Annotated in this window: 57 protein-coding genes (1 of these 57 only partly in view); 23 read left to right on the top strand and 34 right to left on the bottom strand. The window is 72.5% G+C overall.

Annotation, left to right across the window (positions count from 1 at the left end; genetic code table 11):
- The 3 genes in view from ABD191_RS24290 to ABD191_RS24280 are tightly spaced (at most 6 nt apart) and all read right to left on the bottom strand, a layout consistent with a single transcriptional unit that may run on beyond the window.
- On the bottom strand, nt 1-2010 hold the 5' portion of the coding sequence (locus ABD191_RS24290; protein ID WP_344086540.1) for an ATP-binding protein. It extends 1140 nt beyond the left edge of the window; 2010 of the gene's 3150 nt are visible here — the first part of the coding sequence; the start codon lies at nt 2008-2010; its stop codon lies off the left edge, out of view.
- Nucleotides 2007-2657 (bottom strand): hypothetical protein, encoded by a 651-nt coding sequence (locus ABD191_RS24285; RefSeq protein WP_344086537.1) that lies wholly within the window; start codon nt 2655-2657, stop codon nt 2007-2009. The genes ABD191_RS24290 and ABD191_RS24285 overlap by 4 nt, the downstream gene beginning before the upstream one ends.
- A 6-nt stretch (nt 2658-2663) precedes the next feature.
- A complete protein-coding gene (locus ABD191_RS24280; RefSeq protein ID WP_344086534.1) occupies nt 2664-3716 on the bottom strand; it encodes an endonuclease domain-containing protein in 1053 nt (350 codons plus the stop codon).
- 183 nt (nt 3717-3899) lie between these two features.
- Here ABD191_RS24280 and ABD191_RS24275 point away from each other — a divergent pair, with 183 nt between their 5' ends.
- Together ABD191_RS24275 and ABD191_RS24270 are read left to right on the top strand one after the other, a co-directional pair.
- Nucleotides 3900-4703, top strand: a complete 804-nt coding sequence (locus ABD191_RS24275) for an EI24 domain-containing protein (RefSeq protein WP_344086531.1) — start codon at nt 3900-3902, stop codon at nt 4701-4703.
- Nucleotides 4704-4710: 7 nt separating this feature from the next.
- On the top strand, nt 4711-5223 hold the full coding sequence (locus ABD191_RS24270) for an O-acetyl-ADP-ribose deacetylase (protein ID WP_344086528.1): 513 nt from the start codon (nt 4711-4713) through the stop codon (nt 5221-5223).
- Nucleotides 5224-5292: 69 nt separating this feature from the next.
- Here the strand turns inward: ABD191_RS24270 and ABD191_RS24265 are convergent, their stop codons facing one another.
- Complete coding sequence (locus ABD191_RS24265; RefSeq protein ID WP_344086525.1) at nt 5293-6063, bottom strand: maleylpyruvate isomerase family mycothiol-dependent enzyme; 771 nt, start codon at nt 6061-6063, stop codon at nt 5293-5295.
- Here ABD191_RS24265 and ABD191_RS24260 point away from each other — a divergent pair.
- Complete coding sequence (locus ABD191_RS24260) at nt 6062-7165, top strand: UDP-N-acetylmuramate dehydrogenase (protein WP_425560845.1); 1104 nt, start codon at nt 6062-6064, stop codon at nt 7163-7165. The two genes, ABD191_RS24265 and ABD191_RS24260, sit on opposite strands and share 2 nt — an antisense overlap.
- Here ABD191_RS24260 and ABD191_RS24255 read toward each other — a convergent pair.
- The gene (locus ABD191_RS24255; protein WP_344086522.1) at nt 7149-7928 is read right to left on the bottom strand and encodes a class I SAM-dependent methyltransferase; all 780 of its coding nucleotides are present in this window, start codon (nt 7926-7928) and stop codon (nt 7149-7151) included. The genes ABD191_RS24260 and ABD191_RS24255 overlap by 17 nt on opposite strands.
- On the bottom strand, nt 7925-8683 hold the full coding sequence (locus ABD191_RS24250; RefSeq protein WP_344086520.1) for an SDR family NAD(P)-dependent oxidoreductase: 759 nt from the start codon (nt 8681-8683) through the stop codon (nt 7925-7927). The genes ABD191_RS24255 and ABD191_RS24250 overlap by 4 nt, the downstream gene beginning before the upstream one ends.
- A 124-nt stretch (nt 8684-8807) precedes the next feature.
- On the opposite strand from ABD191_RS24250, the gene mshA reads away from it, so the two are divergent.
- The 3 genes from mshA to ABD191_RS24235 are packed head-to-tail and all read left to right on the top strand — an operon-like array spanning nt 8808 to nt 12219.
- The gene (mshA, locus tag ABD191_RS24245; protein ID WP_425560844.1) at nt 8808-10187 is read left to right on the top strand and encodes a D-inositol-3-phosphate glycosyltransferase; all 1380 of its coding nucleotides are present in this window, start codon (nt 8808-8810) and stop codon (nt 10185-10187) included.
- Complete coding sequence (locus tag ABD191_RS24240; protein ID WP_344086514.1) at nt 10184-10675, top strand: type III secretion system chaperone family protein; 492 nt, start codon at nt 10184-10186, stop codon at nt 10673-10675. Before mshA ends, ABD191_RS24240 begins: the two co-directional genes overlap by 4 nt.
- A gap of 26 nt (nt 10676-10701) precedes the next feature.
- Nucleotides 10702-12219: a glycosyltransferase family 39 protein gene (locus tag ABD191_RS24235; protein WP_344086511.1), complete on the top strand. Its 1518-nt coding sequence runs from the start codon at nt 10702-10704 to the stop codon at nt 12217-12219.
- On the opposite strand, the gene ABD191_RS24230 is transcribed toward ABD191_RS24235, so the two are convergent.
- Entirely contained in the window at nt 12210-13952 is a 1743-nt protein-coding gene (locus ABD191_RS24230) for a CDP-glycerol glycerophosphotransferase family protein (protein WP_344086508.1), read from the bottom strand. The two genes, ABD191_RS24235 and ABD191_RS24230, sit on opposite strands and share 10 nt — an antisense overlap.
- Before the next feature lie 72 nt (nt 13953-14024).
- A complete protein-coding gene (locus ABD191_RS24225) occupies nt 14025-15302 on the bottom strand; it encodes an MDR family MFS transporter (RefSeq protein WP_344086505.1) in 1278 nt (425 codons plus the stop codon).
- Between the two features lie 140 nt (nt 15303-15442).
- Here ABD191_RS24225 and ABD191_RS24220 point away from each other — a divergent pair, with 140 nt between their 5' ends.
- Complete coding sequence (locus ABD191_RS24220) at nt 15443-16195, top strand: phosphoglyceromutase (RefSeq protein ID WP_344086502.1); 753 nt, start codon at nt 15443-15445, stop codon at nt 16193-16195.
- Between the two features lie 43 nt (nt 16196-16238).
- Here the strand turns inward: ABD191_RS24220 and phoU are convergent, their stop codons facing one another.
- Nucleotides 16239-16889: a phosphate signaling complex protein PhoU gene (gene phoU, locus ABD191_RS24215; RefSeq protein ID WP_344086499.1), complete on the bottom strand. Its 651-nt coding sequence runs from the start codon at nt 16887-16889 to the stop codon at nt 16239-16241.
- Between the two features lie 202 nt (nt 16890-17091).
- On the opposite strand from phoU, the gene ABD191_RS24210 reads away from it, so the two are divergent.
- Together ABD191_RS24210 and ABD191_RS24205 are read left to right on the top strand one after the other, a co-directional pair.
- Nucleotides 17092-18255, top strand: coding sequence for a sensor histidine kinase (locus tag ABD191_RS24210; protein ID WP_344086629.1), 1164 nt, complete (start codon nt 17092-17094; stop codon nt 18253-18255).
- A gap of 125 nt (nt 18256-18380) precedes the next feature.
- Nucleotides 18381-19064: a response regulator transcription factor gene (locus tag ABD191_RS24205; protein ID WP_344086497.1), complete on the top strand. Its 684-nt coding sequence runs from the start codon at nt 18381-18383 to the stop codon at nt 19062-19064.
- Nucleotides 19065-19185: 121 nt separating this feature from the next.
- Here the strand turns inward: ABD191_RS24205 and ABD191_RS24200 are convergent, their stop codons facing one another.
- The 3 genes from ABD191_RS24200 to ABD191_RS24190 form a co-directional block, all read right to left on the bottom strand.
- Nucleotides 19186-20043: a DUF3109 family protein gene (locus ABD191_RS24200; protein WP_425560843.1), complete on the bottom strand. Its 858-nt coding sequence runs from the start codon at nt 20041-20043 to the stop codon at nt 19186-19188.
- A gap of 89 nt (nt 20044-20132) precedes the next feature.
- Nucleotides 20133-20591 carry a hypothetical protein gene (locus ABD191_RS24195; protein ID WP_344086494.1) on the bottom strand — a complete coding sequence of 153 codons (459 nt, stop codon included), beginning with the start codon at nt 20589-20591 and terminating at the stop codon, nt 20133-20135.
- Between the two features lie 211 nt (nt 20592-20802).
- Nucleotides 20803-21267, bottom strand: coding sequence for a hypothetical protein (locus tag ABD191_RS24190; protein ID WP_344086491.1), 465 nt, complete (start codon nt 21265-21267; stop codon nt 20803-20805).
- 268 nt (nt 21268-21535) lie between these two features.
- Here ABD191_RS24190 and ABD191_RS24185 point away from each other — a divergent pair, with 268 nt between their 5' ends.
- Nucleotides 21536-22342, top strand: coding sequence for a sugar phosphate isomerase/epimerase family protein (locus tag ABD191_RS24185; protein WP_344086488.1), 807 nt, complete (start codon nt 21536-21538; stop codon nt 22340-22342).
- A 30-nt stretch (nt 22343-22372) separates the two neighbouring features.
- On the opposite strand, the gene ABD191_RS24180 is transcribed toward ABD191_RS24185, so the two are convergent.
- A complete protein-coding gene (locus ABD191_RS24180; protein ID WP_344086485.1) occupies nt 22373-22930 on the bottom strand; it encodes a CGNR zinc finger domain-containing protein in 558 nt (185 codons plus the stop codon).
- 102 nt (nt 22931-23032) lie between these two features.
- On the opposite strand from ABD191_RS24180, the gene ABD191_RS24175 reads away from it, so the two are divergent.
- Nucleotides 23033-23953: a proline dehydrogenase family protein gene (locus tag ABD191_RS24175; protein ID WP_344086482.1), complete on the top strand. Its 921-nt coding sequence runs from the start codon at nt 23033-23035 to the stop codon at nt 23951-23953.
- Here the strand turns inward: ABD191_RS24175 and ABD191_RS24170 are convergent.
- The 3 genes from ABD191_RS24170 to ABD191_RS24160 form a co-directional block, all read right to left on the bottom strand.
- Nucleotides 23950-24342, bottom strand: coding sequence for a tetratricopeptide repeat protein (locus ABD191_RS24170; RefSeq protein WP_344086623.1), 393 nt, complete (start codon nt 24340-24342; stop codon nt 23950-23952). The two genes, ABD191_RS24175 and ABD191_RS24170, sit on opposite strands and share 4 nt — an antisense overlap.
- 113 nt (nt 24343-24455) lie before the next feature.
- On the bottom strand, nt 24456-24878 hold the full coding sequence (locus tag ABD191_RS24165; RefSeq protein WP_344086479.1) for a Sec-independent protein translocase subunit TatB: 423 nt from the start codon (nt 24876-24878) through the stop codon (nt 24456-24458).
- 86 nt (nt 24879-24964) lie between these two features.
- Nucleotides 24965-26182: a S1C family serine protease gene (locus ABD191_RS24160; RefSeq protein WP_425560842.1), complete on the bottom strand. Its 1218-nt coding sequence runs from the start codon at nt 26180-26182 to the stop codon at nt 24965-24967.
- 209 nt (nt 26183-26391) lie between these two features.
- Between ABD191_RS24160 and ABD191_RS24155 the strand changes: the two genes are divergently transcribed.
- A complete protein-coding gene (locus tag ABD191_RS24155; protein WP_344086620.1) occupies nt 26392-26952 on the top strand; it encodes an O-methyltransferase in 561 nt (186 codons plus the stop codon).
- Here ABD191_RS24155 and ABD191_RS24150 read toward each other — a convergent pair.
- Complete coding sequence (locus ABD191_RS24150; RefSeq protein WP_344086473.1) at nt 26949-28397, bottom strand: leucyl aminopeptidase; 1449 nt, start codon at nt 28395-28397, stop codon at nt 26949-26951. The two genes, ABD191_RS24155 and ABD191_RS24150, sit on opposite strands and share 4 nt — an antisense overlap.
- Before the next feature lie 114 nt (nt 28398-28511).
- Nucleotides 28512-28679, bottom strand: coding sequence for a DUF3117 domain-containing protein (locus ABD191_RS24145; protein WP_203915007.1), 168 nt, complete (start codon nt 28677-28679; stop codon nt 28512-28514).
- Nucleotides 28680-28925: 246 nt separating this feature from the next.
- Between ABD191_RS24145 and ABD191_RS24140 the strand changes: the two genes are divergently transcribed.
- The 7 genes from ABD191_RS24140 (at nt 28926) to ABD191_RS24110 (ending at nt 37768) form a co-directional block, all read left to right on the top strand.
- On the top strand, nt 28926-29726 hold the full coding sequence (locus ABD191_RS24140) for a PaaX family transcriptional regulator (protein ID WP_344086470.1): 801 nt from the start codon (nt 28926-28928) through the stop codon (nt 29724-29726).
- 8 nt (nt 29727-29734) lie between these two features.
- The gene (locus tag ABD191_RS24135) at nt 29735-30529 is read left to right on the top strand and encodes an enoyl-CoA hydratase-related protein (protein ID WP_344086612.1); all 795 of its coding nucleotides are present in this window, start codon (nt 29735-29737) and stop codon (nt 30527-30529) included.
- A 171-nt stretch (nt 30530-30700) separates the two neighbouring features.
- Nucleotides 30701-31108, top strand: a complete 408-nt coding sequence (locus ABD191_RS24130) for a hypothetical protein (RefSeq protein ID WP_344086609.1) — start codon at nt 30701-30703, stop codon at nt 31106-31108.
- Nucleotides 31108-32523: a hypothetical protein gene (locus tag ABD191_RS24125; RefSeq protein WP_344086467.1), complete on the top strand. Its 1416-nt coding sequence runs from the start codon at nt 31108-31110 to the stop codon at nt 32521-32523. Before ABD191_RS24130 ends, ABD191_RS24125 begins: the two co-directional genes overlap by 1 nt.
- Nucleotides 32520-33833 (top strand): VWA domain-containing protein, encoded by a 1314-nt coding sequence (locus ABD191_RS24120; protein WP_344086464.1) that lies wholly within the window; start codon nt 32520-32522, stop codon nt 33831-33833. Before ABD191_RS24125 ends, ABD191_RS24120 begins: the two co-directional genes overlap by 4 nt.
- Nucleotides 33834-33845: 12 nt before the next feature.
- The gene (locus ABD191_RS24115; RefSeq protein ID WP_344086461.1) at nt 33846-34961 is read left to right on the top strand and encodes an ATP-binding protein; all 1116 of its coding nucleotides are present in this window, start codon (nt 33846-33848) and stop codon (nt 34959-34961) included.
- On the top strand, nt 34958-37768 hold the full coding sequence (locus tag ABD191_RS24110) for a DUF5682 family protein (RefSeq protein ID WP_344086458.1): 2811 nt from the start codon (nt 34958-34960) through the stop codon (nt 37766-37768). Before ABD191_RS24115 ends, ABD191_RS24110 begins: the two co-directional genes overlap by 4 nt.
- A gap of 207 nt (nt 37769-37975) precedes the next feature.
- Here ABD191_RS24110 and ABD191_RS24105 read toward each other — a convergent pair whose 3' ends face one another.
- The 4 genes from ABD191_RS24105 to ABD191_RS24090 form a co-directional block, all read right to left on the bottom strand.
- Complete coding sequence (locus tag ABD191_RS24105; protein WP_425560841.1) at nt 37976-38161, bottom strand: hypothetical protein; 186 nt, start codon at nt 38159-38161, stop codon at nt 37976-37978.
- Between the two features lie 35 nt (nt 38162-38196).
- Nucleotides 38197-39333 carry a P-loop NTPase gene (locus ABD191_RS24100; protein WP_344086455.1) on the bottom strand — a complete coding sequence of 379 codons (1137 nt, stop codon included), beginning with the start codon at nt 39331-39333 and terminating at the stop codon, nt 38197-38199.
- Nucleotides 39334-39418: 85 nt separating this feature from the next.
- Nucleotides 39419-40084, bottom strand: coding sequence for a DUF1003 domain-containing protein (locus tag ABD191_RS24095; RefSeq protein WP_344086606.1), 666 nt, complete (start codon nt 40082-40084; stop codon nt 39419-39421).
- Between the two features lie 64 nt (nt 40085-40148).
- A complete protein-coding gene (locus ABD191_RS24090; RefSeq protein ID WP_344086452.1) occupies nt 40149-41402 on the bottom strand; it encodes a magnesium transporter MgtE N-terminal domain-containing protein in 1254 nt (417 codons plus the stop codon).
- Between the two features lie 33 nt (nt 41403-41435).
- Between ABD191_RS24090 and ABD191_RS24085 the strand changes: the two genes are divergently transcribed.
- Nucleotides 41436-42320 carry a PhzF family phenazine biosynthesis protein gene (locus tag ABD191_RS24085; protein ID WP_344086449.1) on the top strand — a complete coding sequence of 295 codons (885 nt, stop codon included), beginning with the start codon at nt 41436-41438 and terminating at the stop codon, nt 42318-42320.
- Nucleotides 42321-42802: 482 nt separating this feature from the next.
- Here ABD191_RS24085 and ABD191_RS24080 read toward each other — a convergent pair whose 3' ends face one another.
- The 5 genes from ABD191_RS24080 to ABD191_RS24060 all read right to left on the bottom strand — a co-directional run bounded on the left by ABD191_RS24080 (nt 42803) and on the right by ABD191_RS24060 (nt 46316).
- The gene (locus ABD191_RS24080) at nt 42803-43276 is read right to left on the bottom strand and encodes a hypothetical protein (RefSeq protein ID WP_344086603.1); all 474 of its coding nucleotides are present in this window, start codon (nt 43274-43276) and stop codon (nt 42803-42805) included.
- A 25-nt stretch (nt 43277-43301) separates the two neighbouring features.
- Complete coding sequence (gene cyaB / locus ABD191_RS24075) at nt 43302-43865, bottom strand: class IV adenylate cyclase (protein WP_344086445.1); 564 nt, start codon at nt 43863-43865, stop codon at nt 43302-43304.
- A gap of 8 nt (nt 43866-43873) precedes the next feature.
- Complete coding sequence (locus ABD191_RS24070; protein WP_344086442.1) at nt 43874-44698, bottom strand: helix-turn-helix domain-containing protein; 825 nt, start codon at nt 44696-44698, stop codon at nt 43874-43876.
- Between the two features lie 279 nt (nt 44699-44977).
- The gene (gene amrA / locus ABD191_RS24065; protein WP_344086439.1) at nt 44978-45613 is read right to left on the bottom strand and encodes an AmmeMemoRadiSam system protein A; all 636 of its coding nucleotides are present in this window, start codon (nt 45611-45613) and stop codon (nt 44978-44980) included.
- On the bottom strand, nt 45570-46316 hold the full coding sequence (locus tag ABD191_RS24060; RefSeq protein ID WP_344086437.1) for an HAD family hydrolase: 747 nt from the start codon (nt 46314-46316) through the stop codon (nt 45570-45572). The genes amrA and ABD191_RS24060 overlap by 44 nt, the downstream gene beginning before the upstream one ends.
- 121 nt (nt 46317-46437) lie before the next feature.
- On the opposite strand from ABD191_RS24060, the gene ABD191_RS24055 reads away from it, so the two are divergent.
- Entirely contained in the window at nt 46438-47451 is a 1014-nt protein-coding gene (locus tag ABD191_RS24055) for a DMT family transporter (protein ID WP_425560840.1), read from the top strand.
- Here the strand turns inward: ABD191_RS24055 and ABD191_RS24050 are convergent.
- Nucleotides 47373-48203, bottom strand: a complete 831-nt coding sequence (locus tag ABD191_RS24050) for an SDR family NAD(P)-dependent oxidoreductase (RefSeq protein ID WP_344086432.1) — start codon at nt 48201-48203, stop codon at nt 47373-47375. The two genes, ABD191_RS24055 and ABD191_RS24050, sit on opposite strands and share 79 nt — an antisense overlap.
- A 23-nt stretch (nt 48204-48226) precedes the next feature.
- Here ABD191_RS24050 and ABD191_RS24045 point away from each other — a divergent pair, with 23 nt between their 5' ends.
- Nucleotides 48227-49177, top strand: a complete 951-nt coding sequence (locus tag ABD191_RS24045) for an HpcH/HpaI aldolase/citrate lyase family protein (protein ID WP_344086429.1) — start codon at nt 48227-48229, stop codon at nt 49175-49177.
- Here the strand turns inward: ABD191_RS24045 and ABD191_RS24040 are convergent.
- Nucleotides 49174-49878: a DUF4190 domain-containing protein gene (locus ABD191_RS24040; protein ID WP_344086426.1), complete on the bottom strand. Its 705-nt coding sequence runs from the start codon at nt 49876-49878 to the stop codon at nt 49174-49176. The two genes, ABD191_RS24045 and ABD191_RS24040, sit on opposite strands and share 4 nt — an antisense overlap.
- An 8-nt stretch (nt 49879-49886) precedes the next feature.
- Nucleotides 49887-50357 (bottom strand): DUF4190 domain-containing protein, encoded by a 471-nt coding sequence (locus tag ABD191_RS24035; RefSeq protein WP_344086423.1) that lies wholly within the window; start codon nt 50355-50357, stop codon nt 49887-49889.
- 147 nt (nt 50358-50504) lie between these two features.
- Here ABD191_RS24035 and ABD191_RS24030 point away from each other — a divergent pair, with 147 nt between their 5' ends.
- The gene (locus ABD191_RS24030; RefSeq protein WP_344086420.1) at nt 50505-51275 is read left to right on the top strand and encodes an SDR family NAD(P)-dependent oxidoreductase; all 771 of its coding nucleotides are present in this window, start codon (nt 50505-50507) and stop codon (nt 51273-51275) included.
- On the opposite strand, the gene ABD191_RS24025 is transcribed toward ABD191_RS24030, so the two are convergent.
- The 4 genes from ABD191_RS24025 to ABD191_RS24010 all read right to left on the bottom strand — a co-directional run bounded on the left by ABD191_RS24025 (nt 51266) and on the right by ABD191_RS24010 (nt 54012).
- Complete coding sequence (locus tag ABD191_RS24025; RefSeq protein ID WP_344086417.1) at nt 51266-51637, bottom strand: DUF4190 domain-containing protein; 372 nt, start codon at nt 51635-51637, stop codon at nt 51266-51268. The genes ABD191_RS24030 and ABD191_RS24025 overlap by 10 nt on opposite strands.
- Before the next feature lie 119 nt (nt 51638-51756).
- Nucleotides 51757-52128: a CoA-binding protein gene (locus tag ABD191_RS24020; RefSeq protein WP_344086414.1), complete on the bottom strand. Its 372-nt coding sequence runs from the start codon at nt 52126-52128 to the stop codon at nt 51757-51759.
- Nucleotides 52016-52894, bottom strand: a complete 879-nt coding sequence (locus ABD191_RS24015) for a hypothetical protein (RefSeq protein ID WP_344086411.1) — start codon at nt 52892-52894, stop codon at nt 52016-52018. Before ABD191_RS24015 ends, ABD191_RS24020 begins: the two co-directional genes overlap by 113 nt.
- A 74-nt stretch (nt 52895-52968) precedes the next feature.
- On the bottom strand, nt 52969-54012 hold the full coding sequence (locus ABD191_RS24010; RefSeq protein WP_344086408.1) for an Rv2578c family radical SAM protein: 1044 nt from the start codon (nt 54010-54012) through the stop codon (nt 52969-52971).
- Nucleotides 54013-54126: the final 114 nt, after the last annotated feature.

Raw genomic sequence — 54126 nt, 5'->3', positions numbered from 1 at the left:
GATCACCGTGTGCCGCCGCAGCGACTCCAGGTTGACCACGAATTGGGCGCTGGACTCGACAGTTCGCCCGAGCCCGATCGAGGGTTCATGCGGGTCCGCGTTCGCGTCGTCGGTGTCCGCGCGAGTGTGTGCTTTCTCCGTGACTGATCCGGTGGTCGTCTCTTTGGCGATCGCAGTGTGGTGGTCGGGCATGCCCGTCCGGTCGCCCAGGACGTCGCTCAACAACGTGGTCCGGCTCGCCGGTCGGCGGGCCACAAGCCACTCGCCGAAACCGGGTCGCGCGTGAGCCCGCATGTCGCGCAGCGCGGCGAAGACCTTCAGGTCGTATTCGTCGATGGGGCGAACCTGACCACCCGCAGCCAGGAAAGACTCGACGGTCTCAGCCGTCTTCTTGCCGCTCGGCCAGTTGCCGTTGCGCAGCAGCACCAACCGCCGCTGGGGCAGGCCGGCGTCAACACCCGCCGTCGTGCAGGCGAGGCGGATGCGGCTCATCGTGGCGTTGGCGTTGGGATGGGCGATTGCCCGGAAAGCCCAGTGCGCTTCGTGATCTGTCGCTTCGTCGATCACCTCGATGAGGCGGCCGTGCAGCGCCGGCTTCGCGCTCGGCAAGGGGTCGTGCTTGAACGTGGTCCCGGATGGGGTCTGTTCGTCGATCCACGCGGCCAGCCCGGCCGCGAGCAGCGCGGGCATCTCAGTGTCCTCCGTCGTGTGGTGCAGCGCGGCCGCCACGTCCGCCTCGGCCACCAGCTCCGCGAAGCGCCGGTCCAGTGCGTCAAACTCGGACACCGGCGCGACAGGGGGCGGCGTCACGACCGGGCCGCCCTCTGTCAGCGACACCAGTTCCGACAGAACACCCGTACTCAGGCATTGGGTGATGTGTTTGTCGATGCGGCGCAACAGGTTGCGCGGGGTGAAGTCCGGGGCGTCGGCGAAGGCCTCGGGCCGGATGGGCCAGGTCGCGTATGGAGCGGAGTAGCGCTTCTCGTGGAACCGGGCCGTGAACCGCTTCGCCACGAGCTCTTGGCCCAGCTCCGGGCTCGGGATACGGCTGGGCAGCACCGTCTCCCGGAAACGGTCCAGCACCGGCGTCGGGGCGTACTTCTTCAGCAGCACGTACGTGTCCGGCAGGATCGAGACCACGACCAGGGTGCGTAGGGTGACATCGCGCAGCGCCAGCAGGCCGTCGGCGACCGGCCCGACGGCCGCCGCCTCCGCGTCCTCCAGGCCGCTGTCCTGCCGGGTGAAATTGGCGTGCGAGAGCGCGAACAGCTGATCGACCTGGTCGACGGCGATCACCGTGGGACACCGGGTCAGCGCGAGCAGCCGCGAGATGTCCTCGACGATCTCCTGCGGGTTGCGCGAGGCCGCGCTCAGGCCCCACGCGGTGCGCTCGGCCGGGTCGCCCGGCACCGAGATGAGATGGGCCAGGCCAACATCCTGCGCCACGAAGTCCGGCGAGCCGTAAAGGACCAGGGCCCGGGCCGTGTCCAGGTATTGCAGGGAACCCAGCCCAGCATGCATGCGCAGGGAACGGATGAACGTGTCCAGCAGATCGCGGGTCAGTGGCGCGTCGCCGGCGGCCGCGTCGCGCACCTCGGCCGGGATGCCCAGCGACGCCGTAAGCCGGCGCATGAACGTCTTGAGCTGCATGCCCCACGTGCTGGACCGCTGCGTCAGGCCGTCGAGAATGCCGATCGCGGTGTTTTCCCAGAAAGTCTTCCCGCTCGTGACCTTGACGAGGAAAAAGTATCCGCCGTCCTCGCGCTGGATGCGCTCGCGGACGGCGCCGAGCATGTGCGTCTTGCCGGCCCCCGCCCGGCCCTCCACGATCACCCCGCGCGGGCTGCCCTCGCTGCCGTAACGGGCCTCGGCCATGCCGTCGAAGATCTGCTCCACGACGCGGGCGTGCAACTCGGGCACGTCGAAAGGGGAGGGCTGCCAGATATCGTCCGGCGTGGGCGCTACGTCGAAGCGCAGCGCGGCCAGCGCGGAACGCTCCTCGGGAGTCATCCGCGCCCGATCGCGAGCGCGTGGATGTCCTCACCGCCCAGGCGCAGGGCTGCTTCCCGGTCGCGGGTGTCGAGGGCCTTGCTGTTCGCCACCGGGATGAGCTGTACGTCGGCCTGGCGGGACAGGACGCGTAGGGCCTCGTCCACGGTCGACCGGTCCAGGTCGGCGAGGCTGGCGCGCAGGTCGGCCAGCGAGATCCAGTCGCCCGGCACCCGTGCCAGGTCGCGGTAGACCGACCGGATGCGCGTCTCGACATCGCCGGCCGGCGCGGCCGGCTCCGGAGCGGGCATCTCACCCTGCTTGAAGAAGTCCGCGTGGCTCACCTGCGCCCGGTCGAGTGAGCGGTGCACCCCGGTGAGCAGCACAAGCAGCGCGCGTCCGGGGCGGCTGCCGGTGACGGAGGTGGACGTGCCGAGTTGCTTGCACATGCGCCAACCCTTGTCCGTCAGCTGATGCGCGACGACCCGCCCCACCTTCCGGCTCTCAGTGAGACCGAGAGCTTCCAACCCGGTGCGATCCTTGCCGGTCAGAGTGAACCCAGCCATGTCCATTAACTCCGCGTTCGTTATCTCGCGGGCCTCGGACATGAGGATGACGAGGGCCGAGAGCTGAAGCGGGGTCAGCTTGGGGAAGGAGTCGGTCGACACGGTGCCTCATTTCTTCGTCGCGCGCCGCTGTCGCAGCAGGTTCTCAATCTCGAACAGCACGGTGGACAGTTCAGTGGCTATGCGGTCGTTGGTGAACCGGACCACGCGCAGCCCGTCGAGCGCGAGTTGCGCGTCGCGGCGGCGGTCCGCCTCGAACTTGGTCCGGCCCCGATGTTCGTCGCCGTCGACCTCGATGACCAGCCCTTCGTCCGGCCAATACAGATCCAGCCGATAGGGCAGCGAGAGCGGGCCGCGTGTGTAGGTGTAGTTCCAGCGGCGCCCCGTCGCCCAGGCGCACCGGTCGAGTGCGTCGGCCAACCGGCGTTCGGCAGCGCTGTTCGGGTGCGGTACGCCCGAAATGGCAGGATATAAGAGCGCCGGTTTCGCGGGTTTTCGTACGCGATCGACGGGCAGATCGGCGACGTGTGCGGGCAGCGTGACGGACACCGTGCGGACCCGGTCCACCGCGCGCAGCGGGGCGCCGGCCAGCCAGACGGACAGGCGGCCGTGGTCGGCGAGCCATTCGGCGGCGGCCACCAGGGCCTGCTCGTCGGCCGCCGACAGCCCGTCCGGGACGTCGATCAGCAGGGCCGCCGTCGGGCGGTCGTAGGCGCGCGCGATGGCCCGTACGAGTCCTGTCGCCCGTACCTCCGAAGGAAACCGCGACCCACCACCCGGCCGGCGGCGAAGCGACCGCTCCGCGAGGTCGGCCAGGAACGGGCCGAAGTCCGCCCCGTGGGCGGCGAGGTCCGCGGCCAGTGCGCGGACCGCGGCCACGCCCCGGCCCTGCGGGCCGGCCAACCGGTCCGCGCCGGGCAGCCAGGCGGGAAACAGCGAGGTGGCGGCCCGGTCCAGCTCGCTGAGGAGTACGGACACCTGGTCGCCGAGCGGGCCGGTCGCCGAGGGGCGGAAGCGCAGCACGGCGGGGGCGTCGTCGGGCAGCGGGTCGAGGGAGACGGCCAACAGGTCGGGGTCGATCCCGGGGCCCACGTAGGTCACGCGGTGCGGGGGCAGGCTCGCCCACCACGCCGCGCCGGCGAGGGTGGGCGCGGCCATCATGAGCGGCTACGTTACGCGGTGCCGTCGCGTGATCGCAGTCCGTCGTTTGCGGGAGGGCCGTTGGCCGGGCGGCCGATTGATGGTTCCGCGATCGGCCATTGGCGAAATAGTGTGATCAGCGGAGGCGCCGGCGCCGTCCAAGCGTGTCATCGGCGCGTTGCGATACCCATTACGATCCGCGTCATGAGCGCAGTCGACATCGCCCCACCATCACGGCCCGTGGGCTTCGGTCGGGAATTCCTCGCGGGGGTCAGGTTCCTGCTGCGCGGCCTGAAGATGTACACGCGCTCGCCCCGGCTGATGCTGCTCGGGCTCATCCCGGCGTTCATCACGCTGGTGCTGCTCGTCGCGGCCCTCGTCACCCTGGGGTACTTCGTCGACGACCTCGCCGCGCTGGCTACCTGGTTCGCCGACGACTGGTCGACCGGCTGGCGGCAGGCGATCCGCATCGCCGCCGGCGTGGCGATCATGGGTGGCGCGGTGCTGCTCAGCTTCGTCGGATACACCGCATTGACGCTCGTCATCGGCGAACCGTTCTACGAGGCGATCTCCAAGAACGTGGAGGACCGGCTCGGCGGGCTGCCCGGCGAGGTCGACATCCCGTTCTGGCGCTCGCTGCCGCGCAGCATCGCCGACTCGCTGCACCTGCTGGCGCTCACCGCGCTGTTCGGCATCCCGCTCTTCTTCGCCGGGTTCATCCCGCTCGTCGGCGGGACGGTCGTACCCGTCATCGGGGCGCTCGTCGGCGGCTGGTTCCTGTCGCACGAGCTGATCGGCGTACCGTTCGAGCGGCGCGGCCTGCGCATGCGCGACCGGCGCCGGATGCTCAAGCAGCGCCGGGCCCTGGCCACCGGGTTCGGCGCGGCCACGTTCGTGTGCTTCCTCATCCCGTTCGGCGCGGTGCTCATCATGCCGGCGGCCGTCGCGGGCGCGACTCTCATGACGCGTCACCTGTTCGGCATGTCGGACCGGTTGAACGGGCAATGATGTCCGCATGAGGATCGAACTGGTCCAGGGCGACATCACCGAACAGCACGTCGACGCGATCGTGAACGCGGCCAACTCCTCCCTGCTCGGCGGCAGCGGGGTGGACGGCGCCATCCACCGCAGGGGCGGCCCGGCGATCCTCGAGGAGTGCCGCGCGCTGCGCGCCTCCCGGTACGGCCGTGGCCTGCCGCCCGGGCACGCCGTGGCGACGACCGCCGGCAACCTGCCCGCCCGCTGGGTCATCCACACGGTCGGCCCGGTGTACCGGGAGGAAGAGGACCTCGGCGGCATCCTGCGCGACTGCTACACCCGTTCGCTGGCCGTGGCCGACGAGCTGGGCGCCACCACGGTCGCGTTTCCGCTGATCTCGGCCGGCGCCTACGGCTGGCCGCACGACGACGCGATCTTCCAGGCGCTCACCGCGCTGCGCGACGCGGTAACCCAGGTGGAAGAGACCCGCCTGGTGCTGTTCAGCGGCGCGCTCTACACCCTGGCCGCGGAGATCGCCACCCGCGGCTGAGTTTCCCCAGGACCGTCCGCCAGCCGTTGGCAGACCGTCCAGCGTGGAGTCTCCGCACACCCGCGGACGTTAGCCGACGCGGAGCGCCGTGAGGAGGGTTTCGTCGCCCGCTATGTCGAGGACGTCCCAGTTCACGCGGCCCCACAGGGCCAACGCCAGGTCGCTGGCGTTGCCGGACGCGGTCGCGCGGGCCGGGTGGCTGTCGTCGTCGAGGAGCGTGTTCGTGTCGAGCAGGGCGATGCCCGCGCCGCGCAGCCGGATGGTCCACTCCTGACCGAGGTCGGCGGCCGTCACGTGGACGATGCCGTGCACGTCCAACTGTTCCTTGCGGCGGCCGGCGGGCAGCCAGGTGTCGAGCACCTCGGCGATCGTGTCGCCGGCCAGCTTGGTCTCGATCGGCTCGGTCAGGCCGACGGACAGTTGGGCGTCCCAGCGGTGGATGGCGGTCTCGTGGGCCATCCGGCGGTGCCAGAAGCCGGCCTTCTTGGCCTGCGGCGCCCAGTTCCAGGCGGGCAGGTCGGGGTCGAGGCCCTCCAGAAACGTGAGGATCAGCGCGAGTTCCGCGTCGAACCAGTCCAGCACCGCGGCGTCGGACGCCTCGGGGACGTCCGGACCGATCTCGCGGGCCGGCGGCTTGTCGGTCACCCCGCGCCCCGCGGTCGCGCGCACCCACCCGTAGATCGAGCCGACGTGGCGCACCAGTTCGCCCACGGACCAGCCTGGACAGCTGGGCACGGGGGAGTCCAGGACGCCCTGGTTGCCCGCGGCGGCGCGCAGCGCGGCGGCGTCCGCGCGCAGCGTGGCCACCCACGCGTCCTTGGTCAACTGGGTCCGGCTCATGGCACCCCTTCCGGTCCGCGGCGCACCCATCCTCCAGCCTAGGGTGAACCTCGTGCACGAGATTACCCACGCCGCGTTACAGCAATTCACGACGCTCCGTCTCGGGGGCGTCGCCCATCGCGTGATCCCGACGGCGAGCCCGGAGGAGATCGTCGAGGCGATCCGCGCCGTTGACCGGGCCGGCGAGAAAATGCTGCTGCTCGGCGGCGGCTCCAACGTGGTGATCTCGGACGACGGCTTCCCCGGCACGGTCGTCCTCCTGCGGTCCGGGGGGATCACCCGCGACGGCGACAGCATCACCGTCGAGGCGGGCCACCCGTGGGACGACGTCGTGGCGTACTCCGTGGACAGCGGCCTGGCCGGCATCGAGTCCCTGTCGGGCATTCCGGGCGCGGCGGGCGCCACCCCGGTGCAGAACGTCGGCGCGTACGGCCAGGAGGTCGCGGAGACGATCACGAGTGTTCGCGTTTACGACCGCGCCCACGACAAGGTGACCGATCTCAGGCCCCTGGCCTGCGGATTCGGTTACCGGACCAGCCGGTTCAAACACAACGAGCGGTACGTGGTGCTCGCGGTCACCTTCCGGCTCACCCCGTCGGAGTCCTCCACCCCCATCCGGTACGCGGAGCTGGCGCGCGCCCTGGACGTGCCGGTCGGCGGGCGGGCGCCGCTGGCGAAGGTGCGCGAGACCGTGCTGGGCCTGCGCGCGCGCAAGGGCATGGTGCTGGACCCGACCGATCCGGACACGTACTCGGTGGGGTCGTTCTTCACGAACCCGGTGCTCGACGGCCCGGACTACGCGGCGCTGCAGCGGCGCGCCGATCGGGCCGGCGGCGGCGCGCCGCCGGCGTGGCCCGGCCAGGACGGCGAGGTGAAGGTCAGCGCCGCGTGGCTGATCGAGCACGCGGGCTTCCACAAGGGGTACGCGGGCCAGCACAAGGGAGTGTCGCTGTCCGGCAAGCACACGCTCGCGCTGACGAACCGGGGCGACGGCAGCACCACGGCCCTGCTGGGCCTCGCGCGGGAGGTCCGCGACGGGGTGCGGGCGATGTTCGGGGTGACCCTCGAACCGGAGCCGGTCCTGGTCAACTGCCGGTTGTAGGCCACGGCAGGGACAGCTCGCCGAGGCGCCACCGGCGCGGCTCGTGGGCGATCGGCCAGCCGGCCGCCCGGGTGGCCGCCACGGCGGCGGCGAAGCGGGCGCGCGGCCCGAACGTGGCGTACGGGGCCGCGGACAGCCACGCGTCGTCGAGCGCGCGCAGCAGGTCGTGGACGGGCTCGCCGGGCACGTTGCGGTGGATCAGGGCTTTGGGGAGCCGCTCGGCGAACGAGGCCGGGCGGGGCAGGGTGGCCAGCCTGGCCGCGAGCGTGAGCCGGACGGGTCCCGCGCCCGTCACGGTCAGCCACGAGCCCAGCCGCCCCAGCTCGTCGCACGTACCGTCGATGAGCACCCCGCCGGGGGCCAGCCGCGAGGTGACGGCCGCCCAGGCCCCGGCGACGGCGGACTCGTCGTACTGGCGCAGGACGTTGAGCGCCCGCACCAGCACGGGCCGCAGCCCGGCCAGCTCGAACCCGCCCCGGCGGAACTCCAGCCAGGGCGGATCGGCGGCGGCGGACGCGGCCGCCACCCGGGCGGGGTCGATCTCTACGCCGACGACCCGGACGTCGCGCCGGACGCGGGCCAGCCGCGAGCGCAGCTCCACGGCGGTCGTCGGCGTGGCGCCGTAGCCGAGGTCCACGACGAGCGGCTCGGGCGCGTCGCGGATCAGGGGCCCCAGCGCGTACACGATCCAGTTGTCGACTCGCCGGAGCCGGTTCGGGTTCGTGGTGCCCCGGGTGACCTCCCCCAGGGGGCGGGGGTTCACGACGTGACCCGGTGCACCTTGTGCTGGGCGGCCTGGGCGAGCGGGCGCACCACGAGCCGGTCGATGTTCACGTGGTGCGGGCGGGTCGCCACCCAGGCCACGCAGTCGGCGATGTCGTCCGCGACCAGCGGTTCCGCCACGCCGGCGTAGACGGCCGCGGCCTTGTCCGGGTCGCCGCCGAAGCGGTTGAGGGCGAACTCGTCCGTGCGCACCATGCCCGGGTCGATCTCCACGACGCGTACGGGCCGGCCGCACAGCTCCAGGCGCAGGGTCTCGGTGAGCGCGGTCTGGGCGTGCTTGGCGGCCGCGTACCCGCCGCCGCCCTCGTAGACGATCAGGCCGGCGGTGGAGCTGATCACGACGACCGTGCCGGCTCCGGAGTCGACCAGCGCGGGCAGGAACGCCTGCGTGACGCGCAGCGTGCCGAGGACGTTGACGTCGAACATCGCCTGCCAGTCGGCGACCGCACCGGCCTCCACGTAGTCCGTGCCGATCGCCCCGCCCGCGTTGTTGACCAGCAGGGTCACCCGGCCGTCCAGCTCGGCCACGGCCGCCGCGAGCGCGGCCACGGAGGCGTCGGAGGTGACGTCGCAGACGATCGCGGTGCCGGCGAGCTCTTCGGCGATCTTGATCAGCCGGTCGGCGCGGCGAGCCGCGAGTACGACGTGGAAGCCCTCTTTGGCCAGGCGGCGCGCGGTGGCCTCACCGATCCCGCTGGACGCTCCGGTGACCACGGCGATATCGCGTACTCCCATGCTGGCGATCCTGCCATGAGCGATCTTTGTCACCCGTCGAGGCATAGCCCCGCACGGACGGGGGAAGATGACGGGCGGCCCGCGGGTTGACCACGATGGCCCCGCATGGGGCCCTGGGAGCGGTGTGAGGGAGGCAACTGGCGTGGCTCGCTGGACGGGTGCGACCAACCGACCCACGACCCCCTGTCAGGGCCGCAACCCGGCCGTACGCAGAGTGGCCACCGTCTCGGTGCACACCTCCCCGCTCGATCAGCCCGGTACGGGCGACGCGGGCGGCATGAACGTCTACATCGTCGAGGTGGCGCGCCGGCTGGCGCAGGCCGGCGTCGAGGTGGAGATCTTCACCCGGGCGACGTCGAGCGACCTGCCGCCGGTGGTGGAGATGGCGCCCGGCGTGACCGTGCGGCACGTGGTGGCGGGCCCGTTCGAGGGCCTGGCCAAAGAGGAGCTGCCGGCGCAGATGTGCGCCTTCACCAACGGCGTGCTGCGCGCCGAGGCCGCCGGGCCGGTCGGCTTCTACGACGTGATCCACTCGCATTACTGGCTGTCCGGGCAGGTGGGCTGGCTGGCCAAGGACCGCTGGGGCGTGCCGCTGGTGCACACCGCGCACACCCTCGCCAAGGTCAAGAACGCCATGCTGGCCGAGGGCGACCGGCCTGAGCCGCGCTCGCGCATCCTCGGCGAGGAGCAGGTCGTGGCGGAGGCCGACCGCCTCGTGGCGAACACCCCCGCCGAGGCCGGGGACCTCATCCAGCTGTACGGGGCGGACACCGCCGAGGTCACGGTCGTCCCGCCGGGCGTCGACCTGGACCGCTTCGCGCCGCCGGCGCCGGGACTGTCCGCCGCCGTGAAGGCGCGCGCCCGCCGGCGTCTGGGCCTGCCGGTGGACGGCCTCATCGTCGCGTTCGTGGGCCGCATCCAGCCGCTCAAGGCCCCGGACGTGCTGTTGCGCGCGGCCGCCGCCATGCGCCAGACCGACCCGGCCGTGGCCGGCCGGGTCACCACCGTGATCGCGGGCGGGCCGAGCGGGTCCGGATTGGACCGGCCCACGTCGCTCATCGAGCTGGCGTCCGAGCTGGGCGTCGGCGACTCGGTGCGCTTCCTTCCGCCGCTGCCGCGCGACCAGCTTGTCGATCTTTACCACGCGGCGGATCTCGTCGCCGTCCCGAGCCACAATGAGTCGTTCGGGCTGGTCGCCCTGGAGGCCCAGGCCAGCGGTACCCCCGTGGTGGCCGCGGCCGTGGGCGGCCTGCCGACGGCCGTACGCGACGGGGTGTCCGGTGCCCTGGTGCACGGGCACGACCCGCACCTGTGGGCGAAGGTGCTGGGCGACCTCCTGGCCACCCCGAAGCGGCGCGCCGAACTGTCGGCCGGCGCGGTGGCCCACGCCCGCGACTTCTCCTGGAACGACACGGCGGTGAGCCTGCTCGCGGTCTACCGTGAGGTCGTGACGCAACGCCGGGCGGCCCGCGCCGCCGCGCTCTCCAGCGGGGCGTTCGCATGAGCGCCGTCGTGGAGGTCATCGAGCGGGCGCTCGCGGCCGGTGACGCGGCGTGGGAGCGCACCGGCGAGTCGTCGTTCTCGGTGACGCTGCCCGGCTCCCACAAGCTCTCCACGACGTGCAACCTGTTCGTGGGCGACCACGCCGTACGGGTCGAGGCGTTCGTGATGCGCCAGCCCGATGAGAACCGCGAGCGGCTGTGGGAGTGGTTGCTGCGCCGCAACGCCAGGATGTACGGGGTCGCCTTCGCGGTCGACCCGGTCGGCGACGTCTATCTCGTAGGGCGCATGGCGCTGCACGCGGTCACGCCCGAGGAGCTCGACCGGATGCTCGGCGCGGTCCTCACGTACGCCGATGAGAGCTTCGACTCCATGTTGGAGATCGGATTCGGCTCGGCGATCCGGCGGGAGTGGGCCTGGCGGGTGTCGCGCGGCGAGCCGCTGGACAATCTTCGGGCGTTCGAGCATTTCGTGGCGCGCGGGGGAACCTGACGGCGCTGGCGCGTATCACGATTGTCATGCGCGTCCAGTACGGTCCCGGCGTGGAGTCCCCCTCGCCGACCCGCCCTCCGGTCGCCTGGCTGCCGGTCGGGCTCGCCGTGGCCGCGAGCGTCGTCGCGCAGGCCGCGACCGCGAGCCGCTACGGCTACCACCGCGACGAGCTGTACTTCCTCATGCTGAAGCCGGCGTGGGGCTACGTGGACCAGCCGCCGTTCGCCCCGCTGGTGGCCAGAGCCGCCGACGCCGTGTTCGGGCACACGCTGTGGGGCCTGCGTCTGCCGTCGATCGTGGCGTTCGCGGTGGCCGTGCTGCTCGCCGCGCTGATCACCCGGGAGCTGGGCGGCGGCCGTGGCGCGCAGGCGCTGTCGGCCTGGGCGCTCGCCTTCGCCGCCGTCCCGGTCGCGATCGGGCATCTGCTCGGCACGTCCGCGCTGGACTTCCCGATGTGGCTGGCGGTGCTGCTCTGCGTCACCCGGGCCCTGCTGCGCGATCAGCCCCGCTGGTGGCTGGCGGCCGGCGCGCTCGTCGGCCTCGCCACCTACAACAAGCTGCTCATCGCCATGCTGCTGGCCGGTCTGGCGGTCGGTCTGGTCGCGGTCGGCCCCCGTGCGGTGCTGCGGTCGCGCTGGCTGTGGGGCGGGGTGGCGCTCGCCCTCCTCATCGGCGCCCCCAACCTGATCTACCAGATCACGCACGACTTCCCGCAGTTGGCGATGGGCGAGGCACTCGCCGAGAACAACGGCGACGAGGTGCGCGCGCAGACGCTGCCGTTCCAGTTGCTGCTGCTCGGGCCGCCGCTCGCGGCCATCTGGATCGCGGGGCTGGTGGCCCTGCTGCGGCGCCCCGCCTGGCGACCGGTGCGCGCGATCGCGATCGCGTACCCCGTGCTCGTGGTGCTGACGTTCGTCGGCGGGAGTCAGGTGTACTACGCGGTCGGCGTGCTGGCCTACCTGCTGGCCGCCGGGGCGGTGCCGACGGCCGACTGGGTGGCCCGGGGGCGGGCGGCGCTGCGCCGCGCGCTCGTCGTGGCCGCGGTGGCGCTCAACGCCGTATCGACCATGCTCATCTCCCTGCCGGTGATCCCGGTCGACGCGGTCGGCGACTCGTTCGCCATGGACCTCAACCCGACGACCGGCGACCAGATCGGCTGGCCGGCGTACGTGCGCCAGGTCGCCGACGTCTACCGCTCGCTGCCGCCCGCCGACCAGGCACGGGCCGTGATGCTGACCGCCAACTACGGGGAGGCCGGCGCGATCACCCGGTTCGGCCCGGAGCTGGGGCTGCCGTCCGTCTACAGCGGACACAACGAGCTGCACAACTACGGCCCGCCGCCGGCCGACAGGACGGTCGCGGTCGTCGTCGGTTACGGGCAGGCCGGCATCTCAGCCCGGTTCTCGGGCGGTTGTGAGCGGGCCGCCACCCTCGACAACGGCGTGGGCGTCGACAACGAGGAGCAGGGCGTCACGGTCTGGGTCTGCCGCGACCCGGCCGGCGGTTGGACGGCCGTCTGGCCGGACTTCCACCACTACGACTGAGCGGCGCCCGTCGGGGACACCGGCCGGCGCTGGCCCGGCACCTTGGACCCGGCCCGCTCGGCCGTCACCTCGCCGAGCGTGGGCCGGTCGAGGGCCGCGCGCGCCGCGCCGACGAACACGTCGGCGTACGTCGCGGCGGGGAAGTCGCCCAGGTAGTAGGTGCGCACCTCGCGGCGCACGTCAGCGAGCGGGTCGTCGCCGAGCAGGTGCCCGAGCACCTCGTCGACGTTGCCCATGTCGCGGCGCAGCACGTACGCGGCCGTGAAGATCCGGGCGGAGGCGACGAGCGCGTCGCCGTCGTCGAGCATGTCCGTGACCGCGAACGGCTTGCCGGAGTAGAGGAAGTCGGAGATCACGCTGGACACGTCGGCGACCAGGGCGTCGGCCCGGTTGGCCCAGTCGACGAAGTCGCCGGTGGCGGCCGCGGCACCCCACAGGTGCGCGCGGCCGGTGGCCGCGCGGTCCCTGGCCAGCAGGCGTTCCAGTTCGGCGAGGTGCGCGGAGGCCTTCGCGTTCTGCGGCGTGAGCTGGTGATGACGCATGATCACCGTGACGTCGGGGCGGGCCAGCAGGGCCTTGAGCAGGCGGTCGCCGACCACCAGCGAGCAGTGGTTGGTGTCGCCGAAGTTGCCCACCCACGTCGGGGCGTACAGGACGGTCTTTCTCTCCAGCGAACCGATCGGGGTGTCGGTCACCGCGATGCTGGCCACCTGCGGGCGCCCGACGACGCGGAACTTCTCGGCGGGGATGTGCACGCCGTTGGCCGCGTACCGGTCGATGCCGGCCTGGCCGGCCACGAAGATCTGGTCGAACATGGCCGTGACCGGGTTGAAGCTGTTGGCCTTCTCGCTGTCGCCGTGCAGCAGTTGCACGTGGGTCAGCTCCGCGAAGCGCACCATGTGCGCGTTCTCCATGCCGTTGTTCATGTAGAACACGGCGCGCAGGCTGGGCACGGTCGCCGCGTCGACGGCCACCGTGGTCGGCGCCAGGATGACGGGCCGGTCGGTGAGCCGCGCGAGCGGCTCCAGCGACCGGCGGTGGCGCACCACGACGGCGAACGGCCGGCCCACCCGCTCCAGGAACGGCAGCCACATGAGCACCTGTCGCAGCGATTCCGGGCCGGCGTCCCAGTAGATCAGGAAGTCCGGCTGGGCGCGGGTCAGCGCGCGTCGAACGTGACTCAGGCCCGAGTTGTGCCGCACCTTGTGGTAGATCGACCCGAGCACCAGGCCGCCGAACAGCGGCCCCGCGAGCAGCGCGGCCGCCAGCGCCAGCCACGACGGCGCGTCGAGGGCGATCGCCACGACGACGAGGGCGATGAGGGCGGTGTCGGCCAGGTACACGGACGCCCGGTTGACGAGCCGGTGCAGCGGCGGGCGGGCCACGCTGAGGTGGCGCGCGTCGACCGCCGGTGTCGAGACCTTGTCGAGGACGCCCTCGAGCGTGGCGTACGCCAGGGTGAGCAGGGCGGCCGTGTTGAACCACCAGTCGGTCACGTCCGGCCGCAGGCGCACGTAGAGCGCCAGGGCGCTGGCGGCGGTCACGGCGCGGGCGATGGTGAACTGGCCGAGCCCGTCGCCCTCGCGCTTGACGACCGTGACGGCCAGCGTCAGCACGACGAGGGCCAGGGTCACCCACCGCCACCCCGTACCGATCGCGATGACGAACGTGACCGTGGCGAGCACATTGGCGGTCACCGGGCCGAGGACGCGCAGGAGCGCCTGCCGGATCATCTTCGTCTCCTGCCGGGCGTCGAGGGGGGAGGCCCTATTGTGCACGCCCGGACCCGTGTGCGTCCCGCGGGTTCAGGCGGCCGGCACGAGCCGCGGGTTGGCGCTGGACGACGCCGCGGCGGCGAGTTCGGCGGCGCGCAGCTCGACCGCCCGGCGCTCGCGGGCCGGGCCCATCAGCAGGTGACCGGCCGCCACGAGCAGGCTCACGACCAGGCAGCCGAGCCACAGGGTGGCGTTGCCCAGGTGTTGCTGCACGGCGGCTCCGATGATCGGTGCCCCGAACGAGGCCATCGACCACGCGAGCGACGAGGCGCCCTGGTAGCGCCCCCGCATCCAGGACGGGGACAGATCGGCCAACAGTGCCGATTTCGACGGGGCGTCGGCCATCTCGCCGAGCGTCCAGATCACCACGGAGATGGCGTAGAACCAGGCGGCGCCCGCGAACGCGGTCAGCGCGAAGCCCACGCCGACCAGGACGGCGCCGAGCGCCAGGGCGTGGGCGCGCGGCACGTGGCGCAGCAGGCGTGGCACGAACAGCTGGCCGGCCACGATGAGGATGCCGTTGATGGCGATGACCAGCCCGTACGTGCCGGTGCTGAGCCCGTCGCCCGTCATGGCCAGCGGCAGGGTGGAGATGTGCTGCATGAACACGAGCGCGAGCAGCAGGTTGCAGGCGAAGAAGCCGAGGAACACCCGGTCGGCGAAGACGCTGAGCAGGCTGCCGCCGGCGGCGGGCCGCGGGGTGCGCTGCCCGCGCGTACCCCGGTGGGTGTCGCGGACCTTAATCGCCACGACGGTGGCGGCGGCCGCGGTGCTGACCGCGTCCACAATGAAGATCAACAGGTAATCGACATTCGCCAGCGCGCCGGCGGCGATCGCGGAGAAGGCGAAGCCTAAGTTGATCACCCAGTAGTTCAGGGAGAAGGCGCGCAGCCGTTCGTGCGGGCCGACGATGTCGATCATCAGCGCGGACATGGCCGGGCGGCTGCCCTCGGCGGCCATGCCGAGCAGGAACACGGTGACCGCGACGAGCAGGGCGCTGTGCGCGAAGCCGAGCGCCAGCATGAGGGCCGAGCTGGAGTAGAGGAAGGTCAGGTAGGTGGGCTTGCGGCCCCACCGGTCGGCCAGCACGCCGCCTACCAGCGTGCCCAGGGCGCCGCCGGCGCCCCACAGGCCGATCACGAGGCCCGCGAAGGTGGGGGTGAAGCCGCGCTCGTGCGTCAGGTAGACCGACAGCAGGATCAGCACGAACGAGCCGATCCGGTTGATCAGGGTGCCGGTCCAGAGGTACCAGAAGCCGGACGGTAGGCCGCCCGCGGTTTCCACCGCCCATCGCCTGACAGCCCGCATGCCAGTAACCCCCGTGTCTGTGCGTACGCCTTACACACCGTAATCAGCGGGGCGTGGCCGCCCAACCGGTTTACCGCGTGCCCTCGGTCACGTGCGGCCTGCCCAAACGGAGCCGGCGGGCGTGCGGCAGGATATGTGGCATGACTCTGGGTACGTTGGTGCTCCTGCGGCACGGCGAGAGCGAATGGAACGCGAAGAACCTCTTCACCGGGTGGGTCGACGTGGACCTCACCGCACAGGGCGAGGCTGAGGCCCGGCGTGGCGGCGAGCTGCTGCGCGAGCACGGGCTCCTGCCGGATGTCGTGCACACGAGCGTGCTGCGGCGCGCGATCCGTACGTCCCAGCTGGCCCTGGACGCGGCCGACCGGCTCTGGATCCCGGTGCGCCGGTCGTGGCGGCTCAACGAGCGCCACTACGGCGCCCTGCAGGGCAAGAACAAGAAGCAGACCCTTGAGGAGTACGGCGAGGAGCAGTTCATGCTCTGGCGCCGCTCGTACGACACGCCGCCGCCGCCGATCGCGGACGGCGACGAGTTCTCCCAGGCCGACGACCCGCGCTACGCGGCCCTGCCGCCGGAGCTGAAGCCGAGGACGGAGTGCCTCAAGGACGTGCTCGGCCGGGCCCTGCCCTACTGGTACGACGCGATCGTCCCCGACCTGCTGGCCGGTAGGACCGTGCTGGTGGCCGCGCACGGCAACTCGCTGCGCGCGATCGTCAAGCACATCGACGGCATCTCCGACGAGGCGATCGCCGCCCTGAACATCCCGACCGGCATCCCGCTGCGCTACGACCTCGACCCGGTCACGCTGCGCCCGGTCACGGCCGGCGGGCAGTACCTGGACCCTGCCGCCGCCGCGGAGGCGGCCGCCGCGGTGGCCAACCAGGGTCGTTGACGCATGGGAAGGGGGCCCGCCACGGCGGGCTCCCTTCCCATGATCAGTCGCGGACCAGCTGTTCCCCGGTGGCGAAGTAGTAGAGCTGGTAGCCCGCGTTGACCGCGTGGTCGGCGAAGCGCTCGTAGAAGCGGCCCAGCAGCGCGCCGTCGATGGCGGCCTCGACGCCGTGTTGCCACGCCGCGCCGAGCAGGACCACGAACAAGCCCTTGTGCAGCTCGTCGATCACGTCGTCGTCGGTCTCCAGCTCGGCGGCCCGGGCCGCGTCCTGGTGCGCGAGGACCTCGCTGATCTTGCCGGCGAGCGTGTCGGCCGCGTCGGCCATCTTCTTGATCACCTGGGCCAGCTCGGGCGGCACGGCCACCGCCGGGTAGCGGCGCAGGGCGGTGCGGGCCACGTGCTTGGCCAGGTCGCCCATCCGCTCGATGTCCGTGGCGATGTGCAGCGCGGTCACCACATGGCGCAGGTCCGAGGCGACGGGTGCCTGGCGGGCGAGCAGGAGGTACACCTTCTCCTCGACCTCGCGGTAGAGGCTGTTCACCGTCGCGTCGCCGCTGATCACCGCCTCGCCCAGTTCCTTGTCGGCGACGAGCAGCGCCGTGGTGGCGCGGCTCATCAGACCGCGTACCTCGTCGGCCATCGCGACGAGGAGCCGGCTCACCTCGTCGAGCTCGGCCTGGAACTCTTCACGCATGTCACTCCTGACTCGAAGGCAACCACCTGTCGGGTGATCGCCGGCGACGCTACGCCGGCGGGGCGGACTGGACGTGAACAACCGTGAACGGCGGCAAGCCGGTGGATGAACATTCGGCGACCACGGCCCGGTTTGCCCTGATCAGACTCCCCGTACGATTAACCTGGCGCCTACCATCGGCGGCGTGGAGTGGACGACGACCATGGGACGTCGCAGGTCGACGAAGGAGCGAGCGGGGCAGGCCCAGCTCGTGGGCGACGCGCTGGACGCGCTGCAGGTCGGCATCCTCGTTCTCGACGCGACGGACGCCCCCGTGCTGGCCAACCCGGCCGCGTTCGCGCTCGGCCTCGTCCGCGATCCCACCCGCCCGGCCGGCGTACCCACCCAGGTGCACGCCGTGATCCGGACGCTGGCCGGCCAGGTGCGGCGCAGCGGGATCTCCCGCGAGGTCGAACTCGACCTGCCCCGGGCGGGCGCCGCCAACCTCAGCCCGGAACCGCTCGGCGTGCGGGTACGGGTGGTGCCACTGGCCGGCGAGAGCTACGCCCCCGGGCACGTCACCGTGCAGGCCTCGGACGTCACCGAGTCGCGCCGGCTCGCCCGGGTGCGCCGCGACTTCGTGGCCAATGTCAGCCACGAGCTCAAGACGCCGGTCGGGGCGCTGCAGCTGCTCAGCGAGACGCTGCTCGACGCCGTGGACGACCCCGACGCCACCCGCCGCTTCGTCGAGCGCATCCGGCACGAGTCGGACCGCCTCGGCCGGCTCGTCGGTGACCTGCTCGACCTGTCGCGGCTGCAGGGCGCCGAGCCGCTGCCGGCGCTGAACCCGGTCGCGGTGGACCGGATCGTGGCCGAGGTCATCGACCGGTCGCGCACCACCGCGGCCGCCAAGAAGATCACCATCAGGTACGCCGGGACGCGCGGCCAGACGGTGTACGGCTCCGAGCGCCAGCTCGTCACGGCCGTGGCCAACCTGGTGGAGAACGCCATCGCGTACAGCCCCGACGAGACGACCGTGACCATCCGGGTGGGCCGCGTCGGCGACATCATGGAGATCGCGGTCACGGACCAGGGCGTCGGCATCTCCGAGAAGGACCAGGGGCGCATCTTCGAGCGGTTCTACCGGGCCGACCACGCCCGTTCCCGGGAGACCGGGGGAACGGGCCTCGGCCTGGCGATCGTCAAACACATCGCGGTGAACCACGGCGGTCGCGCCGGCGTGGAATCCGCACCCGGCAGGGGATCGACGTTCACCTTCCAGCTGCCGGCCAGACCCCCCGAGGCGGCCCTGCCGCTACCCCCGGGCATTGCTATCGACTTCGACGTCGCGGAGGCGGCGTCGCCGGTGGACAGGAGTCCGGCGTGATCGTGACCAGCGCGACCATCCAGCAACGCATCCAGCAGAGCGCCCCCGCGCCGGCGGTTGGCGCGGTTCGGTCGCACAACCAGCGAACGGGCGCGTCCAGTGCGCGTCGAAGGGAAGGAACCGCAGTGGCACGGGTACTTGTGGTCGAGGACGAGGAGTCGTTCTCGGACGCCCTGTCCTACATGCTGCGCAAGGAGGGCTTCGAGGTCGCGGTCGCGCCGACCGGCGTGGCGGCACTGACGGAGTTCGATCGCAACGGCGCCGACATCGTGCTGCTCGACCTGATGCTGCCCGAGATGTCGGGCACGGAGGTGTGCCGGCAGCTGCGCCAGCGCTCGCACGTACCGATCATCATGGTCACCGCGCGGGACAGCGAGATCGACAAGGTGGTCGGCCTGGAGATCGGCGCGGATGACTACGTCACCAAGCCGTACTCCCCGCGCGAGCTGGTCGCCCGCATCCGTGCTGTGCTGCGTCGCCACACCGGCGAGACCGTGGAGACGGACGACACCGCCCTGCAGGCCGGCCCCGTCCGCATGGACGTCGACCGGCACGTGGTCACGGTGGACGGCGAGCACGTGGCCCTGCCGCTCAAGGAGTTCGAGCTGCTGGAGCTGCTGCTGCGCAATGCCGGCCGGGTGCTCACGCGCGGTCAGCTCATCGACCGGGTCTGGGGCGCCGACTACGTCGGCGACACGAAGACCCTCGACGTGCACGTCAAGCGCCTGCGCTCCAAGATCGAACCGGAGCCGTCCGTGCCGCGCCACATCGTCACGGTCCGTGGCCTGGGCTACAAATTCGAGCCGTAACCGGCGGTCGGCTCCCCGCCGACCCGCTCACCCCGCTCGCCCGAGCGGCCGGGGTTATGGATTCTTTGGCCGGTATAGCGACACATTGAATCCATAATGTCGGGAGGCTGGGCGGTGAGTGTCAGCCGGCCGTGTGGGCGGCCGTTGTGGCCGGGTGTTCCGCGATCAGGCCGCGTTCCTCGCGGGCGCGGCACAGCTCGGCCAGCTTGGCGTAGGCGTCCTTGCCGATGAGGGCGATCAGCTCGGGCTCGTACGAGCGGTACATCGCCTCGCCGCCGACGTGTGCCTCGGGTGCCGAGGTGCACCACCAGTGCAGGTCGTGGCCGCCCTCGCCCCAGCCGCGCCGGTCGAACTCGGCCAGCACGGTGAGCAGGATCTTGCTGCCGTCGGGGCGTTTGGTCCACTCCTGGTCCCGGCGCACCGGCAGCTGCCAGCACACATCCGGCTTGTAGGTCAGCGGGTGGGCGCCGTCGCGCAGCGCCTGCCCGTGCAGGGCGCAGCCGAAGCCGCCCGGGAAGTCGGCGTCGTTGAGGAACACGCACGGGCCGTCCGGCCGGGTGGCGGTGCGCCGGGCCGGCGTCTTGCCGTCGATCGAGTCCAGCTCGGTGTAGTTCTTGAAGCCCCGGCGGTAGTGCTGCCAGGTCTCCGGGGTGAGCCGGCGGGCGGCGGCGCGTACGCGCTTCTCGTCGTCGGCGTCCGTGAAGAACGCGCCGTGCGAGCAGCAGCCCTCGCCGGCCCGCTCGGCCTGGATGCCGTGGCAGCCGCGGCCGAAGATGCAGGTCCACCGGGACAGCAGCCAGGTGAGGTCCGCGCGCACGATGTGCTCGGCGTTGGCCGGGTCGGCGAACTCGATCCACTCGCGCGGGAAGTCGAGCCCCACCTCGTTCGCGCGGGGATCGTCCTCCGCGTCAACGTCCACTGTGACCTGAACGGGCACCACGGGCAGCTCGCGGCGGTGGACGGTGCGCTGACGGCTCATCGCACCACTCTACGCCCGGAAAGTGCCGAAGTGCGCGAAGGCCGGGCGCCCCCGGTAGGGGACACCCGGCCCGTGTGATCGCGACCGGATCAGTCGTTGACCAGCTGCCAGACGCAGAACCGGGTGATCTCCCCGGCGGTGCCGGTGTTCTTGTTCCAGTGGAACGTCATCCAGTACCGGCAGAAGTTGTTGCGGTCGCTGTCGCGGAAGCCGCGGTGACGCCACCAGCCCCAGCCCCAGTCGCCGCCCCGGCCCTGCCAGCCGGTGCTCCACCAGGTGCGGCGCTCGCGCCGCCAGTCGCCCCAGTGGCCGTGGCCGTGGCCATGGCCGCCGCGCCAGCGGTCCCGGTCGTGGTCGCCCCGGCCGTGGCCGTGGCCCCGGTCGCCCCGGTCGCCGCGGTCCCAGCCGCCACGGTCGTGGTCGCTGCGCCCGTGGCCGCCGCGGTCGCCATGGTCGCCGGGCGAGGCGGTCGCCGGCACGGCGCTGAGGCCAACGCCGGCGATGGCCGCCACGGCGACGGTCGCCGCGCGAAGCTTCGCGTTGCGCACTTTGCTACCTCCAGATGGATCTCTTGGGCAGTTCGTAACGGTTTACCCGTTAGAACCCTCAGTGACGGTACGTACCCTTTAACCGGCAACAGTGTGATTTGGTTTCGCATGTGACCCGGGGGTGCGCTGTCGCCACGCCGACGGCGGACATGCCGACGGCCGGCCGTCGGGCCGTGGAGCCCGACGACCGGCCGCTGGTTATCGACGTCGACTAGCAGAAGTCGAAGCAGCCGCCGCCGAAGAAATTGTTGAACCCACCCCAGCCGGCGGCGAAGCCGCCGTAGCTGCCGAAGCCGCCGAACGGGCTGAAGAAGTCGTTGCAGTCGTCGAACCAGGCGTTCCCACCGTAGAAGTGGCGGTGCCCGCCCGCGAAGAAGACCGGGCTGAACCTGTAACCGCCGAAGTGGTGGAACCTGTTGAAGCCACGGTGGCCGAAGCCACCGAACCTGTGTCCGCCGAAGCCGCCATGACCGCCGAAGCCGCCGAAGCGACCGCCGAAGCCGCCGTGACCGCCGAAGCCGCCGTGACCGTGACCGTGACCGTGGCCACGGTCGGCAACGACCGAGGGCGCCGCCTGGGCCGGGCTGGACGTGGCCGCCTGGGCCGGCGCGGCGAGCGCCAGACCAGCGACGACAGCAATCCCGGCCGCCGCGACGCGGACTCGTGCCTTGCTCATCTGATACCTCCTGACAGGAACCAAGGCGCCGGCCCGGCCACATCCGGGGTGGTCGGGGCGTAGTAATGCGCCTTATGTCCGGTTAACACGTTTGCTTGGCGTTTGGTTGCGCACGTTGTTCGGATTCCGTGGGCGTCACGGCGCGTCGCGTGGTACGGCGCGTCGCCCTTCCGGTCCTCAGTGGACGCTTGGCGGAACCGTGAGCTGCGTCGCGGGGTCGGTCGTGCGATCCACGGGCAGATGGGACCGACCGGGCTACCCTGGCTGCGTGACCTTCTCGCCGCCCGTCCTGCTGTCGACCTCGTCCGTGTTCCCCGAGCCGACCTCGGCCGCCTTCGAGATGGCCGCGACGCTCGGGTACGACGGCATCGAGGTCATGGTCTGGACCGACGCGGTCAGCCAGGACGCCGCCGCGCTGCGGATGCTCGCGGAGCACTACGGGCAACCGGTGCGCTCCGTCCACGCGCCGTGCCTGCTCATCACGCAGCGGGTGTGGAGCACCGACCCCTGGGAGCGGCTGCGCCGCTCCGCCGCGCTCGCCACCGAACTCGGCGCGCCCACGGTCGTCGTGCACCCGCCGTTCACCTGGCAGCGGGAGTACGCGCGGGGCTTCGCCGCCGGGCTGGGCAACCTGCGCGAGCAGTACCCCGGCATCGCGTTCGCCGTCGAGAACATGTACCCCGTACGGATGGCCGGGCGGGTCTTCGTGCCGTACGCCCCCGGGTGGAACCCGACCGACGGCGGCTTCGAGGCGTACACGCTGGATCTGTCGCACTGCGCGGCCGCCCGGGTCGACGCGCTGGACATGGCGGACGCCATGGGGGCCGGCCTGGCCCACGTGCACCTTGGCGACGGCAGCGGCGAGGGCCACGACCAGCACCTGGTGCCCGGCCGGGGCGCGCAACCGTGCGGGCGGCTGCTCGCCTCGCTGGCCGAACGCGGGTTCACCGGGTCGGTCGCCGTCGAGGTGGCGACCAGGCGGGCCGCCAACCGCGCCGCCCGGCAGGCCGACCTCGCCGAGGCGCTCGCGTTCGCGCGTACCCATCTGGGTGCGGCGACCGGCGCGGCCCGGTAGCGGACCGCGGCCGGTGACCCGACGCGGCCGTCAGCCCACCGGCACGCGCGCACCCTCGTCGGCGGGCTTGGCGGTCGCGCGCTTGCGGGCGCGATGGGCGGCCACGTGGGAGCGGGTGGCGCAGCGTTCCGAGCAGAATCGCCGGCAGTTGTTCGACGAGGTGTCCAGATAGACGTTGCCGCAGCGCTCGTCGGCGCACACGCCGAACCGGGCGCTGCCGAACTCGCACAGCCATACGGCCAGGCCCCAGGCGGCGCCGACCAGGTATTCGTTCGACACGGAGGAGCCGCGACTGGTCACGTGCATGTGCCAGTCCGCGGCGTCATGCCCCGAGATGCGCGGCTGCACCGGCTGCAGCTCCAGCATCGAGTTGAGCGCGGCCACGGCGTCGGCGTCGCGGCCCGACGAGCCGTACTCGAAGACCTCGCGCAGGCGGCGCTGGCCGCGCCTGAGTGCCGCGAGGTCGCGCTCCGTCGCCTCGTCGGCCTGCCAGCTCTGGCCGCCGAAGAACACCCGTAGGTCGTCGAGCGTCTCGATCCGGGCATTTACGAGATCAACGGCGGTCCGGGCGTACTCGTCGAAGTTCACGCGTCAACGGTAGTGGCGCCGCGCTCGTCGAGCGAGCCGAGCCGCAGCACCGGACGGCCCGGGCGCTCACGCGGCCGGGACCACGGGCGATACGCTCGCCCTATGCTGCGATCTGTGATCTTGGCGGCCGCCCGGTCGGCCCGCGTCGAACGGCTCGTGGAGACCGCTCCGCTCAGTCGGGAGGTGGTGCGTCGGTTCGTGGCCGGCACGGACACGTCCGACGCGCTGCGGGTCACCCGGGAACTCGCCGACGCCGGCCTCGCCGTCACTCTCGACAACCTCGGCGAGGACACCGTCACCCCGGAGCAGGCCCAGGCCACCCGGGAGGAGTACGAGCGCCTGCTCGCCGTCCTGGCCGAGGCGCAACTGACGCCCATGGCCGAGGTCAGCGTCAAGCTCAGCGCCCTCGGCCAGCGCTTCGACGAGAAGCTCGCGTACGACCACGCGCGCGCCATCTGCGTGGCGGCCAGCGCCGCCGGCACCACGGTCACCCTAGACATGGAGGACCACACCACCACGGACTCCACGCTGGAGACCCTCACGCGGCTGCGCGAGGAGTTCCCGGCCACGGGCGCGGTCCTGCAGGCGTACCTGCGCCGCACCGAGGACGACTGCCGCGCGCTGGCCGTGGCGGGATCGCGGGTGCGGCTGTGCAAGGGCGCCTACAAGGAGCCGGAGACGGTCGCCTACCAGTCCCCGCTCGACGTCGACCTCGCGTACGTGCGGTGCATGAACATCCTCATGTCCGGACCCGGATACCCCATGCTGGCCACCCACGACCCGCGGCTCGTGGCCATCGGCGAGGACCGGGCCAAGTGGTTCGAGCGGTCAGCGGACTCGTTCGAGTTCCAGATGCTGTACGGCGTGCGCGACGTCGAACAGCGGCGGCTCGTGGAGCAGGGGTACCTGGTCCGGACATACGTCCCGTACGGGACGGAATGGTACGGGTACATGATGCGCCGCCTCGCCGAGCGGCCCGCCAACGTCGCGCTGTTCCTGCGCGCGCTGACCTCCCGGTCCTAACTCGCCGACGGCGGCCCGCCGGGGACGCCCCGGACGTTGACGCGGGCCGCGACCCGGTCGACCGCCTGCCGGTAGTCGTCCAGGGGCGACATCGCGCTCGCCAGCCGCAGGTGCGGCAGCGCCTCGGCGTGCCGGTTGAGGCGCTCCAACGTCCGCCCCAGCACGTGATGCGCGTAATGATCGGTCGGGTCGCGCTCGACCAGGGCGCGCAGCTCACCTTCCGCGCGACGCAGCTGCGCGGAGGCGAAGTACGCGAGGGCAAGCTGCAGGCGTACGGCAGCGTTGCCCGGCTCGGCCACCAGCAGCGGCTGCAGGATCCGGGCGGCCTCGTGCGGGTCGCCGGCCTCCATGAACAGCTCGGCCCGCCGGTACTCCTCGACGTAGTCCATGACCACCACCCCTTCCCACGGATCGACCAACCTCACCACCGGCGCAAGTATTCCGCCACCACGGCAAGCGGTGATCAAGGAACGCGTGCCCTCGTCCGCGCGACGCGGACCGGTCAGGTGGCGTCCGTGTCGTAGCGCTGGGGCGGGAGGGCGGCGGGGGCCTCGGGCGCGGGTGTGCTGGTGCTCGTCGTGCCCCTGCCGGGGGCCCCGCGCAGGCCGTTCACGCTGCCGTTGACGTCCTCGGTGACCTTCTTCAGGTCGCCGATCGCCTCGTCGATGGGGCGGCGCAGCGCCGCTTCGTCCTCCTCGGTGAGGAGGTGCTTGCGGATGAACGTCTTCGGGTTGAGGTCCTCGACGCGGACGTCCGTGCCCAGCTCACGGGACAGGTCGGAGGTCGCGTTGCGGGCCATGTTGCGCAGCGTGCGGATCATGCGCAGGCCGTCGGCGATCGCCTTGGGGAGACGCTCCGGGCCGAAGATGAACAGCGCCAGCATCAACAGAACGGTGATCTCCCACCAGTTCAGGTTGTCGAACACCGCTCCTCCTCCCGGCGTGACCTGCGGCTGCGACGCAAGCGTACGCAGGGGGACGGCTCCCGCGCGAGGGGCCCTACCGTGATCATTTAGTTGGCGTCCGCCACGAGGGTCACCTGGGTGGATGCCGAGGCACCGTCGCGCCGGTAGGTGACGGAGATCACGGTGCCCGGGTCGTACCGGCGGACCAGGGCGATCAGATCCGTGGGCGTCTGGATCGGGTGATCCCCCAACTTGGTGATCACGTCGCCGGAGCGCAGGCCGGCCTTGGCGGCCGGGCCGCCCTCGTCGACGTCCGCGAGGCGCACGCCGCCGCCGGAGCCCCGGTACGACGTCTGCAGGTTCGCGCCGATGACCGTACGGCGGGCCTTGCCGAAGTCGATGATCTCGCCGGCGATGCGGCTGGCCTGGTTCATCGGGATGGCGAAGGCCAGGCCGATGTTGCCGCTCTCGTCGGAGCTGGACGACAGCGATTTGATCATCGAGTTGATGCCGATCACCCGGCCGTTGACGTCGAACAGGGGCCCGCCCGAGTTGCCGTGGTTGACGGCCGCGTCCGTCTGGATGGCCGCGTAGTAGCGGGTCGTGCCCGCCCCGTCGTTGCCCTCGATGGTGCGGTCGAGCGCGCTCACGATCCCGTACGTCACCGTGCCGGTGAGCGCGAACGGCGAGCCGATGGCGAGCACCGGGTCGCCGACGGCGACGGCGTCGGAGTCGGCGAGTTCCACCGGGTTCAGGTCGGCGCGCTCCACTTTGAGCACCGCCAGGTCGGACTCGGGCTCGCGCCCCACGACGCGGGCCGCCGCCGAACGATCGTCCGAGAACGTCAGCCGGATGCCGTCGCTGCCCGCGTCGCCCAGCACGTGATCGTTCGTGAGCACGTACCCGTCGGAGGAGATGACGAACCCGGAGCCCAGGTTCTCGCCCTGGCCGGCCTCGGCGTGCACGGTGACGACGCTCGGCATCACGCGGTTGATCACCCCGGCCAGCGAGTCCGGCGGCCGCTGCGCGAGCGCGGGCGCCGAGGCCGTGGCGCGGCCCAGCACGGTCTGCGCGGCCGCCCCGGAGCGGCTCGCCGCGACGAACCCGAGCGCGCCGCCGAGCGTGCCCGCGAACAGCGCGCTGACCGCGGCGACAACCACCACCAGGCTCAATCGGGCGCCGCGCGCCGGTGGCGGCGCCGTGGGCGCCTCCGGCGGAGGCGGTACCGGCGACTGCGTCACCAGTCGCGTCGGTGTGCCCGGATCCCGCCAGGGGTCCCGCAGCGCGTCCGACCACCAAGCGGAGCCATGGTTGTCCCCAGTCACCGGCCCACCTCCCGTCCTCCCGGTTCCAGGATGGCACGTGGCGGCACTGTCCTACCCGGACTCCCGTTCTCTAGGCTTCAATGCGCTGGTCGTCCCCTTGTCGCCTCCGGAGGTTCCTCATCACCGCCGTCACCCATGACCCGCCTTCGCCCTCGACGCACGATTTTGTCGAGGCGTACGCGCCGCTGCACCCGGCGGTGCGCGCGGCGATGGCGGCCGCCCGCGAGGTGGGCGTGGTGGCGCTGCCCCCCGGGGCGGGGTCGGCGTTGCGGTTGCTCGCGGCGATCGCGCAGGCGCGCACGGTGGTGGAGATCGGTACGGGTACGGGCGTGAGCGGGTTGTGGCTGCTCGGCGGCATGCGCGCCGACGGCGTCCTCACCACGATCGACGCCGAGCCCGAACACCAGCGGCTGGCGCGGCGCGCGTTCGCGATGGCCGGGTACGCGCCCGGCCGGGCGCGCATCATCACGGGCCGCGCCCTGGACGTGCTGCCGCGGCTGGCCGACGGCTGCTACGACCTGGTGTTCGTCGACAGCGTGGTGGGGGAGTACGCGGCGTGCGTGGTCGCGGCCCGCCGGCTGCTGCGCACGGGCGGGCTGTTGGTGCTCAACCGCGTCTTCGGCGTGAACGGCCGGGTGGCCGATCCGGCCGCCCGCGACCCGGACACGGTCGCGCTCCGCGAGATCGCCCGGCAGGTGCGCGACAGCGAGGAGTGGCTGCCCGCGATCCTGCCGACCGGCGAGGGCCTGCTCTGCGTGGTGAAGCGCTAGAGGGTGCCCAGCCAGCGGGTCAGCACGCGCACGCCCCAGCCGGTCGCCCCCTTGACGAGGTGACCGTCGGTCGTCTCGATCCAGGACGGGCCGGAGATGTCCAGGTGCGCCCAGCGGTCGGCCGCCTCGCCGACGAACTCCCGCAGGTACAGCGCGGCGGCCACGGCCTGCGGCCCGGACGGCATGTTGGTCACGTCGGCGATGTCGCTGGCCAGCCCGGACACGTAGTCGTCGGCCAGCGGCAGCCGCCACATGGCCTCGCCCACGTCGTTGCCGGCCGTCGTCAGCGCGGCGGCCAGGTCGTCGTTGGGCGTGAACAGCGCGGCCGTGCGCCGGCCCAGGGCGACCCACGAGCCGCCGGTGAGGGTGGCGACGTCGATGATCAGATCGGGGTCCAGCTCGGCAACGGCGTAGGCCAGGGCGTCGGCGAGCACCAGCCGGCCCTCGGCGTCCGTGTTCTGGATCTCGGAGGTGAGCCCGCCGTAGTGGCGGATCACGTCGCCGGGACGCATCGCCGACCCGCTGACCGCGTTCTCGGCGAGCGGAGCGAGCGCGGTCACCCGTACGCCCAGCTTGAGCTTGGCCGCCGCGAGCGTCGCGCCGCTGACGGCGGCCGCGCCCCCCATGTCCTTGCGCATGAGTTTCATGCCGTCCAGCGGCTTGATCGAGATGCCGCCGGTGTCATAGGTGATGCCCTTGCCGACGAGCACCACGTGGATTTTCGCGCCGGGCGGTGCGTAGTCGAGGCGCAGCAGCCGGGGCGGTCGCGGGGAGCCGCCGCCGACGGCGAGCAGGCCGCCGAAGCCGAGGTCGGCGAGTTCGCCGTCGCCGATGACGGTGAGGTCCAGGTGCGCGGTGTCCCGGGCGGCCCTGGCGACGGTCTTGATGAACCAGCTCGGCGACTTGTCCAGGCTGGAGGTGTTGGTCAGGTCGCGGGCCAGGACGGTGGCGTCGACCAGGGCGCGGGCCTCGGCCAGCGCGGCGTCCGCGCCGGCGGCACGGGGCAGCACGACCGTGCGCAGGGCGGGCGCGGTGGCCGGGTCGTCCGCGCCGACCCGGAACCGGTAGCTGCCGAGCCAGGCTCCCTCGGCGAAGGCGCGCACCGCCTCGGGATCGGCCGGGAGGGCCGCGGCGAGCTTCGGCTCCCGGCGGGCCGCTCGGGCGGCGGCGGCACCGGCGGCGCGCCACTGGGCCGCGCCGGGCTCGTCGCCCACGCCCACGAGCAGCAGGCGGCGCGGCGTACGGCCCGGGCGGGCGAGGCTGTGGGTGACGCCGGGGCGTCCGGTGTGTTCCGCGTCGGCCAGGAACGCCGTGATCTCGTCGCGTAGCGGCTCCGGCAGCGTGAGCCCGGTGTCCAGCGGCGCGGCCGCGTCACCGACGCGGGTGACCGGCAGGGCGAGCACGTCAGCTGAGAGGTCCGCGGGGCCTAGCCTGATGGCGAGCACGGTGCACTCCTGCGGTTCGTAGAGACGGATGATCGCCGCCGGGTACGAGCCGAGGGATGCGCCGAGCTCGTACCCGGAAGGCGATCAAATCCAAATGACCGGTTTCCGCCGGTGTCAGCCGACAGCGGACTTCAGCGCCTCGCCGAGCGCGGTCGCCTCGTCCGGCGTCATCTCGACGACCAGCCGGCCGCCACCTTCCAACGGCACGCGCATGACGATGCCACGGCCTTCTTTGGTGACCTCCAGCGGCCCGTCGCCGGTCCGCGGCTTCATCGCCGCCATGTTGTCTCCCCTCAGAATCTTCGCGTCGTGGCCCATATAGGCGCAGACTTCGCTCGCATCCGGCGGGGGAGCCGGGTGGGGCGAGGTCGACGACGGAGGTTTCCCGTCAGCGAGCGGCGTTGAGCCGTTGCCGCGTCGCGCCAACCAACGATTTTTCCTGATAGTGGCCCCAGACCCCAAACCGGGGCGCCCACTATGTGACGCCTGTTGTCAATTGTTACACGCCAGTGTCACAATGGGCTGGCTATGCAGGCGCGCTCAGCACTGTTCGACGTCTTCGGCGATTATCTCCGGCAACGAGGTGGGCGCGCACCGGTAGCGGCTCTGGTCCGCTTGCTGGCGCCGCTCGGCATCTCCGCGCCCGCCGTGCGAACAGCTATCTCGCGCATGGTCCGCCAGGGCTGGCTGGAGCCCGGGCGGCTCGCCAGCGGCCCCGGCTACCAACTCACCGGGCGCGCCGTGCGTCGCCTCGACGACACCGCCGCCCGCGTCTACCGGGACGGTCCGCTGTCCTGGGACGGCCGCTTCGATCTCCTCGTGATCGACATGCCGGCTGACCGTACCGAGCGCCACCGCGTGTCGTCGACCCTCGGCTTCCTCGGCTACGGCAGCCTCGACGGCGGCGTCTGGGTGGCCCCACGACCGTCCGCCGAGGTGCCGTCCGCCCTGGCCGGCCTGGCGTTCGAACGGTTCACGGCCACGCGCGAGGGCGGCACCGCCGGTGCCCTGGACCTCGTCCGCCGGGCCTGGGACCTCAGGAAGATCGGCGAGGAGTACGGTCGGTTCGTTCGTGATCTCCGACCGACTGTCCTGGCGGTCACCAGCCGGAGCGCGGACGTCCAGGCGTACGCGGCCCGCGTGCGGCTGGTGCACGCCTGGCGGACGTTCCTGTTCACCGATCCGGGCCTGCCCGCGGTCCTGCTGCCCGCGCGCTGGCCGGGCACGGCGGCGGCCGCCTTCTTCGACCGCCACCAGGCCCGCCTGCGGCCGGCGGCCGACCGCTTCGTCGACCAGTGCCTTGATCCGCAGACTTGGAAGGACCGGTGAGTACTCCCGTGACCGACAGCCCGCTGCTCGTCTCCACCGCCGACGGGGTCACGACGTTGACCATGAACCGTCCCGACTCGCTCAACTCCCTCAACGTCGCCTTGAAGGAGGCGCTGCTGGAGGCCGTGCGGGCGGCGGCGGCCGACCCGCAGTGCCGGGCCGTCGTGCTCGCCGGCAGCGGCCGGGCCTTCTGCGTGGGCCAGGACCTGCGCGAACACGTCGAGGTCCTGACCGGGGGCTCGGACAGCCCGCTCGACACCGTCAGCCAGCACTACAACCCGCTCGCCGAGGCGCTGGCCACGCTCCCCAAGCCGGTCGTGGCGGCCGTGCGTGGCTCGGCGGCCGGTGCTGGCGCGTCGCTCGCCCTGCTGGCCGACTTCCGGGTCGGCGGGCCGTCCACGTCGCTGCTCATGGCGTTCGCCGGGGTGGGGCTGGCCGGGGACACGGGCGTCTCGTGGTCGTTGCCACGGATCGTGGGCACGGCGAAGGCGACCGAGCTGCTGTTCCTCGCGGAGCCGGTGGCGGCCGACGAGGCGCTGCGGCTGGGCCTGCTGACCCGCGTCGTGGACGCCGACGACGAGGTGCTGGACGCCGCCCACGCGCTCGCGCGCCGGCTCGCGGCCGGTCCGACCGTGGCGTACGGGGCGATCAAGCTGGAGCTGCTCGTGGGCGCGTCCGGGACGCTCGCCGAGGCGCTCGCGGGCGAGGCCGAGGCGCAGCGGCAGTGCGGCCTCACCACCGACCACGTCGATGCCGTCACCGCGTTCGTCGCGAAGCGCCCACGGGTGTTCCAGGGGCGCTGAGCGGCGGTTTCCAGGTTTGTCGGGGAGGTGCTGTAGAACAGTCCGCGTCACGGATCGCCGATTGCCGGGAGGTCGAAGGGCGTGGATAGCTCCACAGAGGAGCGTCGCAGCACGGCGCGGGTGGTGTCGCCGGTGCGGCCCCGCAAGCTGGCCAAGGTGCCGTTCGTCGAGATGGCCGAGGGGCGGTTGCAGGGCGTCGTGTCCAGCGGCTCCGACATCGACCGGGTCTACGTGTCGTCGGTCACGGTGGCCCCACACGGGCTCAGTTGCAGCACGAACAACAACCGTCCCTGCGGCGGGTTGCGCGACGCCTACCCGTGCAAGCACATCACCGCGTTGGTCGCCGAGGCCGACCTGCAGTACGGCACCGAGCAGGTGGCGCGCTTCCTGCGCCTCGACATGACCCAGGTCAGCATGGGCACCGCGCTCACCTTCCTGATCAAGGGCCACCATCAGCCGACCCCGGCCGCCACCGTGTTCAGCAGCTTCCTGCACCACCTCGCCTACCTGGAGCTGCCGCAGACGACCGCGCCCCTGCCGGAGCTGCACTGGTTCCCGGCCACCGGGGCGGTGCGCTGATGCTGGCGACGAACCTCACCGCGCTGACGGGCGCGGACATTCCCGGCGTGGCCGACGCCGACGACCTCGTGGCCGGCCTCGACACCGCCCTCGCCCACGGCCTGGGCCGGGTCGACGACGAGCGCGCGGCGGCGCTGGCCGCGTTCGCTGGAGCGTTCGCCGGCTCGCCGCTGGGCGACCCGCTCACCGAGGCGGTCGGCAAGGTGGTCGCCGGCTCGGTCGGCGACGAGCACCTCGCGGCCCTGGCCGGCGGTCGGGCCGCGCTGCTGGGCGCCGCGCACGACGCGCTGCGGGGTCACCTCGACGCGGCGCTCGGCCGCACCCGCCAGGCGTGGCAGCCGCCCGCGGGCGCGTCCGCCGCGCCGGGCGGCCTGGACAACCTGCTCGCCGGCACCCGCTCCTGGCTGCGCGAGCTGGTCATCACCGGGTGGCGCGGCGTCGACCACGACATCGTCTCCACCGCCGGCCAGGTGATCTCGGCGCTGCTGGCCGTGCCGGCCGCGCGCCGGCTCGCGGTGCTGCTCGACGGTCTGGCGGCCGAGCTGCGGGTGGCCAGCCCGGTCTCGACGATGCCCCATGTGCCGCTGCGCCGCTGGGGCGACCTGTGGTCGCGCGCGACGCTGCTCGCCCACGACGCCGGCTGGGCCGCCACGCCCGACCCGGTCGCCACGGTGTCCGGGCGGCTGCTCGTGCTCGGCGTCGACGTGCACGAGCACAGCACGGCCGTGCAGGCGCAGGTCCACGGCGTCCTCGAGGTCGCCGGCACCGAGCCCCGGCTCGTGCGCGCCAGCGTCGGGGCCACGAAGACCGACACGATCGTCGGCCCGGCCGTGTGGCGGCTGTTCGGCGACGCGCCCGTGCTGAAGGCCGCGCTCGCCGACCGGCGCGTCCTCGAACTCACCGACGTGCCGCTGCTGGCCAGCGGCGACCTGCTGTGGCGCGACGGGCAGGCACGCGCGGGCGAGCCGGCTGACCCGTTCGCGACCGCCCGGGTGCTGCTCGCCGGCGCGGTCGCCCCGGCCGTGCCGCCGCTGGACCGCCACCCGGTCGCGCTCGCGGAGCCCGTGCTCCTGGAGGGCTACCGCGCCGAGGCGACGGAGGCCGGCGGCCTCGCGTTCGACCTGGGCGGCGCGCGGGTGGCCGTGGCGGTCGACCGGCTGCCCTCCTGCGGACCGCTCACCGCCGACCTGGTGGCCGCCTCGTCGGCGTGCCTGGGCCTGCTGCGCTGGGACGCCGGGGCGTGGTCGCTGCAGCCGCTCGCGGTGCAGGCGATCGTGAAGAAGAAGCCGGTCGGCGCGCACAACGGTGACTGGGCGGAGGGCGTCACGGACGCCAAGGCGGCGAAGGCGTACGCGGCCGCGGGCGACTCGTTCTCCGTGCTGCGCGAGCGCGCCGGAAGGTTGCTGCGCACATGAGCGAGGAGCTGACAACCGCCGAGGCCAACCGGCGGCAGGTGCTCTACTGGCGGCTGCTCGCGCGGCTGTTCGACCCGGAGGAGCAGGCGGCGCTGGAGAGCGCCAGCGTGGCGATCGTCGACGACCTGGGCCTGCCGGCCGCCCTGCTCGACCCGCAGGTCTCGATCGACACGATCGTGCAACGGTTCCCGGAGGTGGGCGACGACCTGCGCAACCTGATGGTGCCCGACCCGGACGCCGCCCCCGCGGGCGGCGAGGTGCGCCGCGCGGCGCTCGTGTCCAAGGTCCTGCTCAACGTGTTCGCGACCGGCTCGGGGAACGTGAGTGCCACGCAGCTGGCCCGCTGGCAGTCCGACGCGGGCTGGTTCGAGTGCGCTCTCGGCAGGCAGCCGGGCGAGCTGCGCGGCCGGCCGAGCGCGGAGGGCCTCGGCGGCGTGCTCGCCGGCCTCGAGGGCGACCTGGTGCGCCGCATGCACCTGCGCGAGGTGCTGGCCGACCCGAAGCTGGCCGCCCAGCTGACGCCGAGCATGTCGCTCATCGAACAGCTGCTGCGCGACAAGCACAACCTGTCCGGGGTGGCGCTGGCCAACGCCAAGGCGCTCATCCGCCGGTTCGTGGACGAGGTCGCCGAGGTGCTGCGCACCCAGGTGGCGCAGACGTCGGCCGGCACGATCGACCGGTCGGTGCCGCCGAAGCGGGTGTTCCGCAACCTCGACCTTGAGCGCACCATCTGGAAAAACCTGACCAACTGGAGCCCGGAGGACGAGCGGCTCTACGTCGACAAGCTGTTCTACCGGCGCACCGCGAAGCGGTTCACCCCGGCGCGGCTCATCGTCGTGGTCGACCAGTCCGGCTCGATGGTCGACGCCATGGTCAACTGTACGATCCTGGCGTCCATCTTCGCGGGACTGCCCAAAGTGGACGTGCACCTGGTCGCGTACGACACCCGGGCGCTGGACCTGACGCCGTGGGTGCACGACCCGTTTGAGGTGCTGCTGCGCACCCAGCTGGGCGGCGGTACGGACGGCACGGTCGCGCTGGAGCTGGCCCGGCCGAAGATCAGCGACCCGCACAACTCCGTGGTCGTCTGGATCTCCGACTTCTACGAGTACCGGGAGCAGGCCGTCTTCGACGGGCTGCAGGCCATGCACCGATCCGGGGTCAAGGTGATCCCGGTCGGCTCGGTGAGCAGCGGCGGCCAGCAGAGCGTCAACCCCTGGTTCCGCCAGCGCTTCAAGGACATGGGCCGGCCGGTCCTGTCCGGACACATCAAGAAGCTCGTCGTCGAACTCAAGAACTTCCTCGCCTAGGAGACCCCTGCCATGACCAACGAAATGCTGCGCGCCCCCGCCGAGGTCAAGTACGCCGAGGAGCTCGACTGGCTGGAGTCCGTCGACGACGGCCCGAAGCCGTTCTCGTGGCGGCTGAGCCCGAAGATGGTGCGGCTGTTCATCCTCGGTTCCGAGCGCTCGGACGGCCTCGACCGCGAGGTGTCGCAGAAGTGGTTCGGCGACCGCAGCTTCGTCGAGCGCAGCATCGTGACGCTCGCATCCGACCGCGGCCTGCTGCTCATCGGCGACCCCGGCACCGGCAAGAGCTGGCTCGCCGAGCTGCTCGCCGCGGCGATCAGCCGCAACTCCACGCTCGTCGTGCAGGGCACGGCCGGCACCACCGAGGACCACATCAAGTACTCGTGGAACGTGTCGATGGTCATCGCGAAGGGCCAGTCCCGCGAGTCGATGATCCCGTCGCCCATCATGACGGCGATGGAGCGCGGGGTGATCGGCCGCTTCGAGGAGCTGACCCGCTCGACCAGCGACGTGCAGGACGCGTTGATCTCGATCCTGTCGGAGAAGTACGTCTCGATCCCGGAGCTGGACGACGACAACATCGTCTTCGCCAAGCCCGGCTTCTCCATCATCGCCACGGCCAACAGCCGCGACCGGGGCGTCAACGACCTCTCCTCGGCGCTCAAGCGACGGTTCAACTTCGTGCGCATCCCGGTGGTGAGCAACAAGCGCAGCGAGGCGGAGATCGTCCGCTTCCGCACGGTCGAGCTGCTGCGCCGCCACCAGATCGAGCTGGAGGTGCCGCCCACGCTGCTCGACATCCTGCTGCAGAGCTTCGCCGACCTGCGCGCCGCGGCCGCGTCGGCGACCAGCGACGACGAGAAGCTGGAGTCGGCGCTGTCCACGGCCGAGCAGATCGGCGTGCTGGAGGACGCGATCCTGCACAGCAACTTCTTCGGCGACCGCACCCTGCGCGCGGGCACCCTGGCCAGCTCGCTGGTCGGGTCGCTCGCCCGGCGCAGCCCGGAGGACCTGGCGATCCTCAACAAGTACCTGCACGGCGTCGTCGAGCCCCGCAGCAAGGCCGACGGCGGCGACTGGCCCGAGTTCCTCGACGGCGGCCGCCAGGCCATCGCGACCCTGTCATGACGGCCGGTCCGTTTGGCGAGCTGCGTACGCAGCTGGTCGGCGCGGCGGAGGAGTTCGTCGGCCCGGACGCCCTCGGCGGGATCCTCGCCGGGATCGTCGACGACGTCGACCGGGCGCTGGCCGAGCGGTTGGAGATCTTCCCGGTCTGCCACCACTCGCCGGCGTCCGCGCTGGCCATGGTGCGCCGCCTGCGCGAGAAGCAGCCGAAGGTCATCTACCTGGAACTGTGCGAGGACCTCGCGCCGCTGCTGACCGAGCTGCGCAACTGCCGGCTGCCGGTGGCGCTGCAGGCCTTCGCCGCCGAGTTGGACGGCTTCCCCAAGGACTGGGGCCCGCTGTCCGTGGTCGCGCCGATCACCGAGTCCTCGGCGGAATACCAGGCCATCGCGTACGCCCTGGAGACGCCGGGCGTCGAGCTGGTGCTCGTCGACCGGTCCACCGACCACGTCTTCCAGTGGCAGCCCCGCGAGGAGGCCGCGCCGGCCGGGGAGCACACCGAGGACGGCGACCTGCACGGCGACGCGGTCGGCATCGAGATCGGCGACCTGCGGCCCCGCTTCGCCGAACTGGAGGAGCACCTGCTGCACCACGGCCGGGTGCGCCACTGGTCGGAATGGTGGGACCAGTACGTCGAACGGCCGCTCGCCGCCGCCGACTACGACACGTACCGGCAGGTCATGGTCCTGATCGGCAGCCTGTTCCGGCGGCTCGCGCCGGGCGACGCCCGCCGCGTCACGGTCGACGAGGACCGCGAGCGCTACATGTGGACGCGCATGCGCGAGCACCTCGCGGCCACCGGTGCCGACCCGGCCGACTGCCTGTACGTGTGCGGCGCGTTCCACGCGGCGAGCCGGGTCGAGGAGTTCGGCGTCGACGGGACGGGCGACTTCGTCATCACGGAGCGCACGGCCACGAAGTGGCTCTACGGGCTGATCCCGTCGAGCCACTCGGCGATCGAGGCGCAGTTCGGCCTCGCGCCCGGCTCGGTGTCGATCGCCTCGACCAGTTGGCAGAAGGCCGTGAGCGCCACGCGGTTGGCGACGTTCCAGCTCGCCGGCCAGAAGGGCAGCCGCAAGAAGGCCGCCAAGGCGAAGGCACCCGCCCCGGCAGCCGCGCCGGCACCGGTCGCCGACAAGCTGTCCGGCTACCTGGCCACGCCGCCGGAGCCGCTCGGACTCGACGAGGAGGAGCTGCTCGGCTGGTCCGTCGAGATCGTCCGGCTGGCCCGCCGCAACGGGTACCTGTCGAGCACGGCCGACGCGATCGCCATCTTCGAGACGTCGATCCTGCTGGCCGGCATGCGCAACCGGGCGCGACCCACCCCGTACGACTTCGCGGACGCGGCCGTCACGTGCATCGAGAAGGACGTGGTGCCCGGCCGGCGCGACGTGCGGCGGCTGTGCGAGATCCTGCTCGGCGGCGACCGGGTCGGGCAGGTGGGCTACGAGGCGCTGCCGCCGCTGGCCCGCGACGTCTACGACCGGCTCGCGCCGCTCGACTTCGACCTGGAGCAGCGCACCATCCACCGGGCGCTCATGGACCTGGCCGCCCGGCCCGAGCTGGAGCCGGTGTCGCACCTGTTGTGGATGCTGCGCTACCTGCTGCCCGAGGGGGCGGTGCGGCCCATCATGGGCTCGCGCCGGCTCGGCGAGAAGTCCATCCAGGAGAGTTGGGACCTGGCGATCGGCCGCAACCAGCGGGCGATCATCGAGCTGGGCTACGAGGGCGTCACGGTCGAGCAGGTCGTGGAGCACCGGCTGCGGCGCAGCGTGTGGGGCCCGCAGGCCACGGCCGCGAAGGCGCTGGCCGCGGTCGAGGACTCGATCGTCTTCCTGGGCAGCCGGCGGTTCACCGACGAACTGGGCGCGCGGGCGGTCGAGCTGCTCGCCGCCGAGCGTACGGTCGACGACGCGCCCGAGGTGCTGCGCCGGGCCCGCCGGCTGCTGGCCCACTACCGGGCCACGGAACCGGAGCTGCCGGCGTGGTGCCAGGACTTCGTGACGGGCGGGTACGCGCACTACTGCACCCTGCTGCCGACCGCCTTCGTCGACGACGAGTCCGGCGTGCGCCAGGTGGCGGCCATGCTGGGCTTCCTGTTCGGCATGGAGAGCCTGGCGATCTCGCTGGGCTGCGACCGTACCCAGCTGGAACTGGCCGTGGCCCAGTCGCACCCGGAGGCGCCGGCGAAGGTGGCGCTGCTGTGGGCGGCGCGCACGCAGCTCGGCCTGCTCACCGTGACCGACCTGCGCTCGCGCTGCGACGAGCTGCTCGCCAACCCGCTCGTGGTGCCGTCCTTCCCGCAGTACCTGAGCGGGTTCGTGCAGGCGTTGGAGCCGGTGCCGAAGCTGGCGCCGTTCGTCGTCGAGGTGATCTCCAACGCGTTCGCCCGGCTGCCCGACCCGGTGCTGCTGCCGTGGCTGCCGACGCTCATCACGACGCTCAAGGAGCACGCCGCCGAGTACGTTCCGCTGCTCATCCGCGAGGCGGGACGCACGTTCCCAGCGACGCTGCCGGCCGTGGACGCCTTCGTGCCGCCCTGGTTGGCCCGGCACCCGGCGCAGGTGACGGCCGCGGCCACCGGGAGCCCGGGAGCCGGGAGCGCCGCCGCCGGTGGTGCCGACCGCCCGGCGGGCGAACTCCTGCGCGCCCAGCCGGCCACCACCGACGCGATCGCGGCCCTGTTCGGTCTCCCCGCCGAGTGGCGGGAGCCGGCCGGGACCGGCGCGCCATCGAACCCCGCGGCGCGGGCCCTGCTGACAACCCACCCGGCAACGATTGAGGCGGTGGCCGCCCTGCTGGGTGCGTAACCAGATCGCTCACCACGCTGCGCGAGCGCCGCCCTCCTGCCGTGCCTGCCAGATCTTGGTACGAAAGGCCGCCTATAGGCGGCCTTTCGTACCAAGATCCATCGATACCTATGCTAAGTCGCCCCGTAACCGGCGACTGGCGCTCGCACGATCACTGGAAGTGAGGCGCAGCCTCACCGAGCCGTGCGGGAAGCGGTCGCGACCTGGTCAGTCGTCCTCTTCGGGGTCCAGGTTGGTTGGCTCGTCCAGGACGTAGGCGCGCATGTCCAGCTCGTCCCGGGCCGGGGAGACGAACGCGGGTAGCTCCTCGGGGCCGAGCTGGTGCACGTACTCCCAGAAGGCCTTGACGGCCTCGCCGCGCGAGCGCGCCTCGACGGGGATGGCCAGACTCACCAACCACTCGTCACCCGGCAGCGGGCGGCGGTCGCTCATCGGCCGGCGGGGGTCAGGCCGAGCGAACGCCCGGCGAGGCTCTCGCGGCGCACCGCGAGCCGGTCGGCCACGGCGGCCAGGGCCTGGGCTGCCGCCGACTCCGGCGAAGCGAGCACGATCGGGGTGCCGGCGTCGCCGCCCTCGCGGACGCGGGTGTCCAGCGGGATCTGGCCCAGCAGCGGCACGTCCGCGCCGACCAGCCGGCTCAGCGACCCGGCCACGACCGCGCCGCCGCCGGAGCCGAACACCTCCATCCGCTCCCCGGTCGGCAGCTCCAGCCACGACATGTTCTCGACGACGCCGACCAGCCGCTGGTGGGTCTGCAGGGCGATGGCGCCGGCCCGCTCGGCGACCTCGGCGGCCGCGGCCTGCGGGGTGGTCACCACGAGGATCTCCGCGCCGGGCAGCAGCTGCGCGAGAGAGATCGCCACGTCGCCGGTGCCCGGCGGCAGGTCGAGCAGGAGGACGTCAAGATCGCCCCAGTAGACGTCGGCGAGGAACTGCTGCAGTGCCCGGTGCAGCATCGGCCCGCGCCAGACGACCGCGGCGTTGCCCTTGGTGAACATGCCGATCGAGATGACCTTCACGCCGTGCGCCTGCGGCGGCATGATCATGTCCTCGACCTGGGTGGGGCGGTCGTCCGTGCCGAGCATCCGGGGCACCGAGTGGCCGTAGATGTCCGCGTCGACCACGCCGACGGACAGTCCCCGGGCGGCCAGCGCGGCGGCCAGGTTCACGGTCACACTGGACTTGCCGACCCCGCCCTTGCCGCTGGCCACCGCGTAGACCCGGGTACGCGAGCCCGGCTGGGCGAACGGGATGACCGGTTCGGCCGCCTGCGGCCCGCGCAGCGACGACTGCAGCTCCTGGCGCTGCTGCGGCGTCATGACGCCGAACTCCACCGTGACGCTGGTCACCCCGGGCACCGCGCGCGCGGCCGCCGTCACGTCGTCGCGCAGCTTGTCCTTGAGCGGGCAGGCGGCGACCGTGAGCAGCACCTCGACATGGACCGCGCCGCCCGGCCCGATGCGCACGTCCTTGACCATGCCGAGATCGGTGATCGGCCGGCGGATCTCGGGGTCGTTGACGGTGGCGAGGGCGGCGCGGATGGCGTCAGTGCTCGGGTCAGGCATGGCACCCATGCTAGTTGCGGTCAGGCGGGCGGACTTTTCGCCCTTGTTCGGCCCCCACGTCCGCCCGGTCGGTGCGACCATCGAATCAGGAGTCGCGCGTCTTGCCCCTTGAGGCGCGCGGCTCCTCGTCCTCGTCCGGATCCTCCGTGGCGTCGGGGTCATCGTCGAAGGCCAGCGCGTCCGCCCGGCGGGCCTCCTTACGCAGTTGGCGCTGTTGTTCCTTGCGGGCGACCTTGAGCCGCCGGTGCGCCGACTCGTCGAGCTCCTCGGCGAGGCGGGCCAGTTCGGAGCGGAGGAAGTCACGCGTGGCCACCTCGCCCAGCGCGATGCGCAGCGCGGCGATCTCCCGTGCCAGGTACTCGGTGTCCGCCTTCTGCATGGCCGCGCGACGGCGGTCCTCCTCGGCGGCCAGCCGGTCGCGGTCGGCCTGCCGGTTCTGCGCGAGCAGGATGAGCGGTGCCGCGTACGACGCCTGGAGCGACAAGATCAAGGTCAGGAACGTGAACGTGTACGGGTCGAAGCGCCATCCCGAGGGCGCGAGCGTGTTCCACCCGATCCACATGATGATCACTACGGTCATGTAGACGAGGAACTTCGCCGTCCCCATGAACCGGGCGATCCCCTCCGACCAGCGCCCGAACGCCTCCGGATCGAAGCGGGGCAGCTTCGGTCCCCGCCGCAGGCGCGGCTGGTCGAGGCGCGTCTCCCGCTGGGTGGTGGGCCGGCTCTCGCGTGGCTCCCGCCACGGGATCACCTGGTCGGCGCGACGGGCGCCACGCCGCCCTTCCCGCCGGCCGTCGGCGTCCCCCCGCGCGTCAGTCACGGCCGGCCTGCTGGTCGCGGTCGCGCCAGTCGCGCGGCAGGAGCTGGTCGAGCACGTCGTCGACGGTCACGGCGCCGACCAGCCGGTCGTCGGCCACGACGGGCATGGCCACCAGGTTGTACGTGGCCATCCGCCGGGTGATCTCGTTGAGCCGGGTGCCGGTCGCGAGCGGGTCGACGCCGTTGTCGACGATGCCGCCCAGCATCGCGGCGGGCGGCTCGCGCAGCAGCCGCTGGAAGTGCACCACCCCCAGGTAGCGCCCGGTCGGCGTGGCCATCGGCGCCCGCGCCACATAGACCATGGCGGCCAGGGCGGGGGAGAGCTGGGGCTCGCGTACCCGGGCCAGCGCCTCCGCGACCGTGGCGTCCGGGGTGAGCACGACCGGCTCCGAGTTCATGATCGAACCGGCGGTGCCGGGGACGTAGTCGAGCAGCGCCCGAACCGGCGCGGACTCGTCCGGCTCCATCAGGTCGAGCAGCGCCTCCTGATCCGGCTTGGGCAGCTCGGCCAGCAGGTCGGCGGCGTCGTCCGGGTCCATCTCCTCCAGCACGTCGGCCGCCCGTTCGGGGCTCAGCGCCCCGATGATCTCCACCTGGTCATGCTCGGGCAGCTCCTCCAGCACGTCGGCCAGGCGCTCGTCGTCGAGGGCGGTGGCCACCTCGACGCGCCGCTCGTCGGAGAGGTCCTGCAGCACGTTCGCCATGTCGGCCGGACGCATGTTGTCGAGCACGGCCAGCAGCGACGCCGTGCCCTGCGACTCGGCCTCACCCACCAGGCCGGCGACCTCCGCCCACTCCAACTGGTGGAGGTGCCCCCGGCGGGACAACCGCCCGGTGTACTCCCGCACGGCGACCCGGGTCAGCACCCAGTCGCCGAGGCGGCCGGTGGTCTCCATGGCGACGTCCACGACGGTGGCGCTGGCGCCCGTACCGGTGATGGTGACCCTGCGGTCGAGCAGGTCCTCCAGGATGAGCAGCTCGCCGGGGCGCTTCTCGAACCGGCGCAGGTTCAGCGTCCCCGTGCTGAGCACGACGGACTCGGCGTCCACCGAGGTGATCCGGCCGATCGGCAGGAAGATGCGTCGCCGCAGGGGCATCTCGGCGACCAGACCGACGACGCGCGGCGGCAGCCCGCCGTCGCGGACGCGCGCCACGGCGTCGCGGACCCGCCCCACCTGGTCTCCGTTAGGGTCGAAGACGGCGAGGCCGGCGAGCCGGGCGACGTAGACCCTGGTCGCCGTCGTCACGCCACCAGACTAGAGGGCCGCGTAGGAGTGGGTATGACCAAGCTGACGTACGAGATCGTCGACGTCTTCACCGACCGGCCCTTCACCGGAAACCCGCTGGCTGTGGTGTTGGGCGCGGAAGGCCTGGCGGCCGCGCAGCTTCAGGCCCTCGCGCGGGAGTTCCACCTGTCGGAAACCGCGTTCGTGCTACCGCCCTCGGACGGCGGCACCTACCGTGTGCGGATCTTCACACCGGAGCTGGAACTGCCCTTCGCCGGGCACCCGTCCGTGGGCACGGCGGTCACGCTCGTGCGGCGTGGGTGGGCGGGCCTCGACCCCGCGTCGGGCGCCGAGGTGGTCCAGGAGTGCGGCGCGGGACTGCTCCCCATTCAGGTGTACGCCGATGGGCGCGCGACCCTCACGGGCGGCACGCCGACCCTCGGCCCGGAGCTGGACCCCGGCCCGCTGTTGGAGATCGTCGGGCTGACCGCCGACGACCTGGCCGGCCCGCCGCCGCGCGCCGCCGGGTGCGGCCTGGAGTGGCCCTTCCTGTCCGTACGCCCGGACGCCGTCGCCCGCGCGAGCCTCAACAGCGACGCCGCCCGCCGGCACGGGGTGACCGACCTGGTGGTGTTCGCCTGGGACGCCGCACGGCACGTCTCGCACGCGCGCGCCTTCGTGCCCGGCTCCGGCGTCCCCGAGGACCCGGCCACGGGCTCGGCCGCGCTCGGCTTCGGCATCTACGCGGTCGCGTCCGGCCTGCTGACCGGCGAGGGCCGCTCGTCGTACACGGTGCGCCAGGGCGCGGAGCTGCACCGCCCGTCCACACTGGAGTGCACCGTCACCGCCGATTCCGGCAAGCCCCTTGGCGCGACCGTCACCGGCGGCGTGGTCCCGATCGCCACCGGCGAGATCGCCGTCCCACCCTTCGTCGGCTGACCCCCAGGGGCAGCCTGCCCCTGCTCCCACTGCACGGGTCCTCACACAACGACGCTGGTCGAGTGACCACGCCGCCCCGGCCGCCAGGGTGCGTGTCTTGGTGGTCGCCCGCGTTCCCGACCGCGCCAATGTGCGCACTTTGGCGGGCCCTGGCGTTCCCGAGCGCGCCAATGTGCGTACTTTGGTGGTCACCGGCGGCCCCGAGCCCGCCAAGGTGCGCACTGTGGCGGTCACCCGGCCCCGAGCGCGCCAATGTGCGTACTTTGGCGGTTGCCCGCGTCTCCGAGCGCGCCAAGGTGCGTACTTTGGCGGTCACGCGCGCCCCGAGCCCGCCAAGTGCGCACTCTGGCGGTCACGCGCGGCCCCGAGCGCGCCAAGGTGCGTACTTTGGCGGTCACGCGCGGCTCCGAGACCGCCAAGGTGCGCACCTTGGCGGAGCAAGGGGAGGGTCGCGTCGCCGCGCGGTGGGCGCGCTGGTGGTGTTAGGCGCGGCGGTTGCGGACGCGGTGGAGGCGGAACGGGCGGCGGACGCGGTGGACCGCCGGGGTCTGGGGTACCTCGGCGGCCAGGGAGCCGTCCGGCAGGGTGGGGCCGGCCTCGGTCGGGTCGCCGTCCGGGGTGAGGCGGCAGACCAGCACCTCCGGGTCGGCCCAGCGGCGGGCCAGTTCCTCGCCGCCGGGGCCGTTGAGGCGCTTGCCGGCCAGTTGGGGGACCACCGTGGCCCAGGCCTCGTCGCCGGGGCGCAGGCGGTGCACCTGGGCGGGCCAGGTGACGACCCGGCCGCCGTGGTCGCCGCGCGCCGTGACGGACGCGCGGGAGGCGGTCGCCAGGCCGGGCAGCGGCTGCTCGCCGGCGCCGCCGCCGACGATGTGCAGCGCGTCGTCGAGCCAGGCGCACCAGACCGGGTAGGTCCGGTGGTCGCCGACGGTCAGCCAGGCGACCGCGGCCTTCTTCATGGACTCCTCGACCAGCGGGTGCACCCTATGAGGATGCCCGGTGGGAGGCGACCATGTCCACGTAGAAGGTCGGTTCGAGGTCAGGTTCGTGCAGGTTGAGGGCGGCGAGGACGTCGCTGATGACCTGGCGGGCGCCGCCGACGTCGGCCTCGTCCTCGACGAGGGTCTCCACTTCCAGGAAGGTGCCGTCGAGTTCGGGCACGTTCACGACGGTCGCTTTGACGTGGTAGCTCTCGCGGTCGAACACGAAGTTCACACAGTGTTTGGTGTACGCGATCACCGGCTCCAGTCCGAGCTGGGACAGGATCGCCCTGGCCGCCTCGGGCTCGGCGATGTCCGTCTCGTACTCGGGGGTGCTCGCCTCGTCCAGCATGGCGCCCTTGAACGTCCAGACCGCGTGGGTCCGCTCGTCCTCCTCGATGACGCGGATGCGCAGTTCCTGCCGTCCGGCGTTGCCGAGCCGACGGTCGGGATAGTCGTAGTACGTGTCGCGGTAGGTGCTCGCCCGCCCGTCCGACCTGGACTTCAGGTGGGCGAGGACCGATTCGGTGTCGCGTACCCGTGCCTTCAGCTCAACCTCGATGGCCATGGCGGTCCCTAGATAACTCGATGCGCCCCGTTCCGCAGGTCGTCAAATGTGCGCCGGAAGCCGTGGAACAGCGCGCCTCCGGTCGTGTTCACCAACTTGTAGGTCGGTGACTCGTGCCCTTCCCACTCCGCTGAGAATGACGACACGTACAGGGTGTCGTCCATACCGATCATCCGCCAGACCGGGACCTCGGCATAGAGGTACACCTCGGTCGGTACGGTCGTGGCGAGTTCCCGCAGGCGTACCAGGGACAGCCGGATGCCGCCGGTGAACGCCTCGACGGACTCGTCGATCTCGCCGGCCCGCTGGATGGCGGCGGGGGAGTCCGGGTCGAGCAGCAGGACCCGCAGGGTGGGGTGCGGCGCGGCGCCGAGCACGCTGCGGCGCAGCAACGAGTCCTTGAACCCGATGATTCCCAGGGCCCGGATGGCCAGGATGTCCAGCCGGCTGGCGACCGCGGCGCGGGCCCGGATGTCCGCCTCGGCGGCGGCCTGGCGGGGAAAGGTCGCCAGGATCTCGCCGACCGGGGCGGGTTCGTCGGGGACGCGGGGCGCGAGGCCCATGGCGACGCGTGCGTGGTCGGGCATGTCGAGCCCGTCGGCGATGCGTTCGAACACCTGCAGGCTGGTGATCTGCCGGCCGCCGCGCATGATCTCGCTGACCCGGCCCTGCAGGATGCCGACGGCGTTGGCGACGCGGTGCTGCGAGGCCCCGCCGTACTGCTGGGCGATGCGCAGGATGCCGGCCGCGTCGCGCGAGCGCAGCACCGCGCGCGCCGTCTCGGTCTGCCATGCCCACTCGGGGATCTGGATGGGTTGGAAGACGCCGACCATGGTGAGGGCTCCATCGATGCGCGTTATCTCAGCGTGAGATTAGCGGGTGAGACCACAGTGGCGCGATGGGTGGGCCACACGACCTACGGCAGGGTCGTACGGGGGCCCGGCCCGTCCCGCTGTGCGACCGCGATCCGTTCATCGCGGTCGCATGTTCGTGGCGGCCGGGAAAGGGGGGTTGGCGGTGTCGCGCCCGCCAACCGGCCGTGGGAGCGGTGCCGAGCGATCGCCGGCGCCGCTCCGCGGCCGTGCGGCACCCCTGGACGCCACTGTGGAGGGTCACGTCAGTGGCGGGCGGGGCGACAGGTCGTGGAACTCCGGCGCCGTGTAACGGGTGATGACGGCGCCCTCGGGCAGGCGCCCGGCGGGCCAACCGCCCTTGGCGAGCAGGTGGCCCACGAAGGCGGCCGGGTCGGTGAGCTTGTCCCAGACCACGGGCAGGAATGTGGCCTGCCGGCCGTCAGCGGTGATGACGAGGCCGTCCACCCCGGGCCGCAGGGTGGCGACGAGCGCGGGCAGGTCGGTCACGGGCAGCGGGACGAGCGGACCCAGCACGGAGACGCCCACGTCCAGCCGGGGCCAGTCCCGGGCGGTGACCGGCGGCAGCCGGGGGTCGCGCATGGCGCGCAGGGCGTTCGCGGTCACGTCGAGGTAGAGAGGGCACACCGGCGCGAGGGTGCCGATGCAGCCGCGCAGCTCACCGTCGCGGTGCAGCGTCACGAACGACGCCCCGAGCCGGCGTAGCGCCGCGGAGGTTGGCGGCCGGCCGTCGCGGGGGGCCCCGGTCAGGGCCCGGCCGATCGCCCGCGCGGCGCGGGTGGCCAGGTGTTGTCCCTCGGCGGCCGAGATCCCGCCGTCGGTCGCCGGGGCATCAGCCGGGGCCGACGGGCGCGAACCGCGCGCGTGGCCGTTCATCGGCCCAGTATGGCGCGCGCGTATCGACGAGATCGAGCGTGTCGATCAGGCGAGTTACGGTCGGCCCGCGCCATTCCGGTTCGGTGTCGAAGCTCAGGTGCTCCACCAGGTCGGGCGCGGCGAACTGAACGGCCGTCATGCCGGCCCGCCGGGCGCCGGACAACTCCCGCCCGCCGCCGTCGCCCAGGTAGAGGCAGTCGGCGGGGGCGACCCCCAGCCGGGCGCACACCGCGTCGTACAGGGCGGGGTGGGGTTTGACCGCGCCGAGGCGGCAGGAGTAGATCGTCGCGTCGAGCAGCGGGGCGACCGCCAGGGTGGGGAAGATCTCGGGCAGTTCGTCGGTGCAGTCGCTGACCAGGCCGGTGCGCAGGCCGCGCGCCCGCAGCGCGCCGAGGGTCCGGATCGCGTCGGGGCGCAGCCGGATGTCCTCCCGGATGGCGCGTAGCCGCAGCGCGGCCGCCGCGCGCACCTGGGCGGCGCTCGGGCACGCGCCCTGCCGGTGGGCGAGCGCGGCCAGGGTGCGCTCCACGTCGGCGTACCCGCCGCGCGCGCGTTGCGGGTACGTGTGGTTGAGCAGGTGGGCGAAAGCGGTCGGGTCACAGCCCAACTGGCGGGCGACCTCGGCGTGCAGGGCACTGCGTTGGAACGCGCGCGTGAGCGTGCCGAAGAAGTCGAAGATCACGGCGCGATAACGTGACGGCATCGTTCAGTCACTCCATGTTATGCAACCGTTCGCCATGGACGGCCCGAGCGTACCGATGCGATTACCACTGGTAAACCTGCACCCCGCAATATGCACACCGCGACCTGGCATGATCCACGGCGTGTCACCTCAGCGGCCGCATGTCGCCTCCTTCACCGCGCTCGGCATCGCCGTCGTCGCGATCTCCTCGTCCGGCCCGCTCATCGCGTACGCGGCCGCGCCGGCGCTGGCGATCGCCTTCTGGCGCAACGCCATGGCGGTGGGGCTGCAGGCGCCGTGGGCGGTCGCGCGCCGGCGCGAACTGGTCGCGCTGGCCCGGGCCCCGCACCGCCGGGAGGGACTGTTCTGCCTGCTCGCCGGCGTCGCCCTGGCCGGGCACTTCGCCACCTGGGTGCCGAGCGCCAAGCTGACCAGCGTGGCGACCGCCACGGCGCTCGTCGCGACCCAGCCTGTCTGGCAGGGCGTCATCGCCGCCGCGCAGGGCAAGCGGCTGCCGGTGCCGACCTGGGTCGGCATCGGGCTGGCGGTGTGCGGCGCGGTGGCCATCACCGGGGCGGACCTGCACGCGGACGGTACGGCCGTGCTCGGCGACATCCTGGCCCTGGCGGGCGCCGTGCTGGCGGCGGCGTACACGGCGTTCGGGGAGCGCGCCCGCGTCACCACGAGCACGACCGCGTACACGACGGTCTGCTACACCGCGTGCGGCCTCATCCTGCTCACCGTCTGCCTGGTCGGCGGGGTGCCGCTCACCGGGTACCCGGCGACCGCGTGGGTCGCGCTGGCCGCGATCACCCTGGGGCCGCAGCTGCTGGGACATTCCCTGCTCAGCTACGCGCTGCGGCGCATCGCCGCGACGACCATCTCGCTCGTCGTGCTGCTGGAGGTGCCGGGTGCCGCGCTGCTCGGCTGGGTCTGGCTCGACCAGCGGCCCGGCCTGGCGAGCCTGCCCGGCGTGGTGCTGCTCGTTGGCGGCGTCGTCCTCGTGCTGAGCGCCGACCGCCGCGCGGCCCGCCGCGTGCCGGTCCCCGACCCGCCCCCGCTCGGGATCGTGCCGGATCAGAGGCCCACCGCTGAGCTGCTCGCCTCCCATAACGCCGAGGCCAGCGCCGGGTCGGCCGCCCGCCGCGACGGCTGAACGAGCTTGCGGTTCACGTAGTACCCGCCGGACGTGATCGCCGTGTCCGGCTCGGTGGCCAGCCACAGCATCGTGTCCGCGCCCTGCGCCGGGGTACGCAGGAACGGCGTCCAGCGGTAGAAGAAGGTCACGACGGAGCTGTCGCTGCCGAACCGGGTCCGCACGACACCCGGGTGGTACGCCGCCGAGACGATCTCCGGCCAGCGTCCGGCCGCCTCCAGCGCGAACAGGATGTTCGCCTGCTTGGCCGCGCCGTAGGCGCCGAACCGGCTGAACCGGGCCCGCTCGCCGTTGAGGTCGGCCGGGTCGAGGCGACCGGCCGCGTGCGCCGCCGAGGCCGTGTTCACCATCCGCCCACCGGCGAGCCGGTCGCGCAGCAGGTTCGACAGCAGGAACGGCGCCAGATGGTTCGTCTGCATGGTCAGCTCGAAGCCGTCCACTGTCGTGTAGCGCCTGCCCACCGCGCCGCCCGCGTTGTTGGCCAGCACATCCACCCGCGGATGGTCGGCGCGCAGCCGCCCGGCCAGCCCCCGGACCTCGTCCAGAACCGCGAAATCGCACGTGTACGCCGTGACGGTGCCGCCGCGCGCCGCCGCGCGTACCCCTGAGGTGGCCTCCGCGAGACGGCCCGGATCCCGCCCGACCAGGGCGACCGACCACCCACGCCGCGCGAACTCCTCGGCGGCCGCCCGGCCGATGCCCGAACTGGCTCCGGTCACCACCGCCAGGCGTGGGTGGTCTTCGTCGATCATGGGCGGCAGATTACCCTGCCGGCATGCGCGCTCGTCGGTCATGCCTCGCCGTTCCCGGATCAAACACGCGGATGCTGGACAAGGCCCGCACCCTCCCCGCCGACCAGGTGTTCCTCGACCTGGAGGACGCGGTCGCCCCGCTCGCCAAGGAGGCCGCGCGGGGCAATGTGGTCGCGGCCCTGCGGGAGGGCGGTTGGGACGACAAGATCCGGACCGTACGCGTCAACGACCTGAGTACGCCGTGGACGTACCGGGATGTGATCTCCGTGGTGGAGGGCGCGGGCGAGCACGTCGACTGCCTCGTGTTGCCCAAGGTGCGCGACGCGGCTCAGGTGATCTTCGTCGACACGCTGCTCACCCAGATCGAGAAGACGCTCGGGCTGCCGATCGGGGGCATCGGGCTGGAGTTGCAGATCGAGACCGCCCGCGGCCTCGTGGAGATCGACGCGATCGCGGCCGCGTCGCCGCGCACCGAGACGCTCGTGTTCGGGCCCGCCGACTTCATGGCGTCACTGAACATGCCGTCGCTGGCCGTGGGGGAGTTGAACCCGGACTATCCGGGCGACCCGTTCCACTACGTGCTCATGCGGCTGCTGGTCGCCGCGCGCAGCCACGACCTGCAGGCCATCGACGGGCCGCACCTGCAGATCCGCGACGTGGCGGGTTTCGCCGCGTCCGCCCGCCGCAGCGCGGCGCTGGGCTACGACGGCAAGTGGGTGCTGCATCCCGACCAGATCGAGGCGGCCAACGAGGTGTACTCCCCGACGCCGCAGGCGTACGACCGCGCCGAGCTGATCCTCGACGCCTACGAGCACGCGACCTCGGAGGCCGGCGGCGCGACCGGCGCGGTCATGCTGGGCGACGAGATGATCGACGAGGCGTCGCGCAAGCTGGCCCAGGTCATCGCGGCCAAGGGCCGGGCGGCCGGGCTGACGCGGGCGACGGAGTTCACCCCGCCGCCCGCGCGCGCCTAGAAGTCGGCCTCGCCGGAATAGCCGGGATCGCTGTTGGCGGCCAGCACGAAGAGGAGGATGAGCGCGCCGATCACCAGGACGGCGAGCGCGGTGGCGATCCAGCCGATGATGATGCCGGCCTTCGCCATGCCCTCACCGTTCTGGTCGCGCTCGAGGACCTGGCGCCGGGCCACGTGGCCCAGGATCGCGCCGACGATGCCGAGCAGGCCGCCGAGACCGTAGAAGCACAGGCCGGCGACCGACACGAGCGACACGACCATGGAGCCGATGGCCAGGCCGTTGGTGGGCTTGGCGACGACGTAGCCGGGGGCGGGGTAGCCGGGAGCGCCGTAGCCCGGGACCCCGTAACCCGGGGCGGCATAGCCGGGGGTGCCGCCGTAGCCAGGGACGGCTGAGGCCGGCGGCGGGTAGCCCGGCTGGGCGGGGTAGCCCTGCTGGGTGGGGTAGGCCGGTTGGGCGTAGCCGGGCTCGGCGTAGCCCGGCTGGGCGTAGCCGGCCGGCTGGTCCATCGGCGCGTAGCCGGCGGAGACCGGTTCCGGCGCGGGGTACGCCGGGCTTGCCTGGCCGGGGGCGAACGAGGGGACGCCGGGCTCGAGCACGGTCGGCTCGGGCATCGGGGCCGGCGCCGGGAGCGGCGTCGGGGCGGGCGGGCCGGACGCCGCGGTGGGGTCGGGCCAGGCGGAGGGGTTCTGGTCGCTCATGGGGGCCTTCAGTAGGTGCTGGCAAACGTCGTGCCGAACATGCCGGCGACAAAAATGGCGTACCCCCCGCAGCAGAGCACCCAGATCGCGGTGGTAGCCCAGCCCACGATAATGCCCGCTAGGGCAAGTCCGTCGCCCTGCTCGCCGCGCTCGGCGATCTGCCGTCGGGCGACATGTCCCATGATCGCCCCGATGAAGCCGAAGCCGAGGATGGCCACGACGAGCGAGGCGATCGCCAGGCCGTTGGTCGGTGCCGCCGCGCCGATCGGCGTGCCGTACGGCGACTGGTAGCCGGCGACCGGATAGGGCGCCGGCGGCGGCGCGTACGCCGGATAGGGGGTCGTCTGCGGGGCGTCGCCACTGTAGGGCTGCGGCGCCGGGCCGAGCTGGTGTGGCGGGTACGAGGCGGGCGCGGTGGGATCCTGCCAGGCCGGCGACTGCGGCTGACCCGGTGGCTCCGGCTGACCGGGGTATGTCATGTCGAATCTTTCCGGGGTGGGTGACCCGCGCCGGTTCGGGCCGGTACGGGGAGCATCAGGGTACAGGCTCGGCGCATGACGCGGTGTCGCCTTAATCCGGCGCCCAGGGTGTTTGCCGGGCGGGCCGGCGCCCGGCAGGATCGCGGCATGGGTTTTGACTCCGACCGGCTGGACGGCCGGGTCGCTCTCGTCACCGGGGCCGGCAGCCAGGACGGTATCGGGTTCGCCACGGCGGCCAGGCTGCAGGCGCTCGGCGCGCGGGTCGCGATCGTGTCCACCACCAAGCGGATCCACGAACGCGCCGCCGAGCTGGGAGTGACCGGCTTCGTCGCGGATCTGACCGTCGAGGCGGAGGTCGGCGCCCTGGCCGACGCGGTCGTCGAGCAACTCGGCGACGTGGAGGTCGTGGTGAACAACGCCGGCCTGGCCAGCAAGGCGAGCCCCGGCGTGATGCGGCCGGTCGCGCAGCTGACCTTCGACGAGTGGCGCGGCGAACTCGACCGCAACCTCACGACGGCCTTCCTGGTCAGCCGGGCGTTCGCGCCGGGCATGGCGGAGCGCGGCTGGGGACGCATCGTCAACATGGCGGCCACCGCCGGGCCGGTCAACGCGCTCCCCACGGAGGCCGGTTACGCCGCCGCGAAGGCCGGCGTGGTGGGTCTCACCCGGGCGCTCGCCATGGAGTTGATCGCGGACGGCGTGACCGTCAACGCGGTCGCGCCGGGCCTGATCCACACCGGGTCGTCCACCGTGGCGGAGCTCAAGTACGGCCTGGAGGCCCCGATGGGCCGCCCCGGCTCGCCCGACGAGGTCGCCGCGGCGATCGCCTTCCTGTGCTCGCCCTCGGCGTCGTACATCACCGGGCAGATGCTCGTGGTCGACGGCGGCAACAGCGTGCGCGAGGTCCGTTACCGCTGAGTCGGGGTACCGAACACGCCGTTGAGGTCCATCAGCTCGAACGCCATCAGGCCGCAGCAGCTGGCCATGATCACCCCGGTGATGGCGTACCCGGCGATGAGCCCCGCCGTGGCGAGTCCGTCGCCCTCGTCGCCCGTGGTCCGGATCTGCCGCTTGGCCAGGTGACCCAGCACGATCCCGGCCGGGGGGAAGACGAACGCCATGACGAGGGCGAGGATCGCGAGCCGGTTGGTGCTGCGCACCGAACTGACCGGCGACGGCGGGATGTAGGCCATGGGGTACGCCGGGGGATACGCGGGCGGGTACTCCGCCGGGGACTGCGGCGCGGCCTCGGGCGGGGTCGCCTCTGGTGGCGTCGTCACATGCGCCTCCTCCGTGCCCGGACCGGGCGTGACGCGCTGGCGGAGCACGCCGATCTTAACGCCGCACGGCGGGCGCAACGGCGCGAACGGCTTGTCTGGGGGTACCCCGTTCGGGTGCGTCAGGGGTTCGCGGTGCTGGGCGCGGACAGCCGGTTGACCGCCCGGACCACGGCGACGCACTCGTCCTCGACGTAGTCGATGCCGGCGGCCGCGGCCAGGCGCCGCCCCTCGGCTGAGACGATGCCGACCTGCAACCACACGGCGGGCGCGCCGATGGCGATGGCCTCACGCACGACCGCGCCCGCCTGCTCGCCCGGCCGGAACACGTTCACCAGGTCGACGGGCACGGGCACGTCGGCGAGGGTGGGGTAGCAGCGCTCACCCCAGATCTCGTCCGCCGACGGGTTCACCGGAATGATCCGCCAGCCGTGCCGCGCCATCTGCAGCGGGACGGAGTGGGCGGACTTGTCCGGGTGGCGGGACGCGCCCACGACCGCGATCGTCGTCGAGGCCGCGAGGATCTCCCGGGAGCTGCGCACGGGTCGACTCTAGCTCGGCGTACAGGTCGCGCCGGCCGGCTTCGGTGCCGATGCCCTGCCGGTCGCAGGGGTGGTCGACGTAGTGGCGCAGCGCCTCGACGAGAAAGTCCGGGTCCACATCGAGATGGCGTACCGGCAGCCACACCCGCTCCGGCCCGCCGCGCACGAGGTCGGGCCGGTCGATGGTGAGGCCGAGGAGCCAGTCGCCGTGCGGGTTGACGCTCGGGGTACCCGGCCGCACGGCGGCCCAGGGCACGACGCGGCGGCGGATGGCGGTCACGACGTGCACGGCGTCGGGGGTGATGCTGAGGGTGGGCCGCCCGGTCACGAGCGCGTTGAGGTGGATGGCGCCGGCCGCTCCGGCGGTCGCGAGGACCGCCCAGCCCAGCGGTCCGAGGGCGAGCGCCACCCGAAACGAGGAGGTCGGTTCGGCGAGCAGCCCGGCGGTCAGCAGGGCGAGGAGGATGACGGCGACGCTGAACGCGCGGCTGCGCGCGCGGGGCCGCACCCGGAACGTCCCGCCGCGGATGGACAGCCGGGCCGGGCCGTCGGCGGGCGCCGCGTTCGCGGCGAGCGCGATGGCCGCGAGCAGCGCCCCGAGCGCGCAGATGACCCGGGCCGGGACGGCGGACGTGGGGACGGTGAGATGGGCGATCAGCCCGCCGAGCCATGCCGCGGCCGCTCCGATGAGCAGTCCGACTGCCGTTGCCAAACGCACGACAGAGCAATCTACCCATATGGATCAGTCTGTCGACAGATGCTGATGGGCGGACCTATCGGCCGATTAGCCGGTTACAACAGGGTTGGTTGGCTCATGACCTCGGCTTTCTGTGCAGAATGGACAGTCGGCACGGCCGGCTCGAGTTCCCGAGGGTTGGCTTTATCACTATCCCGGTTGAGGCCGTGACGCCGCGCGGCCACCCGTACCCGCGCGCTCACCCCACGCTGGTACGCCGCCGGCGCGTACGACCCGGAGCCGTACAGCTCGCGGTAGCGGGGCAGCAGGTCCGGCCGGTGCCGGGCGACCCACGCCGCATACCACTCCCGCGCGCCCGGCCGCAGGTGCAGCACGATCGGCATCACGCTGGCCGCCCCGGCGCCCGCGATCGCGGCCACGGTCGCGTCGATCGACTCCGCGGTGTCGGTGAGCCCGGGCAGGATCGGCGCCATGAGCACCCCGACCGCGAAGCCGGCGTCGCTCAGCCGCCGCACCGCGTCCAGCCGCCGGCGCGGGCTCGGCGTACCAGGCTCGACCAGCCGCCACAGGGCCTCGTCGACGAACCCGATCGACATGCTCACCCCGACGGTCGTCACCTCGGCCGCCTGGCGGAGCAGATCAAGGTCGCGCGTGATCAACGTGCCCTTGGTGAGGATCGAGAACGGGTTGGCCGCGTCGCGCAGCGCCGCGAGGATCTCGCGCATCAGCCGGTAACGCCCCTCGGCCCGCTGATAGCAGTCGACGTTGGTGCCCATGGCGATGTGCGCGCCCGCCCAGCGGGGCGCGGCCAGCTCCCGTCGCAACAACCCGCCCGCGTTGACCTTGACGACGACCCGGCTGTCGAAGTCGCGCCCGGGGTCGAAGTCGAGGTAGGTGTGCGTGTTGCGCGCGAAGCAGTAGACGCAGGCATGCGAGCACCCCCGGTAGGGGTTCACGGTCCACTCGAACGGCACCCGCGACGCGCCCGGCACCCGATTGATGATCGACTTGGCGTGGATCTCGTAGAACGTCATGCCGGCGAACTCCGGCGTGTCAAACGTGCGCGTCACCGCCCCGGGCAGGCTGAGCGGCAGTGCCGGCGCCCCCGTGTCGGCATCCGCGAGATGGGACCATCGCACCCGACCATTCGAACATACGTACGCCCTGGTGGCAACCGGGTCACCCGCGTCAACGAAAAGCGCAGTGAGGATGGTGGGGTGACTGGGCGGGTCGGCTGACTCGCAAAAGCGCTG

The sequence above is a fragment of the Luedemannella helvata genome (genome assembly GCF_039528415.1).
Classification (GTDB): Bacteria; Actinomycetota; Actinomycetes; order Mycobacteriales; family Micromonosporaceae; genus Luedemannella; species Luedemannella helvata.
The sequence above is the reverse complement of the archived record's forward strand: the minus strand, read 5'-3'. Positions and strand labels throughout refer to the sequence as shown.

What these genes read in the sequence shown, in the direction of transcription:
- ABD191_RS24280 (WP_344086534.1), bottom strand. Translation starts at nt 3,716, where the DNA reads ATGATGGCCGCGCCCACCCTCGCCGGCGCGGCGTGGTGGGCGAGCCTG.
- ABD191_RS24275 (WP_344086531.1), top strand. Translation starts at nt 3,900, where the DNA reads ATGAGCGCAGTCGACATCGCCCCACCATCACGGCCCGTGGGCTTCGGT.
- ABD191_RS24270 (WP_344086528.1), top strand. Translation starts at nt 4,711, where the DNA reads ATGAGGATCGAACTGGTCCAGGGCGACATCACCGAACAGCACGTCGAC.
- ABD191_RS24260 (WP_425560845.1), top strand. Translation starts at nt 6,062, where the DNA reads ATGGCACCCCTTCCGGTCCGCGGCGCACCCATCCTCCAGCCTAGGGTG.
- ABD191_RS24265 (WP_344086525.1), bottom strand. Translation starts at nt 6,063, where the DNA reads ATGAGCCGGACCCAGTTGACCAAGGACGCGTGGGTGGCCACGCTGCGC.
- ABD191_RS24250 (WP_344086520.1), bottom strand. Translation starts at nt 8,683, where the DNA reads ATGGGAGTACGCGATATCGCCGTGGTCACCGGAGCGTCCAGCGGGATC.
- ABD191_RS24240 (WP_344086514.1), top strand. Translation starts at nt 10,184, where the DNA reads ATGAGCGCCGTCGTGGAGGTCATCGAGCGGGCGCTCGCGGCCGGTGAC.
- ABD191_RS24235 (WP_344086511.1), top strand. Translation starts at nt 10,702, where the DNA reads ATGCGCGTCCAGTACGGTCCCGGCGTGGAGTCCCCCTCGCCGACCCGC.
- ABD191_RS24230 (WP_344086508.1), bottom strand. Translation starts at nt 13,952, where the DNA reads ATGATCCGGCAGGCGCTCCTGCGCGTCCTCGGCCCGGTGACCGCCAAT.
- ABD191_RS24225 (WP_344086505.1), bottom strand. Translation starts at nt 15,302, where the DNA reads ATGCGGGCTGTCAGGCGATGGGCGGTGGAAACCGCGGGCGGCCTACCG.
- ABD191_RS24220 (WP_344086502.1), top strand. Translation starts at nt 15,443, where the DNA reads ATGACTCTGGGTACGTTGGTGCTCCTGCGGCACGGCGAGAGCGAATGG.
- phoU (WP_344086499.1), bottom strand. Translation starts at nt 16,889, where the DNA reads ATGCGTGAAGAGTTCCAGGCCGAGCTCGACGAGGTGAGCCGGCTCCTC.
- ABD191_RS24210 (WP_344086629.1), top strand. Translation starts at nt 17,092, where the DNA reads ATGGGACGTCGCAGGTCGACGAAGGAGCGAGCGGGGCAGGCCCAGCTC.
- ABD191_RS24200 (WP_425560843.1), bottom strand. Translation starts at nt 20,043, where the DNA reads ATGAGCCGTCAGCGCACCGTCCACCGCCGCGAGCTGCCCGTGGTGCCC.
- ABD191_RS24190 (WP_344086491.1), bottom strand. Translation starts at nt 21,267, where the DNA reads ATGAGCAAGGCACGAGTCCGCGTCGCGGCGGCCGGGATTGCTGTCGTC.
- ABD191_RS24175 (WP_344086482.1), top strand. Translation starts at nt 23,033, where the DNA reads ATGCTGCGATCTGTGATCTTGGCGGCCGCCCGGTCGGCCCGCGTCGAA.
- ABD191_RS24170 (WP_344086623.1), bottom strand. Translation starts at nt 24,342, where the DNA reads ATGGACTACGTCGAGGAGTACCGGCGGGCCGAGCTGTTCATGGAGGCC.
- ABD191_RS24155 (WP_344086620.1), top strand. Translation starts at nt 26,392, where the DNA reads ATGGCGGCCGCCCGCGAGGTGGGCGTGGTGGCGCTGCCCCCCGGGGCG.
- ABD191_RS24145 (WP_203915007.1), bottom strand. Translation starts at nt 28,679, where the DNA reads ATGGCGGCGATGAAGCCGCGGACCGGCGACGGGCCGCTGGAGGTCACC.
- ABD191_RS24140 (WP_344086470.1), top strand. Translation starts at nt 28,926, where the DNA reads ATGCAGGCGCGCTCAGCACTGTTCGACGTCTTCGGCGATTATCTCCGG.
- ABD191_RS24130 (WP_344086609.1), top strand. Translation starts at nt 30,701, where the DNA reads ATGGCCGAGGGGCGGTTGCAGGGCGTCGTGTCCAGCGGCTCCGACATC.
- ABD191_RS24125 (WP_344086467.1), top strand. Translation starts at nt 31,108, where the DNA reads ATGCTGGCGACGAACCTCACCGCGCTGACGGGCGCGGACATTCCCGGC.
- ABD191_RS24120 (WP_344086464.1), top strand. Translation starts at nt 32,520, where the DNA reads ATGAGCGAGGAGCTGACAACCGCCGAGGCCAACCGGCGGCAGGTGCTC.
- ABD191_RS24115 (WP_344086461.1), top strand. Translation starts at nt 33,846, where the DNA reads ATGACCAACGAAATGCTGCGCGCCCCCGCCGAGGTCAAGTACGCCGAG.
- ABD191_RS24110 (WP_344086458.1), top strand. Translation starts at nt 34,958, where the DNA reads ATGACGGCCGGTCCGTTTGGCGAGCTGCGTACGCAGCTGGTCGGCGCG.
- ABD191_RS24100 (WP_344086455.1), bottom strand. Translation starts at nt 39,333, where the DNA reads ATGCCTGACCCGAGCACTGACGCCATCCGCGCCGCCCTCGCCACCGTC.
- ABD191_RS24085 (WP_344086449.1), top strand. Translation starts at nt 41,436, where the DNA reads ATGACCAAGCTGACGTACGAGATCGTCGACGTCTTCACCGACCGGCCC.
- ABD191_RS24080 (WP_344086603.1), bottom strand. Translation starts at nt 43,276, where the DNA reads ATGAAGAAGGCCGCGGTCGCCTGGCTGACCGTCGGCGACCACCGGACC.
- cyaB (WP_344086445.1), bottom strand. Translation starts at nt 43,865, where the DNA reads ATGGCCATCGAGGTTGAGCTGAAGGCACGGGTACGCGACACCGAATCG.
- ABD191_RS24070 (WP_344086442.1), bottom strand. Translation starts at nt 44,698, where the DNA reads ATGGTCGGCGTCTTCCAACCCATCCAGATCCCCGAGTGGGCATGGCAG.
- amrA (WP_344086439.1), bottom strand. Translation starts at nt 45,613, where the DNA reads ATGAACGGCCACGCGCGCGGTTCGCGCCCGTCGGCCCCGGCTGATGCC.
- ABD191_RS24060 (WP_344086437.1), bottom strand. Translation starts at nt 46,316, where the DNA reads ATGCCGTCACGTTATCGCGCCGTGATCTTCGACTTCTTCGGCACGCTC.
- ABD191_RS24050 (WP_344086432.1), bottom strand. Translation starts at nt 48,203, where the DNA reads ATGATCGACGAAGACCACCCACGCCTGGCGGTGGTGACCGGAGCCAGT.
- ABD191_RS24045 (WP_344086429.1), top strand. Translation starts at nt 48,227, where the DNA reads ATGCGCGCTCGTCGGTCATGCCTCGCCGTTCCCGGATCAAACACGCGG.
- ABD191_RS24040 (WP_344086426.1), bottom strand. Translation starts at nt 49,878, where the DNA reads ATGAGCGACCAGAACCCCTCCGCCTGGCCCGACCCCACCGCGGCGTCC.
- ABD191_RS24035 (WP_344086423.1), bottom strand. Translation starts at nt 50,357, where the DNA reads ATGACATACCCCGGTCAGCCGGAGCCACCGGGTCAGCCGCAGTCGCCG.
- ABD191_RS24030 (WP_344086420.1), top strand. Translation starts at nt 50,505, where the DNA reads ATGGGTTTTGACTCCGACCGGCTGGACGGCCGGGTCGCTCTCGTCACC.